Raw genomic sequence first — 57671 nt, 5'->3', positions numbered from 1 at the left:
GCCATTTGTTTCATAACTTGAGATAAACCAGTTCGAACAGATTTTCCAGCTTTGGCACAAGCACCAAATTCGTTCATATTCTCACGAGTTCTCTCAAATTCAGGAGCAGATAATACTTGGTCGCCAGTTGGTCCACCAACCATTCCAGCGAAGTAGCCTTCCTGTCCTTTGATTTTGAAGTGTCGGATATCTCCAAGAGTTCCAACGTACTTAATAACACCTTTTTGTCTTGCCATTTTTTTAAGATTTAAAAAGTTAATAATTAGATAAAATTCATAAGACAAATTTCAATGATTATCTTTGAATATCAATAACTTAAATAACTGTAAATCAATGCAATACAACGCAAAAGCACCGTACATAGTGGAAACCCATTGGCAAATTGAAGAAGTCCTTGATGGGGATAGCATCATCATTTGCAATCGTTTCACTCAAATGAAAAAAGAAATCCGTCTTTATGGTTTAGATGCACCAGAAGTAAAGATTAATAGGAAGATGATAGAGGATGAGGAGAAAAGCAGTTTACCTGCCCAATTATTGCTCCAATTTGGTTTGCAATCCTTGCACTTCGTTTTGTCGGTTGCACCGCCTAAAACGGCTGTAACTATCGTTACAGAACAGGAGAACTTTTACGACTACTGGAACAGACAACTAGGATATGTAATATTACCAGGAGGAGAATGTTTGAATGATTTGCTTTTGATCAATGGGTATGCAAAAGCAACCCAACAATATTACTGCGGAAAGCTCGCAGAATATCAATTGATGAACCGCCAAGCGCAGCTTAATCAACTGGGTATTTATAGTTCCGTAAAAAGTTTTTGATTTGTTGTACTTATGTTGTACTAAAGGAATTTTAATTTTTGTGAGTACCAATAAAATATATACTTCACAAGCGTAATAAGGTTAAACGCCTGTTGTGTGTAGTTTTTATATTTTCATATGTTTCGCGTTCAAAAGAAATTCTGTTTCTATTTCTTCTTCTTTTGAGAGAAGAATAGTATCAATCTTCTTCTCTGATTTTATTGATAAATTATTCAATAATTCAGCTCGATATTCTACTGCTTGTTGGATACTTATGAATTTTTTATCATAAATAATAGCTATATCAATATCGGATGGTGTGTCAGAATAAATTGAAGAACCAAAAAGATATATGTCAAAATGGTCTTTGGGTTTTATTTGTAAATCAATCATCTTTTTTCTTTTTTTCGTAGTTAACTAAAGCTTCTCCTGTAAAATTGACTGCGCCAAAAAATTCTCTGTTATCAAATAAACCAACATTCATGGATTTTGCTAAATCTTTTGCAGCAAATGAATATCGATTGTAGAATCCTATAAGTATAATGCAGTCAATATCAAATAGATTTGGATTTATTTCGTATATTTCTGCTTCGCCAGCAATGTATATATCAGCTACTATAATTTTAATATCAGGTCTATTTCCTGTTCGTTTAATTAAGTACTTGTCATTTCCTAAATCAGTAATACTTGATACAGCGGAATGACCTCTCATGCCATTTTCAAAGAATGACTTACTTGACGTAGCAACAGCTTGCTTATTTTTTTCTCTCATTTAAAAATGTTTTCAAATCCATTTGGAAAAGTTGGGACAGTAGAATTTACATCACCAGAAATTTTATTGTATTCAAATCCTTCTCTATGAAGTTTATATTCAATGAATAAACCAAACTCATTACCCTCGAATAAATCTTGATTTTGTTCAATAAATGCCTCAATTTTTCTATTATTTGGTAATATCTTTTGAATAGCTAATTTTTCCCACATAAGTTCAGTTGCTAATTGATTATCTATAGCGTTTTTTGAATGTGGGCCATACAAGTCAAATATTGCTTTATTTTCAGCCAGTAAAGGTTTTAAATACTTACTTGCATCTAATCGGGATTCAAGTTTTGGAACTTTAAAAATATTTGAAATGCTATTTTCGTGATTTGCTTTCCATTGTTTTATTGTATTATCAGGATATAATTTTGGATTTTTATCAATGATAGTATGACAAGTTGGACACAATAATATTATATTTTCAAATTCATCACGCTCACTAAGTGGTAATGGATTAGCTCCTCTTGGACCTTTTTTCTTTTGTCCAATTATGTGTGCTAATTCTTCAATGTTGGTAATTTCTCCGCTTTCAAAAAAAGGAAATAAATCAGCATGACAATCTGGTTTACCGCAGAAACCTCCTGATGAAGCCCAAAGTTTTCGTTTTACTATAGTTCTTATTGCCATTCTTTTTTAAAATTACACACAACTCGTTTATATGCTCAGTTTTTTGCTATTTTATTGAGCATAGCTAACTGTTTTTGGGTAGCTATGCTCAACTATTATTGCGTATTATTTTTTTATAAATCATCAAAAGGACTTTTAATTTGCTGAATGTTTTTAGTACTCACATGCGTGTATATTTCAGTTGTTTTACTACTATTATGCCCTAATAATTCTTGTATGTATCTTAAATCTGTTCCACTTTCTAATAAGTGAGTAGCATAGCTATGACGTAGCCAATGCAATGTAACAGGTTTGTTTATTGTGACCAATTTAATACTTTTTTTCAATATTTCCTCTAAACTTCTTGCAGAATATTGTGTATTTTTTTTCTGTCCCTCAAAAAGATACGTTTTTGGGCTGTATTCTTTATAGTAATTTCTTAGTAATTCTAATATTTTTGGAGATAATGGTGTAATTCGGTCCTTTTTACCTTTTGATTGTCTAATTATTACAACATTTCTTTTGGAGTCAATATCATTTGGTTTTAAATTCAACAATTCACTTCGTCTTAATCCACAACTGTAAATCATAGAAAGCATTGCTTTGTGTTTTAAATTCTTTGGGGCTTCTAAAATGGCTTTAATTTCTTCTTTACTCAAAACATTGGGTAATACTTTTTCTCTTTTTGGTCGATGTATTTTGTCAATTTCAATTTGACTGTCTTTAACTATCTTAAAAAATAGTTTGATAGAATTAACAATTTGGTTTTGATAGGAAGAAGAAAAGTTATTCTTTAAAATATAATCGTTGTTATAACAAATAACATCTTCATTGCTAATGTCTTTTATTGCTTTTGTGTTACAAAACGTTAAAAACGATTTTAAAGCATCGCTATACGTGTTTATGGTATTTGGGCTGTAACGTTTTGATAATAAATAGCGTTTAAAGGTTTCAATACTAGCCATTCCTTCTGCATTAGGCACTAATGTATGGGCTAAGGGCAATTTAAAATGTAAACGATTGGCTTCAGTGTCGGGTAAATGCCAATATTTGTTTGAGGCGCTCCAGCAAGCATCTTCAAAAGTTTTGATACGAGCAATTAATGCGGCATTTTTTTCAAAGTAAACGGCAATTCTTGGCGTTCCTTTGTGTAGGATGGTTTTGGCTTTAAAATTCATTTTAGTGCATTTAGTCTAACAAATATAAAGATTGTCTTTTATATTTTGGTTTTATAAAGAATTAATTTGTTGTTAATCAATTAATAAAATAAATTATTCCGTATTATAAAATCATTTTCCCTAGGGTATTTATCTATTTTCCCTAGGGTATTTAACTAATTTCTCTAGGGAAATTTAATAATTGCTGTACAGTAATAGATTTTTTATTCAGTTTAATTTGTATTTTTGTTCAGTAAAAAATAAGTTATATGGCTATTGAATTTAAAATGGTGCCCAAACAAAACAATATTGCATCGCCACCTCAAACCAAATATTACCCTTGTGCCGTAAGTAAGGGAGAAGTAGATTTAGAATATTTAGCCGAAATTATTGCAAGCCGAAGCACAGTTACCGTTGCTGATTGTTATGGGGTTCTCATAGGGATGAGTCAGGTAATAGGGGAGCAATTAGCCAACGGTAAAATTGTAAAAATAGATCGTTTAGGAACGTTTGCGCTAACACTAAAAGGCGTTGGAACTGATACACCCGAAAAATTAAATAAAAACACCATTCTAGGTGCCAAAATATTATTTAAACCGGCGCGTAATTTTAAAAAGCTCTTGCAGAATTTAAGTTACAAAAGATTGCGGTAAAAACGAATGATTTCTACTAAAAAGAAATGTAGATTTTTGGTCACAAAAATAGTTTAAAAATACGCACTTTAGTGCATTTCACTTTAGCTTCTAAAAATAATAAGCCACAGATTTAACAGATTCAAAAGGATAAATCTGTGTTAATCTGTACCAAAAATAAGGTATTTCAAGGTTAGAGTGGTTTGTTTTCGCTAGGGTCGGTTTCACTTTATTTAGCGCAAATAGCGTCTGAAGTCTAAAAAAGTATAATATAAAAAAAACCTGATGCTAAAATCTAGCATCAGGTTTTATATTATATGGGTAAAAAAGATTATTTTCTTTGGATTACTTTTTCTGCTTTTTCAATAATGGCTGCGCTGTTTAAACCATATTTTTCCATTAATTGGTCGGGTGTGCCACTCTCTCCAAAGCTGTCGTTTACAGCAACAAATTCTTGTGGTACTAAATGGTTTTGTACTAACGTTCTTGAAACGCTTTCTCCTAAACCACCAATAATGTTATGCTCTTCAGCCGTAACTACACAACCTGTTTTCTTCACCGATTTTAAAATCGCTTCTTCATCTAACGGTTTAATCGTGTGAATGTTAATTACTTCAGCCGAAATTCCTTTTGCTTCCAAGGCTTCCGCTGCTACTAATGCTTCCCAAACTAAATGTCCAGTGGCAATAATCGTAACATCAGTTCCTTCGTTTAGCATAATAGCTTTTCCAATTACGAAAGGTTCGTCTGCTGGCATAAAGTTAGGTACTACTGGGCGACCAAAACGTAAATAAGCAGGGCCATGATAATCAGCTAATGCTAAAGTGGCTGCTTTGGTTTGGTTGTAATCGCAAGTATTGATAACGGTCATTCCAGGTAACATTTTCATCAAACCGATGTCTTCTAAGATTTGGTGTGTTGCACCGTCTTCTCCAAGCGTTAATCCTGCATGCGAAGCACAAATCTTTACATTTTTATCTGAATACGCTACTGATTGACGAATTTGGTCATAGACTCTTCCTGTAGAAAAGTTAGCGAATGTTCCTGTGAAAGGAATTTTCCCACCAATCGTTAATCCTGCTGCAATTCCAATCATGTTGGCTTCTGCAATTCCAATTTGGAAGAAACGCTCTGGGTGGTTTTTCTTGAAGTCATCAAATTTTAATGATCCAATTAAATCCGCACAAAGTGCTACTACGTTTTCGTTTTTTTGACCTAATTCTGTCATTCCAGCTCCAAATCCCGAACGGGTATCTTTGCTTCCTTGATTGATATATTTTTTCATTTGTTTTTAAATTTAATTGTATTCAACTGAATACTTGTAACTGAACACTTTTAACTGAACACTGAATACTATTTAATAGTCTCCTAAAGTTTCAACATTTTGTGCTAAACCTTTTGCTAATTGCTCATCATTTGGCGCTTTACCGTGCCAAGCGTGTGTGTGCATCATAAAATCTACTCCGTTACCCATTTCGGTATGCAATAAAATACAAACGGGTTTTCCGTTACCTGATTTAGATTTTGCTTCAGCTAAACCAGCTTTAATAGCGTCAATGTTGTTTCCTGCTGCGATTTCTAATACAATCCAATCAAATGCTTCAAACTTTGCTTTTACACTTCCCATTGCCAAAACTTCGTCTGTAGTTCCGTCAATTTGTTTTCCGTTTAAGTCGATAGTTGCAATTAAATTGTCTACTTTTTTTGCCGAAGCATACATAATAGCTTCCCAGTTTTGACCTTCTTGTAATTCACCATCACCTAAAAGAGCAAAAACTAAATGGTTATCGTTGTTCAATTTTTTAGCTTGCGCAGCTCCAATTGCAACCGACATTCCTTGTCCTAACGAACCCGAAGCCATTCTGATTCCTGGTAAACCTTCATGAGTAGTAGGGTGACCTTGTAATCTTGAATTTAATTTTCTGAATGTTGCTAATTCCGCTACTGGAAAGTAACCGCTTCTAGCTAAAACACTATAAAAAACCGGAGAAATATGTCCGTTTGATAAGAAGAATAAATCTTCACCAATTCCGTTCATATCAAAACCTTCGTTACGTTTCATAACGTCTTGGTAAAGGGTAACCAAAAACTCAGCACATCCCAAAGAACCTCCTGGGTGACCTGAATTTACGGCATGAACCATACGAAGAATATCTCTTCGAACTTGTGTTGTAAAATCTTGTAGTTGTTGTGTGTTAGACATTATAAAAGATATATGTGTTAATTAGACGCAAAAGTAATTTTATTTTTTTGGTGGTACAAATCATTTTATTAGAAGTTATTAAGAATTGATTTGTGATGGAAGAAAGTAATGGAACGCAGATAACGCTGATGCTGCGCAACGCTGAAAATTACGGATTTAGTTTCTTTAGCTAGAAGAGTCGTAATTTTTTTTTTCAAATTAAAAATCAGTTGTAATCCGCGTTTCGCATCAGCGAATCTGTTTCATCCGCGTACCAATATATTGCCTTATCATAAATAATTCTAAATTCTAAATTCATATTTCTAAATTAATTTATCTTTGCGTTTCGTAAAAGCACAATATGAAGTTTGATTTAATTACCAAAGACCCACAAAGTAAAGCCAGAGCAGGAAAAATAACAACCGATCATGGTGTTATTGAAACCCCAATTTTTATGCCCGTAGGAACGGTTGCTTCTGTAAAAGGAGTACACCAACGTGAGCTAAGAGACGATATTAATCCAGATATTATTTTAGGAAATACCTATCATTTATATTTAAGACCACAAACTAAAATTTTAGAAGCCGCTGGAGGTTTGCATAAATTCATGAATTGGGATAGAAATATCTTAACCGATTCTGGTGGTTATCAAGTGTATTCGCTTTCTTCGAACAGAAAAATTAAAGAAGAAGGGGTGAAATTCAAATCGCATATTGACGGTTCATACCATTTCTTTTCACCCGAAAATGTAATGGAAATTCAACGAACTATTGGTGCCGATATCATCATGGCTTTTGACGAATGCACGCCTTACCCTTGCGATTATCGTTATGCAAAACGTTCGATGCACATGACGCATCGTTGGTTGGATAGATGTATCAATCATTTAGAAAAATTACCATTTAAATACGGTTACGAACAAACGTTTTTCCCAATTGTTCAAGGAAGTACTTATAAAGATTTAAGAGAACAATCGGCTGAATATATTGCAAACGCAGGTGCACAAGGAAATGCTATTGGTGGACTTTCAGTAGGAGAACCAGCTGAAGAAATGTACGCAATGACCGAAATTGTAACCGCAATTCTTCCAGAAGATAAACCAAGGTATTTAATGGGTGTAGGAACGCCAATCAATATTTTAGAAAATATCGCATTAGGAATTGATATGTTTGATTGTGTGATGCCAACACGTAACGCCAGAAACGGAATGTTATTCACCGCTCACGGAACTATGAATATGAAAAACAAAAAGTGGGAAGCCGATTTTTCGCCAATTGACGAAATGGGACACACTTGGGTAGATACCGAATATTCTAAGGCGTATTTAAGACACTTATTTGCAGCCGATGAATTCCTAGGAAAACAAATTGCGACCATTCATAACTTAGGTTTTTACATGTGGTTAGTCCGCGAAGCAAGAAGACAAATTATTACTGGCACATTTAGAGCATGGAAAGATAAAATGGTGGTTCAAATGAGTCAACGATTATAATTTGAGAATATAGAACAAAGAATATAGAACAAAGAATACAGAATGAGATATAGATAAAGTTAACATGGTCTATTCTCTTTTTTCTAATCTCTTTTCTCTTGAAATATGAAAATAATAGATAAATACATTTTAAAACGTTATTTAGCCACTTTTTCAGTGATGTTGTTAATGTTTATTCCTATTGGGATAACAATTGACGTTTCGGAAAAAGTAAATAAAATGATTGAAAAGAAAATTCCGTTAGCCGATATCTTGGTATATTATGGGGATTTTACAGTGTATTTTGCCAATCTATTATTTCCAATATTTTTATTTTTATCCATTATTTGGTTTACTTCAAAATTAGCTAACAATACCGAGATTATTGCTATTTTGAGTTCTGGAATTTCCTTTTCAAGATTTTTAAGACCGTTTATTTACGGTGCAGTTATTGTATCTGTTTTTGCATTATTAATGGGCTTTTTTTTAGTGCCAAAAGCAAGTAAAGGATTCAACGATTTTAGATACGAAAATTTAAAAGGAAATAATAAGACCAGAGAAACTTCGGATATTTTTAGACAAATTAATAAAGCCGGAAAACTAGAAGAAAATATCTATGTAAGTAATTATAACTACATGTCTCAAACCGGGTTTAATTTTACGTTTGAAAAATTCAATAATGAAAAGTTAATTGAAAAAGTTACTGCTAATAGAATAAGGTATAATGATAAAACAAAAAGATATACTTTATATGGTTATAACAAAAGAACTATTGGCGAAGTAAATGATCAAATACAAACGATTGATAAAATAGATTTAGCGTATAATTTTGAGCCAGATGATTTAACTCCAGTAATCTATGTTGCCGAAACCATGACGATTGGTCAATTAAATCAATTTATTAATAAAGAAAGAGCGAGAGGAAATGGAAACATCAATACCTATTTGGTGGTTTTCTATAAAAAATTCAGCTTACCTATTTCGGCTTTTATTTTAACCATTATTGCGGTAGCCGTATCTTCTATGAAACGTAGAGGTGGAATGGGAATAAATTTAGCAATAGGAATTGTTATTGCATTTACCTTTATCTTCTTTGATAAAGTATTTGGAACATTAGCCGAAAAATCAAGTATTCCTCCCTTTTTAGCTGTGTGGTTTCCAAACATTGTTTTTGGAATACTAGCTGTTTATTTACTACGCAATGCAAAACGATAATTTAAAAAGTTATTTGCATCTTCATGTAATTGTATTTATATGGGGGTTTACGGCAATTTTAGGGAAGTTAATTTCATTAGAAGCTCTAGATTTGGTTTGGTATCGCATGCTTTTTGCTTCTACAATTATGACATTTGTAGTGCTATTTAATAAAGAAAAAATTAAGGTGCCTTTTAATGTTTTGATTGGATTTGTTGTTTCAGGAATCATCATTGCGGCGCATTGGCTTACATTTTATCAAGCAATTAAAGTTTCAAATGTTTCTATTACATTGGCTTGTTTGTCCACAGGTGCTTTTTTTGCTTCCATATTGGAGCCCATATTTTACAAACGTAAAGTTATTTGGTACGAATTGCTTTTCGGATTAATTGTAGTTGTAGGATTAGGAATTATTTTTAATGTAGAAACCAAATACGCATCAGGAATTTATTTAGCCATTACTTCGGCTTTTTTATCAGCCCTTTTTTCTGTTATTAATGGTAAATATGCGAAAGAATACAACCCTAATATAATTTCTCTATATGAACTATCAAGCGGTGTTTTCTTTTTGAGCATCTACTTGTTTTTTGCAGGAAGTTTTACACCTGCTTTCTTTTCACTTTCTGTAAACGACTTAATATGGTTGTTCCTATTGTCGTCTATTTGTACAGCTTATGCGTTTTCAGCATCGGTAAAAGTGATGAAATTTTTGAGTCCGTTTACCGTAATGCTTACTATTAATCTCGAACCTATTTACGGAATCATTTTGGCCCTACTAATTTTTAAAGACGGAGAAGAAATGTCGCCTTTGTTTTATGTAGGTGCTTTAATAATTTTAGCCACAGTAATTGCAAACGGAATTGTAAAAAGTTATAAAAAAGTAACAACTAATTAACGATAAGTTTACTAAAGTTAATTGAAAATTTTATCTTTGTCACAACAAACACAAACCCAAATAAACCGATTATGGAATATTTAGATTTTGAATTACCAATTAAAGAGCTTGAAGATCAATTAGATAAATGTCAAATCATTGGTCAAGAATCAGATGTTGACGTTTCTAACACTTGCAAACAAATAGAGAAGAAATTAGAAGAAACTAAGAAAAAAATATACAAAAATCTTTCTGCTTGGCAACGTGTTCAATTATCACGTCATCCAAATCGTCCATACACATTAGAACATATTACCAATATTACTAATGGGACATTTTTAGAACTTTTTGGAGATAGAAATTTCAAAGATGACAAAGCAATGATTGGAGGTTTAGGTCAAATAAACGGACAATCGTATATGATTATTGGACAGCAAAAAGGTATCAATACTAAAATGCGTCAATACAGAAACTTCGGGATGGCAAATCCAGAAGGATACCGTAAAGCATTACGATTAATGAAAATGGCAGAAAAATTTAATATTCCTGTCTTAACATTAATTGATACACCTGGTGCTTATCCAGGTTTAGAAGCTGAAGAAAGAGGTCAAGGTGAAGCCATTGCAAGAAATATTTTCGAAATGGCTCGTTTAAAAACACCTATTATTTCTATTATTATTGGAGAAGGAGCTTCAGGAGGAGCTTTAGGAATTGGAGTTGGAGACCGTGTTTACATGTTAGAAAACACATGGTATTCAGTAATTTCACCTGAATCTTGTTCGTCTATTTTATGGAGAAGTTGGGAATATAAGGAACAAGCAGCTGAAGCATTAAAATTAACTTCGTTTGATATGAAAAAACAAAAGTTAATTGATGATATTATACCAGAACCGCTAGGTGGTGCACACTACGATAAAGAAACTACTTTTAAAACAGTTGCAGAATATGTAACTAAAGCTTTTAATGAGTTAAAAGATTTATCAACAAAAGATTTAGTGGCGCAACGCATGGATAAATATAGCAACATGGGCGAATTCAAAGAATAAGTGCTTGTTTTTAAATTACAATATAAATCCGAGGCTTTAAGTTTCGGATTTTTTTTTGGCTTATTAACAATAATATTGAGTTGTTAACAATGCACTATTAAGAACTCGCATGTATAAATTTACAAAAATAGGTTACCTTAGCACTATGGAAAATGTCAGAAATATGAACCCGATAAGAGTAGATAAAACTACGATTATCAATTTGGAAAAAGGAAAACTACCTCCTCAAGCGTTAGACCTTGAAGAAGCGGTACTTGGTGCCATGATGATTGATAAAAAAGGGGTGGATGAAGTAATCGATATTTTACAGCCAGATGCTTTTTATAAAGAAGCTCACAAGCACATTTTTGAAGCAATTGTACAGCTCTTTAATGAAACTCAACCTGTTGACTTATTAACCGTTTCGGCACAATTAAAGAAAAACGGAAAATTAGAATTGGCAGGTGGCGATTTTTACTTGATTCAACTTACTCAAAAGATATCTTCATCAGCTCATATTGAGTTTCATTCACGTATTATTCTTCAAAAATTTATTCAAAGAAGTTTAATTAAAATTTCTAGTGAAATTATTGAAGAATCCTATGACGATTCAACAGATGTATTTGATTTATTAGATAAAGCAGAATCTAAATTGTACGAAGTTACCCAAGGGAATATTAAACGTAGTTCTGAAACAGCTCAAAGTTTAGTAATTCAGGCAAAGAAACGTATTGAGGAAATTGCAGGGAAAGAAGGATTGAGCGGTATTGCCACAGGATTCCATAATTTGGATAAATTAACTTCGGGTTGGCAACCATCCGATTTGATTATTATTGCGGCTCGTCCAGGTATGGGTAAAACCGCGTTTGTACTTTCGATGGCGCGTAATATGGCAGTTGATTATAATCATCCAGTAGCTTTATTCTCTTTAGAGATGTCATCAGTACAGTTGATAACACGTTTGATTTCTTCTGAAACAGGATTGTCTTCTGAAAAATTGCGTACAGGAAAATTAGAAAAACACGAATGGGAGCAACTTTCTATCAAAGTAAAAAATTTAGAAAAAGCACCTTTATATATTGATGATACACCTTCATTATCCATTTTTGATTTACGTGCCAAAGCAAGAAGGCTTTCATCGCAATATGGTATCAAAATGATTGTTGTGGATTATTTACAGTTAATGACAGCGGGTGGAAATGGAAAAGGAGGAGGAAATCGTGAACAAGAAATTTCAACTATTTCTCGAAATTTGAAAGCATTAGCAAAAGAGTTAAATGTACCCGTGATTGCACTTTCTCAGTTATCACGTGCGGTGGAAACAAGGGGCTCTAGTAAAAGACCTTTGCTTTCTGATCTTCGTGAATCGGGTGCTATTGAGCAAGATGCCGATATTGTATCATTCATTTACCGCCCCGAATATTACAAAATAGATGAGTGGGACGACGAAGAACGAACTCCAACACAAGGTCAAGCCGAATTTATAGTTGCAAAACATAGAAATGGTGGTTTAGATGAAATTCGACTAAAATTCGTGGGTAATTTGGGTAAATTTGAAAACTTAGATGATTTTAGTTCACCGTTTGATGAATTACCATCGAAAATGAATTTAGATGAAACTAACCCATTCATTACGCCTAACTTACCAACGCCAAATGAAGCATTTGGTAGCACCATGAATACTTATGATGATGATTCAGATGTACCCTTTTAATAAAATTATGAAAAAAACATTCCAAATTATAGTATTTATATTATCAATAAACTTTTCATTTGCTTCATTTGTATTGCTACCTATGGAATCTGAAGGACAACAAAATCATCTAAAAGCCTACGGTATTACCTATTGGGCTTTAGATAAAAGTTATAAAGTAAGTTGGTTATTAAATTACAGAGGCGGTTCATTTTTATTGCCCGATGCTCCCGAAATTAGAAAAGAATGCCAAATTCGTGGCGTAACGTTTGAAGTTTTATCTGATGCTGCAACGAATACAATTTTAGAAGATATTAGTTCGCCATCGCAAAATATGGAAACGGTTGTTTTAGAAAAAGCACCTAAAATTGCGGTGTATACTCCAAAAGGGAAACAACCTTGGGACGATGCTGTAACTATGGTTTTAACGTATGCAGAAATTCCGTTTAAAGAAATTTATGACGAAGAAGTTCTATCAGATCAATTACTTTTATATGATTGGTTACACCTACATCATGAAGATTTTACAGGTCAATATGGGAAGTTTTTTGGAAACTATAGAAATACACCGTGGTATATTCAACAAAAAGCGGAAGCAGAAGCCTTGGCTAAAAAGTTAGGTTATAACAAAGTTTCGGAAGAAAAGTTAGCGGTTGCTAAAAAAATTAGAGATTTTGTAATTGGTGGAGGTTTTATGTTCGCCATGTGTTCGGCAACAGATAGTTTTGAAATTGCCCTTTCTGCAGAAGGTGTTGATATTTGTGAACCCATGTTTGACGGCGATGATTCAGAGGCAAATTATCAAGCCCGAATTGAGTACGCTAATACGTTTGCATTTAAAGATTATAAGCTAGAACGAAATCCAATCGTTTATGAATTTTCAGATATTGATACCACTGAAGATCATGGAAAAGGTTTGTTTACAATGGATAAGGATTATTTTACTTTAATGGAATATTCCGCAAAATGGGATCCAATCCCAACGATGTTGTGCCAAAACCACACGCAATTAATAAAAGGTTTCATGGGGCAAACCACAGCTTTTGATGCCGAAAAAATCAAATCGAATGTCTTAGTAATGGGCGAATGTAAAATCAACGGAGAAGCACGATATATTCACGGCACCAAAGGAAAAGGAATGTTTACTTTCTATGGAGGTCACGATCCAGAAGATTACCAACACAGAGTAGGAGATGCGCCAACAGTATTAGATTTGCATCCAAATTCACCAGGTTATCGTTTGATTTTAAACAACGTGTTGTTTCCAGCAGCTAGAAAGAAAAAGTTGAAAACTTAAGCTGGTTTCAATATATCATCAATAATCATCAAATGATGTTTGGTATGAAGTGCTAAAAAATTTGCTGTTTCTTTTTTGTTTAAAATCCCAAAAAACGGATGCGGAAAATGAGTATTCTTATCCAAATCTTTCCAATCCATTAAATTTTCTTTCACTTTAGACAAACTCAAACCCAAAGTTTCAGATGAAATTTCTCCTTCTGGGCGAACAATTTTTGGTGCTTTTGCTTTTCCTCTTGGGATTTTTTTTGCGATGGTTAGAATTAAGAAGCGGTTAAAATTAAAACGCCATTGGTAGTTTGATGGATTCGAATTTTTACAAGCCGTAACAATTTGGTCAATTGTTTTTAGACTATGTTCTATATGCCAACCTACGCTTCCCGAAGAAACTGCTAAATTTACTTTGTCAAAAGACGAAATATCCGATTCTAATTGATTTAAAAGCTTGTGTAATTCTTGCATAATTTAATCTTTAAACGTCCAAAACAAAATTCGACTCACTTTATTCCCATGTTTCATTTCTGTAATTTGGTAGGTTGCTTTTACTTTTTTAAGATGCGAAAGCAAAGGTTTTAAATTGTCTTTTTTAGAAACTAACGAGGAAAACCATTTGCACTGCAATTTAAAATGCACACTTTCATAAATCATATTGCTGATGAATGTTAGTTCGCCACCTTCGCACCACAATTCGTTATTTACGCCACCAAAGTTTAAGGTTGGTTTTTTAGAATCTTCAATGCCTAAGTTTTTATTTTTACGAATCGTGCCTTTATTTGCTTCTTCTTTCGAACTATGGAATGGCGGATTACAAATCGTCATATCGAATTTATCTTCTGGACGAATGATGTTCTTGAAAATGTTTCGTTTGGATGTTTGTAATCGCAACGCAACATTTTCTTTTAATTTCTGATTCGAATTAATATTTTCCTGAGCCGCTTCAAAAGCTTGTTTGTCAATTTCGCTACCCACAAAGCGCCAATCGTATTCTGATACACCAATTATCGGATAAATGCAATTCGCTCCAATTCCGACATCTAAAATGCGAATTTTATGCTTGGTTTGAATCGTTCCGTAAGTGTCTTCTAAAATATCAGCTACTTGATGAATGTATTCTGCTCGTCCTGGAATAGGCGGACAAAGAAAACCTTTTGGAATATCCCAATTTTTCAAACCATAAAAATGCAACAACAACGCTTTGTTCAACATTTTCACCGCATCCGGATTCGCAAAATCAATCGTTTCGGTGCCAAATTCATTTACCGCAACAAAGGACGTTAAATCAGGATTAGCCGCAATTAAAGTTTTGAAATCGTAATTGCCATGGTGTTTGTTTTTCGGATGAAAGCCGGTGATGATTTTGGGAGTATTCAAAGTGTTATTTTTAAAGTGTAAAGGTATTGAATTCTGTGTAAAGTTGTAAAGGAATTATTATATTAAAATAGATTATGATTAATTACTTATCACCTAAATAATATTTTAAAGGTCATAACTTAGTAATTGAATAATTTCAGCAAAAATCTTAAAATGTTTTTGTTTCATTTTAACAAATATTATTTATTAGTATAGTTTAAAAGTAAAAAGGGACCTAAATTATATGAAGTTGATAGCGGTTTGTAATATTTATTTATTTTAAAAACCAACAAATTAATTATGATCATTAAAAGTTAATGTTTAGTTTTTTAGTTAACTTTGTGATAATTAATTTAAAATATTTGAAAATGTCCTTTGAAGAAGCATGCGTGTTAAAAGATAAGTTTGGTAGAAATTATCCAATAGATGAAAAATATATGGGTATTGTAATGATTGTGCCTTATAGTGATAAAGATTTAGAACGTTATATTTCAAAATTAAAACTTGGTGAATTTGATGATAATACGGCTAAATTATTTTCTACAGATTCTCAATTTCAAGTCTGTGCTTTATGGAGTAATGGAATGGATGTTTTAAAAAAGTCACTTAGCTAAAAAAGTTTATTTACAATTCTTAATTTTTGATTTTTACTAGTTTAAATTCAAAAAAAAATTACTTATTACATATTGTATACAATAGTAATTCATTATTTAACCAAAAAAATATTAAAATGAAATATTTATTTACCATCTTATTTATATTTCCCATAATTACTTTTTCACAAGTTGGAAGTACAGGTACTTACGGAACTACAAATGGTGTAAATGGACCAAATTTTGGTTCTATGACATCTAATGCATTAAATAAAAATGCCGAAAATAGAGCTTACAATGAACAAATTAAAAACCAAAATTTACCAATTTTTCAAAATTTAGTAAATGAAGGTATGAAGTACTACTATTCTAGTGATTATAAATCATGCCTCTCAATGTATGAAAATTCCAAAGGTTTAGGCTGGTATGATTCAAATTTTGAATTTTATGCTGGTCTTGCTGCTTTTCAACTTTATGTTCAAACTAAATATGTTGATTATAAAGATTTATCAAAAAAATTATTAAAATTAGCAAAAAAACACGGCTCTATTGATGCTAAAATATTTTTAAAAGAAAACTTTTAGTCTGCAAAATATAATACTATTCCATAATTAATTTAATCATTTAGCTCATGAAAAAAATATTCTTCATTTATTTTATATTAATTTTTTTTACTTCATATTCACAGGTTACATCTGAAAAACTTAAAGCTATATCAATAATTGAAAGTTTAAGTTATGAAGAAACAATGTTTGCTGGAACTAAAATTATCAATACATGTAAAATAAATTATGATGATGATACAAGAAAAGTTGAAATTATATTTAAATCTCTTTACCCAGATGGAAATTCTACTACAGTTAAGGATATTTTTTATCTCGATGATTTAGATTTATATTCCCTGGAAGAAATTTTATTAAAAATGGAGGCATCCGATTTATATTTATCTGGAATACGTGTTAAAGCAAAAGGTAAGTTGATAAGACATGATTTAATTAATGAGGACAAGTATAATGTTCTTGAAAATTCTTCCAAAACGGAATATAGTGAATATGTTGCTATATTTCCTGGCATGAAAGCATTGCCAAAGTTACATGGTGAAAGGTTTAATGCTAATGTAAAAATTTTATTATTTAACTAACTACTTATAAATGAGGAAAATATTCACAATTTTCACAATTTTTATAACTGCAACAAGTTCATTTAGTCAAACATTACATTTATACTGTGGTAAAAATCATGATGTTTATTTAGGATGCTTAAATTGTGATGCTTATAATTCAAATTCTATTTGGAATGAATACGGTACTTATGGTTCAAAATATAACTCTAATTCAATATGGAATGCTTATGGAACTTATGGTTCAAAATACAACACATACAGTCCATGGAACGCTTATTCAAGTGAGCCACCAGTTGTGGTTGATAAGGATGGTAATTTTTATGGTTACTTTACTGTAAACAAATACAACTCTAAACAGGCCGATTTTGAACTTGCTTTGACTATTTACAGTAATTATGATTTAATTATGGATGATGTTTCAAAGTGGTACGAAAAAATATTTGAATAATTATTAGGTTTTTAAATCAAGCTAGCACAAAATGAAGTTATACCTAATAACGCAGAATCACATTCCGTACTAAAAATAAAAAACCCCGATTTTCATCGGGGTTTAATATATAAGTAAGATAAACTGAGTTAGACGTAATTATTTAATTTTGTTAACGATAGCTGTGAAAGCAACTGGGTGGTTCATAGCTAAATCTGCAAGAACTTTACGGTTCAATTCGATGTTGTTAGCTTTTACTTTTCCCATAAATTGAGAATAACTCATACCATGTAAACGTGCACCAGCATTGATACGCGTAATCCATAAAGCACGGAAATTTCTTTTGTTTTGTTTTCTATCACGGTAAGCATAGCACATTGCTTTTTCTACCGCGTTTTTAGCTACAGTCCAAACGTTTTTACGTCTTCCAAAGAAACCTTTGGCTTGTTTTAATACTCTTTTTTTTCTAGCTTTTGTAGCTACTGAATTGGTTGCTCTTGGCATAATTTTAAATGTTTTTTGCAGTAAGGCGGTTTTTCAACACTTTTAAACTTCGTACTTTGTATTTCATACTTCGTACTTCGTTCAGCCCACTCCAGGGTTACTAAATTGTTTTAACCAAACAACTAATTAAATAATGTTTAATTGTTGTTTAATGCTTCTCTCATCTGTTTTGTGAACCAAACCAGAATGTGTTAAAGCTAATTTACGCTTTTTAGATTTTTTAGTCAAAATGTGACTTTTAAAAGCGTGTTTTCTCTTGATTTTTCCAGAGCCAGTAACTTTGAATCGTTTCTTAGCACTAGATTTTGTTTTCATTTTAGGCATTTTCTTCCTGTATTTATAATCTATCTTACTTATTATTTTTTAGTTTTCAGTCTCGGTTTTCAGTTTACAGAGTAATTACTGAATACTGCGACTGCTAACTGCTTACTTTTTCTTTTTCGGAGCAATGTACATAATCATACGTTTTCCTTCTAAAACTGGCATCGCTTCTACTTTTCCAAACTCTTCCAATTCTTGAGCCAAACGTAATAATAAAATTTGTCCTTGCTCTTTGTAGATAATCGAACGTCCTTTAAAGAATACAAATGCTTTTAATTTAGCACCATCTTGTAAAAATTTAAGGGCATTCTTTTTCTTAAATTCATAGTCATGCTCATCTGTTTGAGGTCCAAAACGAATCTCTTTTACAACGATTTGAGTTGATTTAGCTTTAAGTTCTTTATCTCTCTTCTTTTGTTGGTACAAAAATTTACCATAATCCATCAACTTACAAACCGGTGGTTCGGCGTTTGGAGAAATTTCTACCAAATCAACTTCTTGCTCTTCAGCAAAACGAAGGGCTTCCGCTATTTTGTAAACTCCAGGCTCAATATTTTCGCCTACTAAACGTACTTCAGGAACACGAATCAAATTGTTGATGCGGTGTGCTGCTTTTTTCTCTTCGCGAGGTTGAAAACCTCTGTTGTTTCTAATTGCTATGGCTGTAAAATTTTAGTTAAACTTAAAATTGTTTTAATGTTTTGTTTATTTCTTCGTTAATCATTGCTGCAAATTGCTCAATAGTTACCGATATATTTCCTTTTCCTTCTTGTCCGCGTTGTCTCACAGATATGGTTCCGTTTTTCTCTTCTTCCTCGCCAACAATCAGCATAAACGGATATTTGTTCATCTCCGCTTCTCTAATTTTCTTACCGATTGTTTCATTTCGGTTGTCAATCAGGGCGCGAATTTCGTGATTTTCTAGCAAATCTAAAACTTTTTTCGCATAATTTTCATATTTCTCACTCAAAGACAAGATTATAGCTTGTTCTGGCATCAACCAAATTGGGAAATTTCCAGCAGTGTGTTCCAATAAAATTGCGATAAAACGTTCCATCGAACCAAAAGGCGCTCGGTGAATCATAACAGGGCGATGTAACTTGTCATCCGCACCTTTATACGACAATTCAAAACGCTCTGGTAAGTTGTAATCTACCTGAATGGTTCCTAATTGCCAACTTCTGCCTAAAGCATCTTTTACCATGAAATCCAATTTCGGACCATAGAAAGCCGCTTCACCAGATTCAATCACATAATTTAATCCTTTATCTTTCGCTGCACTGATAATTGCATTTTCTGCTTTTTCCCAGTTTTCAACGCTACCTATATATTTATCTGGATTATCTAAATCACGAACCGATACCTGTGCTGTAAAGTTTTCAAATCCTAACGAACCAAATACATACAATACTAAATCGATAACATTTTTGAACTCCGCATCTAATTGATCAGGTGTACAAAATATATGCGCATCATCCTGAGTAAATCCTCTAACACGCGTCAATCCGTGTAATTCACCCGATTGCTCATAACGATAAACCGTTCCAAATTCAGCATAACGCTTCGGTAAATCTTTGTACGACCAAGGTCTTGCGTTATAAATCTCACAGTGATGTGGACAGTTCATAGGTTTTAACAAGAACTCTTCGCCTTCAGCTGGTGTATGAATTGGTTGAAAACTATCCGCACCATATTTAGCATAGTGTCCAGAAGTCACATACAAGTCTTTCATTCCAATGTGAGGAGTTACTACTTGTTCATAACCTGCTTTTTTCTGTGCTTTTTTCAAGAATTGCTCTAATCTATCGCGTAAAGCAGCACCTTTTGGCAACCATAAAGGTAAACCTTGACCTACTTTTGGAGAAAAATGGAATAAATCCAATTCTTTTCCTAATTTTCTATGGTCACGGCGTTTTGCTTCTTCTAATAATTCAAGGTAATCTGTTAAGTCTTTTTGTTTTGGGAACGAAATTCCGTAAACACGAGTTAACTGTTTGTTTTTTTCATCACCTCTCCAGTAAGCACCTGCTACGGATAAAATTTTCATCGCTTTGATAATACCCGTATTCGGAATATGACCACCACGACACAAATCAAAGAAGTTCGAATGATCACAGAAAGTAATCGTTCCGTCTTCTAAGTTTGAAATTAATTCCGTTTTGTATTCGTTATTTTTATAAACCTCTAATGCTTCCGCTTTAGAAACCGAACGCATTTTAAATTCGTGCTTCTCTCTTGAAATTTCTAACACACGATCTTCAATCTTTTTGAAATCGGCATCGGTGATTTTTTTATCACCAAAATCCACATCGTAATAGAATCCATTATCAATCGCAGGACCAAGTGTTAATTTGATGCCTGGGAATAATTCTTCTAATGTTTGTGCCATCACGTGCGAAGTCGAATGCCAAAAAGCTTTTTTACCTTCTTTGTCATTCCAAGTATATAATATAAGTGTACCGTCTGTGGTTAAGGTCGTCGTTGTTTCAATAGTGGTACCATTATAGGAAGCAGAAATTACATTTCTAGCCAAACCTTCACTAATGCTTTTCGCAACATCCATTGGAGTAACTCCTTGAGCCATCTCCTTAACCGACCCATCGGGTAAAGTAACTTTTATCATTTTTTAAAATTTATAAGGTGCAAATATAAACCTTTAATAAAATCCATACAATACATATAAGGTATAATGTTAAAAAAGATTTGAAGTATCCGTTTTAATTCCATAAAGACTAATGGTCCCGCTGTCCACTATATCTTTTACAAACCTAACAGGTTTTTGAAAACCTGTCAGGTTTATAAAAGGATGCCGTTCCCATCGGGGCTAATCAAGACGTATAGTATTCCAGATAACCATCCCACTGGCTCGCATGACGAGCACAACTTTCTCGCCATGCGAGCAATCCTTCCTCGCCATGCGAGCTGTCATTCCGCAGAATAGGAATCTCCTGCGCAGCAGGCTATTGCTTAACGCAGTTAAGCCAAGCCCCCACTCATATAAGTGCAACGCCCGACACTTCGGACTCTGTGTATCTCACTTAACACAATCCCTATCAAAAAAAACTCGGTGCATCTCTGAGTAAAACCACACACAACCCGAAACCTTCAACTCGAAACTATACTATATATAAGAAACAAAAAGCTTCTATGCCTTATATGTTTAACAAAAAAATATTTTCCACAAAGAATTCCCCTTCGAAGGGGGCTAGGGGGATGTAAAAAACTTTTCTATATTAAATCCTTGTTATCAGTGAGTTAAGAAAAGCATCAAAAAAAGAATTAAAAAAAGAATGAAAAAGGCTTGTGGGAACAAAAAAGATTTCTACTTTTGCACCCGCATTAGAGCAGAAGTTCACACACAAACTGAAGATTAAACAAATCAAAAAACTTTTAAAAAAAGTTAAAAAAAGATTTGGATAATAGAAAGTAAAGGTAGTATCTTTGCCGACCCGAAACGAAAGAATTGGGGGAGTGCAAGTTCTTAAAAATATTGGGTAAGTGGTTTAGAGAAAATAGTCAAAATTTTTTTTCAAAAAAGCTTGCCAGATTAAAAAAGAGTTGTACTTTTGCACCCGCTAATCGAATGAGAGGCGGATATAAAAAGAGAATGACACGTTCATAGACATATTGAATTGACAGCACAAAATTACAGTAATGTAATTTTGAACATTAAGAGAGAGTAAGATTTTTCGAATAACATTGAAAGACTAGCGACTTTAATCGAAACATAGTTAGATTTATCTAACAAACAATATACGATGAAGAGTTTGATCCTGGCTCAGGATGAACGCTAGCGGCAGGCCTAACACATGCAAGTCGAGGGGTAGAGTTCTTCGGGACTTGAGACCGGCGCACGGGTGCGTAACGCGTATGCAATCTACCTTATACAGGGGAATAGCCCAGAGAAATTTGGATTAATGCCCCATAGTGTTATCGAATCGCATGGTTTGATAACTAAAGTTCCAACGGTATAAGATGAGCATGCGTCCCATTAGTTAGTTGGTAAGGTAACGGCTTACCAAGACAATGATGGGTAGGGGTCCTGAGAGGGAGATCCCCCACACTGGTACTGAGACACGGACCAGACTCCTACGGGAGGCAGCAGTGAGGAATATTGGTCAATGGGCGCAAGCCTGAACCAGCCATGCCGCGTGCAGGAAGACGGTCCTATGGATTGTAAACTGCTTTTATACAGGAAGAAACCCTCCCACGTGTGGGAGCTTGACGGTACTGTAGGAATAAGGATCGGCTAACTCCGTGCCAGCAGCCGCGGTAATACGGAGGATCCAAGCGTTATCCGGAATCATTGGGTTTAAAGGGTCCGTAGGCGGCCTTATAAGTCAGTGGTGAAATCTCCTAGCTCAACTAGGAAACTGCCATTGATACTGTAGGGCTTGAATTTTTGTGAAGTAACTAGAATATGTAGTGTAGCGGTGAAATGCTTAGATATTACATGGAATACCAATTGCGAAGGCAGGTTACTAACAAACGATTGACGCTGATGGACGAAAGCGTGGGGAGCGAACAGGATTAGATACCCTGGTAGTCCACGCCGTAAACGATGGATACTAGCTGTTCGGAGCAATCTGAGTGGCTAAGCGAAAGTGATAAGTATCCCACCTGGGGAGTACGCACGCAAGTGTGAAACTCAAAGGAATTGACGGGGGCCCGCACAAGCGGTGGAGCATGTGGTTTAATTCGATGATACGCGAGGAACCTTACCAGGGCTTAAATGTAGATTGACAGGACTGGAAACAGTTTTTTCTTCGGACAATTTACAAGGTGCTGCATGGTTGTCGTCAGCTCGTGCCGTGAGGTGTCAGGTTAAGTCCTATAACGAGCGCAACCCCTGTCGTTAGTTGCCAGCGAGTCATGTCGGGAACTCTAACGAGACTGCCAGTGTAAACTGTGAGGAAGGTGGGGATGACGTCAAATCATCACGGCCCTTACGTCCTGGGCCACACACGTGCTACAATGGTAGGTACAGAGAGCAGCCACTGCGCGAGCAGGAGCGAATCTACAAAACCTATCTCAGTTCGGATCGGAGTCTGCAACTCGACTCCGTGAAGCTGGAATCGCTAGTAATCGGATATCAGCCATGATCCGGTGAATACGTTCCCGGGCCTTGTACACACCGCCCGTCAAGCCATGGAAGCTGGGGGTGCCTGAAGTCGGTGACCGCAAGGAGCTGCCTAGGGTAAAACTGGTAACTAGGGCTAAGTCGTAACAAGGTAGCCGTACCGGAAGGTGCGGCTGGAACACCTCCTTTCTAGAGAAGACTAAAGAAGTTAGTTTACGATGCGTAAAATATTACTCTCGCTGTTAATTCAAATAATACAAATAAGTAAAAACAGAGTCTCGTAGCTCAGCTGGTTAGAGTACTACACTGATAATGTAGGGGTCCCCAGTTCGAGTCTGGGCGGGACTACAATGTTTTACTTATAAGGAAATTTTAGAGGTTGAGTAACCGTTTGAAGTACTGTTAACTGATAACTGTTAACTGAACACTAAAAAACGGGGGATTAGCTCAGCTGGCTAGAGCGCCTGCCTTGCACGCAGGAGGTCATCGGTTCGACTCCGATATTCTCCACAACGGCTAATTCAAAGCTGATAATTATTATCAGTGGCGATACGCCACAAGTTCATTGACATATTGAGATAAAATATTTTAAAAAGTAGAAAGTACAGTAGAATCGTAACAAGTTACGGTTTTATAAAGAAAGTCCTAGTTTTATTTATAGAATTAGGCGGCACATAAGCAAAATAAGGGCGTATGGGGGATGCCTAGGCTCTCAGAGGCGAAGAAGGACGTGATAAGCTGCGAAAAGCTACGGGGATTGGCACACACGAATTGATCCGTAGATATCCGAATGGGGCAACCCACTATGTTGAAGACATAGTACACCGATAGGTGGGCAAACCCGCTGAACTGAAACATCTAAGTAGGCGGAGGAGAAGAAAACAAAAGTGATTCCGTAAGTAGTGGCGAGCGAACGCGGATTAGCCCAAACCAGGGATGTTACGGCATATCTGGGGTTGTAGGACCACGATATTTGTTGCGGATTGAATTAGAATTACCTGGAAAGGTAAGCCAAAGAAGGTGATAGCCCTGTATAAGTAAGAGAAGATAACGATAGTGGTATCCTGAGTAGCGCGGGGCACGTGAAACCCTGTGTGAATTTGGCGGGACCATCCGCTAAGGCTAAATACTCCTGAGAGACCGATAGTGAACCAGTACCGTGAGGGAAAGGTGAAAAGAACCGTGAATAACGGAGTGAAATAGATCCTGAAACCATACGCTTACAAGCGGTCGGAGCCCTTTCGTGGGGTGACGGCGTGCCTTTTGCATAATGAGCCTACGAGTTACCGTTGCTGGCAAGGATAAGTACTTATGGTATGGATCCGTAGCGAAAGCGAGTCTGAATAGGGCGCTTTAGTCAGTAATGGTAGACGCGAAACCGTGTGATCTACCCATGGACAGGTTGAAGCTGTGGTAACACATAGTGGAGGACCGAACCCGTTGACGTTGAAAAGTCTTGGGATGATCTGTGGGTAGGGGTGAAAGGCCAATCAAACTCGGAAATAGCTCGTACTCCCCGAAATGCATTTAGGTGCAGCGCTGGGTATAAGTTATATAGAGGTAGAGCTACTGATTGGATGCGGGGGCTTCATCGCCTACCAATTCCTGACAAACTCCGAATGCTATATAATGTTTACCAGCAGTGAGGGCATGGGTGCTAAGGTCCATGTCCGAGAGGGAAAGAACCCAGACCATCAGCTAAGGTCCCCAAATATATGCTAAGTTGAAATAACGAGGTTTGTCTGCCCAGACAGCTAGGATGTTGGCTTGGAAGCAGCCATTCATTTAAAGAGTGCGTAACAGCTCACTAGTCGAGCGGACGAGCATGGATAATAATCGGGCATAAGCATATTACCGAAGCTATGGATTTGTAGTAATACAAGTGGTAGGGGAGCATTCTAAACTGGGTCGAAGGTGTGATGTGAGTCATGCTGGACTGTTTAGAAAAGAAAATGTAGGCATAAGTAACGATAATGCGGGCGAGAAACCCGCACACCGAAAAACTAAGGTTTCCACAGCTATGCTAATCAGCTGTGGGTTAGTCTGGTCCTAAGGCGAACCCGAAAGGGACAGTCGATGGCCAACGGGTTAATATTCCCGTACTACTTATAATTGTGATGGAGAGACGCAGTGGTGAAAGTACCGCGAACTGACGGAATAGTTCGTTAAAGCACTTAGCTATAGGCCCGGTAGGCAAATCCGCTGGGACTGGTGAAATGCGATAGTACACGGAGTCTTCGGACAAAGTGATAGTGTACCTAAAGGCTGCCAAGAAAATCTTCTAAACTTAGATTATAAGTACCAGTACCGTAAACCGACACAGGTAGTTGAGGAGAGAATCCTAAGGTGCTCGAGAGATTCATGGCTAAGGAATTAGGCAAAATGGACCCGTAACTTCGGGAGAAGGGTCGCCAGCAGCAATGCTGGCCGCAGTGAAAAAATCCAGGCGACTGTTTATCAAAAACACAGGGCTCTGCAAAATCGTAAGATGAAGTATAGGGCCTGACACCTGCCCGGTGCTTGAAGGTTAAGTGGAGATGTTATCTTCGGAGAAGCATTGAAATGAAGCCCAAGTAAACGGCGGCCGTAACTATAACGGTCCTAAGGTAGCGAAATTCCTTGTCGGGTAAGTTCCGACCTGCACGAATGGTGTAACGATCTGGATACTGTCTCAGCCATGAGCTCGGTGAAATTGTAGTAGCGGTGAAGATGCCGCTTACCCGCAGTGGGACGAAAAGACCCTGTGCACCTTTACTATAGCTTAATATTGACCTTGGACACGTGATGTGTAGGATAGGTGGGAGACTATGAAGTGGCGTCGCTAGGCGTTGTGGAGTCATTGTTGAAATACCACCCTTTGCTTGTCTGAGGCCTAACTCCGAATATCGGAGGACATTGTTTGGTGGGTAGTTTGACTGGGGTGGTCGCCTCCAAAAGAGTAACGGAGGCTTCTAAAGGTTCCCTCAGCACGCTTGGTAACCGTGCGTAGAGTGCAATGGCATAAGGGAGCTTGACTGAGAGACATACAGGTCGATCAGGTACGAAAGTAGAGCATAGTGATCCGGTGGTTCCGCATGGAAGGGCCATCGCTCAAAGGATAAAAGGTACGCCGGGGATAACAGGCTGATCTCCCCCAAGAGCTCATATCGACGGGGGGGTTTGGCACCTCGATGTCGGCTCGTCACATCCTGGGGCTGGAGAAGGTCCCAAGGGTTGGGCTGTTCGCCCATTAAAGTGGCACGCGAGCTGGGTTCAGAACGTCGTGAGACAGTTCGGTCTCTATCTACTGTGGGCGTTAGAAATTTGAGTGGATCTGATTCTAGTACGAGAGGACCGAATTGGACTAACCGCTGGTGTATCTGTTGTTCCGCCAGGAGCACTGCAGAGTAGCTACGTTGGGAAGGGATAAGCGCTGAAAGCATATAAGCGCGAAACCCACCACAAGATGAGATTTCTTTTAAGGGTCGTGGAAGATGACCACGTTGATAGGCTATAGATGTAAAGGCAGTAATGTCATAGTCGAGTAGTACTAATAACCCGTTAGCTTATGTACAATTCCCGAGTCTTCGGACTCGGGAGAAAACTTTCTTTTAAATTATTTATCTCAGTATGTTAAGATATTAGCTCGCCTATGGCGTGGCGTTTAAAGCTCCAAGTTTAAAGTTCCAAGTTGTTTAACCTGTAACTTTCGAACCTGAAACCTTAAACAAAAATTTAAGGTGGTTATTGCGTCGGGGCTCACCTCTTCCCATTCCGAACAGAGAAGTTAAGCCCGATTGCGCAGATGGTACTGCAGTTATGTGGGAGAGTATGTCGCCGCCTTTCTTTTGAAAACCCTTCATCTATCGATGAGGGGTTTTTTGTTATATAGCATTTTTAGAAAAAATGAATTAAAATTATCGAACAGATAAGTTAATCCCGAAGTGTCGGGACGATTGCGCAGATGGTACTGTCCGCCTAGGCGTGATGTGAGAGTATGTCGCCGCCTTTCTTTTGAAAACCCTTCATCTAACGATGATGTGTTTTTTGTTATATAGCATTTTTAGGAAAAATGAATTAAAGTTATCGAACAGAGAAGTTAATCCCCGAAGTGTCGGTACGATTGCTCAGATGGTACTATCCGCTTAGGCGTGATGGGAGAGTATGTCGCCGGCTTTCTTTTGAAAAGGCCTATCATTTTTTGATAGAGCTTTTTTCTTTTCAAGATATTGTCCTTACAAAACAATAAAACCACCTATATGGGTGGTTTTGTTGTTTAGACTACTGAAAGCTAACGCGAGCGTCCCGCTCGTGAATTTGTGGACACGAGCGGGACGCTCGCGTTAGCGACGGGGGCCGTTTAATTTTTTGCGAACTAGTTAACTAATCCTATTTTAATTTAGGATTTTTGAATGGTTGTTGTAATTAGTTAGAAATGTACTCTATTCAAAATACTCATCAACATATTTTTGATAATCTTTAACTGGTATTTTTTGCCATCCATTTAAGGATGCTTTTTCAATTGTATCTGGTACAGGGCATTTTTCTAACAATATACTTCTATCAGTATTTTCTGTATTACACAAGACAAAATATTTTTCTCCTTCAATTGAGCTATTATCTGTAAAACACCAATCTTGATATGTTTTTCCTTGATAATCAAACTTGTATTCAACCCCATCATTTCCTGTACCATAAGTATTTTTAATTGCGACACCAATAACTACTACGTGATTTTCTTTAAGATTTTTTCTTCTACTTATTGAGAAAAAAGTTCCAATTATAATTATAAGTATTATAAATAAGAGCCGTAATATGTTGTGAAAATTTTCTTTACTATTAATTTTGTCATTTTGTTCCATTACTATTTCTAAATCGTTTTATCTTTGATTGTAATTACAATATATTGCAATTTATAAATAATTTTCTAATTAAATTCAACTGAAAACTATTTCCGCGTTAGGGATAAAAGCATTTGTTTGAGCTCTTACTTAAAATACCTAAGGATTTTAAGTAAAGCGAGTGCGGATAGCCCGACCCTTGGGGAACGCCCATAAAAAAATCCGACCCTTGTGAAGTCGGATTGGAATTTTTATTTATTTAGAACAATGACTATTTTGTTGAAGTCGGCGGCAGCGTTGATGACTGCTTTGTAGGAATCGAAGTGTTCTAAAGGATAATTAATGATATTGTAGTATTCTGTATTCTCAATTAGAATTTCGTCGCCCTGTGTCTTGTAACTACTTACAAAGGTAGCTTCTGTTTTGCCATTGATATCGGTTTTGTGGCTCATGTTGAATTTCTCTACGTTTTTAACTGTTGTTCCTTTAGGTAAAATAATTTTTATCTTACGTAAATAGGAGTGAGGATAATCAATTTCAACAGGCATCATACGTTTGTTTTCTTGGTATAATTCCATTTGTGAGCCAATTGTTTTTCCAACAGAAAATAAATAATTCTCTCCCGCTTTTTGTACTAAATCTTTACCTTCAAATGTTACTTTTAAAACGAATGGTTTTTTGCCTATGAATTCTGTTCCATCATTCTCAGTCGTTAAAGAAGTGTATTCTTCCTGAATGGTATAGTTTTCGGCAATACTTTTTAATATTTCCTTGTATTGATCTGCTGGTGCAAAATCTTTTATAGGTTGAAAATTAATGGCTGCATATCCTCCAAATGAGATTTCGTTTGTAATGATTGGATTTTCAATATCTTTTGTGAAATCGATAGTTATATCCATTACATCGTGTGTTATTTCCACTCCAGGAATGGTAATAAAATTGATTTCTCCAATTCCCATTTTAACCCCTGCAAATTCTTTTCCTTTAATGAAAAGCCCATAATTGTTTGCTAATATGTTTGGAATCAAAGGAATTCTATATTCAATTTCGGTTGGTGTAATGAATTTATTTATTGATGGAAAATAGAATAATATTTCATCTAAGTTTTCATAACTCTCAAATTCAGGATCAAAGGCAATATCATAACGGTTTGAAGCAAATACAATTTGGTTTTCAATTTTGAAATACTTGAAAATAACCAAATAAAGGGCTAAGATTTCTGTTTGATTGGCTTGTTTTGTTTTTATTACGGCTGCTAAATTTTCTTTTGCATCAAAATAACGGTTATAAGGAATTGTTTTTTTAACCTTATTCTCAATGTTCCAAATTTGTTCTTGTAAATTATTTGATGTTACAATGGTTTTGCAAAAATCATCAACGGCTTTTTGACTTTTTTTGTCTAAATCTACATTGAATCTTTCGTACACATTAGAAGCAAATTCTTTGTAGTTGTATAGGTTTTTTGATCCATTGTACAGGTTTGCATCTAACTTATAACGGAAATATTTAATGTTTGCTTTCCAGTTAGAATATTTTTCATCGTCTTCTAATTTAGGTACATTTTTCTCATTCACCGAAATCGAAATTTTGTCTTTGTAAATTTTATCATCTACTACTGCGGCTGCTAGATTGTTATAGCCTTTTGTTTTAAATTCTAAGTGATTTGGATGAATTAATTCGAAACTAATATCTAGAATTGGTAAATCGTCTTGCATTCTAAATGTTTTACCATTAAGTTCTGGAGATTCTTCTAAAAGAAATATTTTTTCTATAATAGCACCTTTTTCTAATCCGTTGATTGCATAATAGTTATATTTTACACCTCGTTCTTCATCTACTTCTTCTTTGATGTCTTTTTTATCCAAAGTAATGATTTTGCCACTTTTTAAAATAACACGTGCTTCGTTTTTAACAACGTTTTCATTGGAACTGAAGGGTAAGTATATTTTATTGTTTTTTTCAATGGCATCATCCGAATTGATAAATATTTTATCGTGTAGTAAGTAATATTGTTTAGGACCGTTTTTATCGGAAACAATTTCAATTTTGATGGTTCTACTTACAATTAATTGGTTTTCATTTTTATATTGTTCAGGTAAAGTAAAGGCTTGCGGCTTTTGTTCCCACTTATAATCTTTGAAGGTGTATTCTTGTGCTACTATTGAATTAAAGTTGCACAATAATAAAAAAAGTAGGCTTTTAACGATTAATTTTTTCATTTGAATATGTTATTTTTCGGTTAGAATTAAAGTTTCGCTATAATTGTTTTTCATTTTTTTTACACTTTCATCCCACAATTGAAAGTCGCTAGGTTCTATCACCATTTTTTTTACTTCAAAAGTGTATTTTACAACTATTTTATTATTTGTTTCTGAAAATACTGCGTTAACTTGAACTAATTCGTTATCTAAAGTAAAGTTTTTTGGAATGTATTTTACTTTGTAGTTGGCTGGAATTTCAAATTCATATTCTGAGTTAAATAACGAAACAATTTCAAAATCATATCCAGTTACACGGTCTTTTTGAATTGGATTTTTTTCGAATACTTTATGCAAATAAGGATTTATATATAATTCTTTTTCTACTTTAATCAAGTAATTATCCAATTCGAAATCATAGTTTACATTGTATGGTAAATCTCGATTGCTGATGTTTTCTTCTTGATAGGTATTCAAATTAAATTTGTTGTTTCCTTTTAAAACTAGACTTTTGATCATTTCAAAACGGGTTTTTCCTGAAGCGTCACCAATTTGCATTAAGGTCATACTTCGGTTAAAGCCATTGAAAACCATTCTTCCATTTCCAATTAACTTGCCTTCTTTAATTTGAACTTTTACAAGGTCATCAACTTGATTTTTTTTAGCTTCAACTACTGGAACTTTTACGATTTTAAATTCAGTTCCGTTGTTAATTAATGCTTCTTTTCCTTGAATAAAAGAAGTTGGTAAGCCATAACGTGTTTCTCTATCGGTTGCATCTAAAAAAATGTATTCGTCACCCTTTTTATAAGCAGCAATCATATGATTGTCAACAGCTGGCGTAGCTAATTCTGAATAAGAATAAGGTATTTCTCTTGTTCCAATCCAACATAAATTTACATCTTTAACATTGGCATATGAAGCCATTGATACAATAATATTGGCCATGTCTTTACAATCGCCAAATTTTCTTTCAAAGACTAAATTGGCTTCTCGTGGAATAAAACCTTCATAACCATTTTCAAAAGCAACATATTTAATATTGTCTTTTACCCAATAAAAAATACTTTTTATTTTTTCTTCGTCGGATGTTTTATCTTTTGTGATTTCCTCTGTAATTTTTTTTAAATCGAGGCATTCTTTTTTATTTAAATTGTTTACAAAGCCTTGATAGTATTTATAAAGTAATGAAACATCATCTAAAACCACTGTTTTTTTATCGTTTATTGTATAGTCTTTTACGTAAATATCAATATGAGGTGCCGAGTATAAAATTCCAGGACCATTTGATTCAAATTTAAAAGCTTTAACATCTCTCAATGTCCAAGTGTACACAATTTTACCTTTTACTTCGGTTTTTTTAAATTGAATGGTATTGTTTGGATCGTTAAAAATTTTGTATCCAATGTTTACATTTTTATCGGTTTTTACTTCAAATGTTGCATTTTTAATTGGGAAACCTCCAATAAACATGTATTTGTGAAGTAGAAAAGGATCTATAAATTCGCGCTTGTAATGGTATACTTTTTTAGCTCCAGTTTCTAAATTTGGAAAAACAAGTTGTCGTTCTTTTATGTCGTCAAAAAAAACAGAACTACTACTTGAGTTTTTTTCAGTGGTTTGTGTGACTTTAATTTTTTTCTCTTTGCCATTAGTATTTACAACCGAGAAAGCTTCGTATTCTAACAATTTTACTAATTCAGAATAGGTAAAAGATTCTTGGTTGTTGTGAATTCCGTTTTCTGAAAGAATCATTGATTCAAAAGAAGTGTTTTGAATAATTTTCAGTTTTTTATTCTCAATTGAAATATCGTAGCCTTGATAGTCTAATAATACGAGTTCGTTAAAATCGGGATATTCTTTTTTATAATCCTGAAAAGTATTTTGCGCTTGAATGCTTATCGAAGTCAATCCAATAAACAAACCTATAAACGTTTTTTTATTTAATGATTTCAACCAATTCATCTGAATCGAATTTTTTAGTTAATGATAAAACACCATTTGTGTATATTAATAAATCGCCATGTAACTCATCATTTTTATAATTTGCAGTTAACCATGGTTTTCCGTCTTCTTTGAAATATGTATGAACGCCTTCAAAATCTCCGTTTTTCAAATTTTCTTTTTTGTATACTTTTCCATTCGAATAGTATTCGGTGCGCTCTCCTTCGAATAAGCCATTTTTATAATTAGCTTCATATTCTACTCTTCCCTCAATATTGTTTATGATTAGTTTGCCATCGATATTTCCTTTAACATAGTTCACTTTTATAGCCACTTTTCCATTTGGATACATCGATGTAATTTCTGCACTTTCAGTAGGTGTTTTGATTTTTTCCGAAAATCCACCTGTTTTATTTAAAGTTGAATAACTTACTACCGCATTACTTTCATAATCAACTTTTAAAATAGGTTCTCCTTTTTGGTTGTAATAGATGTATTCTCCATCAGTCAAGCCATCTAATTCGTTGTATTCAAACATTTTAGATTTATTGTGGTAGTAACGAATTGTTTTTCCATTGTCGTTCCCAAAGGTATATTCACTTGTAATTCTTAAATTACCAACTAAATCATATTGAACATCGGTTCCATTTATTAAACCGCAATAGTAATTTCTTTCAAACATTAAAGTGCCATACGGACCGTAATATTTGTAGTTGTTGTGAAGTTTTCCGTTGATGTAATTGTATTCAGAAATCTTGGTGTCTAACTTATCTTTTGATGTGAATTTACCATTGTAATTTCCATTTATCATTTCAAATTCTTGAGTTGTAGCTCCGTTATTTAAGCTTAAATTGACTTTACCAGATTTGTTTTTGTAATCTAACTCAAATTCTTTTTTCCCATTATTGTCATAACTTTCGGTTGAAATAATTTCTCCATCCAAATATTTAGAAATTTGAGAAAGTTTTCCAGATTGTCTGTAATTTGTTTTAGTGTAATTAACTTCACCATCTAAAAGAAATCCCTCTGTTTTTAGAGTTCCATCTGCATAATATGAAGTGTAAGGTCCGTTTTGTGTACCATTTGAATAATAGGAAACTTCACTTAATACACCATTATCATATATTTCAAAAACACCATTTAAGGCATCATTTTCATAATGTGAAACGGTGGCTAATTGTCCTCTATTGTTATAAGAATGGCTCATGCCTGTTTGCATTCCATTAGCATAATTTTCTTTAATTTTTAAATTACCATTCGTAAAGTAATAATTCCATTCGCCTGTTTTTTTACCTTTTTCGAAAAATCCAGTAATTTGTTTGTTGTTGTTTAAACTAGAAACTTGGAATGCTTTTTTAGTTAGGTTAATTTCAATAGGTTTTGGATTTGAATTTAAATATTGTAATCCAGATTTTAACTCACCACTTTTGTATTTTTCTTCAAAATATTTTTGTCCTTTAGGATCGAAATAACTGTATGATTCTAATTCTTCTTTATCGTTAAAAATAAGTTCAGAAGATTGTAAACCGTTGAAGAAATAGTTTATGGTTTTGGTGATTTTTCCATTGGTATAAAAACTTTCAAATTCTAATTTATTATTAGCATAGTATTTTTTATAACTCCCTTGATTTTTTCCATTGCTATAATTCCCTTCAGCTTTAATTATTTTTCCATCAAAATACTGCATGTATTTACCATCGATTTCATCGTTTTTGTAGGTTGTTTCCACAGTAATATCGCCAAGTTCATTGTATAATGTGTAAGGACCATTTAATTTTCCGTTGGAATAGGTAATTAAGCTGCTTTTAGTTCCATTAGGATAATAACAAGTTAAAGCTCCGTCTCTTTCACCATTTGTGAAATTAAGTTCGCAATTTTTACCGCCATTTAAATGAAATGTTGAACTTACTCCATGTAATACATCATCTTTATAATTTTCAATTACACTGATGTTTCCATTGGAATAATATTCTTTTTTTTCTCCATGTAATTTTCCCGCACTAAACGTTTTCTCCATTTCAAGGTTTCCCTTATCGTCAAAATATTTTTGTACGCCTTCTAATTCGTCATTTTTTAGGAACAATTCACCTTCAACATTTCCGTTTTCGCCTAAAAGTTTAAATTTTCCTTCTTTTTTATTGTTTACTACTGGCCCCATAATAAATGGTCTTCCATCATTTAAGTAAATCACTACATCTTGTTTGGTTCCAAAATGATCTAAATTTCTTTTAGCAAAATGATTCCAAAAATCTACCATATAATATTTCTCGTAGAAAGTTGTAATCAGTTTTTTATGTTTTGTAAGTTCTTTTCCTAAATTTTCTTCTAATCCATGTAGCATGTAATAGCTAAAACCTTCAAATTGATTTTTTGAAACCAAATCTTTAACCCATGGCATATAAGTAGTTTCAAAGAAACCATTTCCCATTTTATGATCTAAACTATATTCCATTACCGCTTGCATTTGACGCATAATAATATCGTCAATTTCAGTTTTTAGTTTGTATGCTTTTCGTAATGGAAGCTGATTTCTTAAAATGGTTTCTAATTCTTCAAAATTATCTCCACTGTTAGAAAAAACTACTTTTCCTTTGGTAAGGAAGTTCTCACCAAATTTACTATTCAATTTTAAAACCGCTTCATTGGCATATTTTCCATCGGGAGAAATTGCTAAATAACTTAACAAAGCCAAACTTCCTTCAACAATGTTTCCGTTTTCAATCGCAATAGCTCCTAAAAAATAATGTCCAGACGATAAATTAGGATTCATTGTAACTGCTTTTTTTAATAAATCAGCACTTTTTTGAAGTTCTTCTTTTCTTAAGTATAAAATAGCTTGATTGTATAAGAAATTAGAAGAATTACTTAAATATTCCGCTCCTTCGTTAAAAATTTTTTCAGCTTTGTTGTACTCTTTTTCGTCGCTATAATAGGTTCCAAAAAGGGTGTATAAAGAAGGATATTCTTTCATTTTTCCTTCTTTATAAAGCGTTTCTAAATGATTAAGCAGTTCTTCTTTCTTACCATCTGCAAATAAAGACAAAGCAATTTCATATTGTGCAGCAAGATATTTTGGATCTGACTTGGCGATTTTTTTGAATTCTGTGACGGCATCGTTATATTGCCCTTTTTCATAATGTTTATATGCAGTACTGATAATTGAATCCGTTAAATAAACAAATGAATAGTCTTTTTTGGTTTGAGAAAAAACATTGGCAACCCCAATGATTAATAATGTTAAGAATAGGTTTTTCATGGAGAAAGAAATTTTATCAAATATAAATTTTATTTCGATTTTTTGTGCTGATTTTCTTAAAAATGATCCTTTTTTAACATTATAAAAAATCAGAACTCTAAAATGGCATCATAGTGTTTGTGGTGATTTTTAAATTCTTGAACACCCGCTTTGAAAGTCAGGTATTTTGCGCCATTTTTGTGATTGTTTTTACTAATTAGATACATGTAATGAAAATGTCGAGTAAGTTCTTTCCAACCAAACAAAAGACTGTGTTTTGGGTCATACATGTGAGTTGGTTCGCTAATTGCACCATTTATTTCAACAATTTGGAAATTTTCGCCTCGTGCTAAATCATCGAAATTTGAAAACATAATATCCATTCGACCAAAATAAAAACCATCAATTTGACTGCAAATTTTATTAAAACTAGCGGTCATTTCAGGTGAAATTTTATCGCTTGAATCTACAAATTTTGTACCACGGCAATGATTACCATACGGAACCAAATTGATAGTTTCTCCGTCTTTTAATATAGTATTTATTTTGTCTTTAAATTCTTTTTCTAACGATTCTAATTGTAATAAATAGCGCTTGTCTTGATGTAATAATTCACGTATGGTATTTTTGCCATTTCCGGTAAGAATCAAAAATTCTTTGGATACTATTCCCGTTATTTTTCCTTCTTTGTTTGGTAATTTAACATAAAATAGACCAATTTCATTTTCATAAGGAATTAGTTCTTGAATCAAAATATTAAATTTTGCTTTTTTGATATAATTTTCTAATTCAAACGTACTGTATATTTTTTTTACAGCGGTTCCTCTCAATCCAATATCGGGCTTTACAATTAATGGATAGGTTATGTTAGTGGCATTTATTTTCTCAATAATTGAGGTGAAATTTTCTGATGGATTTGCTAAAAGGGTTTTGGGATAATATTGGGGCGGAATTAAATCGTAAATTTCTTTTTTTGATTCCATAAAGAAACCGCCATTTTTTATAGAAGGATTTGAAGCATTAAAATAAAAAAACGAACGCGTTCTTATGGCATAAAACAAATATTGAAAATAAACTGGAAAATATACTACTTGGTATGGCCAGTATTCCCAATGGATAAGTTTGTGAAGAAAAAGATTAAATTTTGCCATTTTATTAATTGTATAAATCTAGATAAACCATCTCTATCTTCGAATTAATTACGATACATTGCGTAATGCTTATTGTTTTTAATTTGTTATTGCGATTAATCTGCAAGCCAAACTCTTTATTTTCAGATTTGGTAAATTGATGAAAATTTAAAATTTCATTAGCACTTGGATTTTCATTTTTAAGGCTGAAATCTGCAAACCATATAGCTCTTTCGGTTCTAATTTCTCTAGAATATAGGGTAGAGGAAGACCAAATATGATGTTCTGTACTAGATAATTCTTCTAAACTTTTTTCGATTTCATTCCATTGAAGTTGAAAGAGTTTGTTGTTCTCAAAAAGGACCATGGTAAAAGGTTCAATTTCTGTTAAATCAATGTTTTTCCAACATTCTAAACTATCATTTTCACAAGCAATTTCTAAAACGATTAAACCTCTACTTTTTCGATAAAAAGGTTTTACAAGGTGCTTTTCTTTTGCACCATTTAACAAAACCACAATTTTATTATTGGTATGGGCAATCCAAGTTCCGCCTGCTTTTGGATCTTTTGGAAATGTGATTTTTTTTCCGTCGATTTCGTATTCTTGCGGGGAAATTGCTTTTTCACGGCTTATTTTTTCATCTCTATTGGATGTAATTATGCAACCTTGATTTGTTGGAATAAATGTTACTGTACACATTGTTTTCTATATTCGAGTGTTGAAGGTGCAATTCCAAATGCATCAGCAACCTTGATATGAGGTAAGTTATGTAAGGCTACTTTGATAAGTGCTTGATGATGAATGCTGTGCTCTAAATTATATATTAATTCTCTAAAATAATTCGTTGGAAGTAATTCAAATGTACTGTAACAATTATGAACTAATGAAAGAGATTTATTAGGTTTGTTTAATTCATCAATATATTTTTCAAGTATTGAAATCGCATTATTTTTATTGGTTTGAATTAAAATGTCTCTTTTTCTTTTGTCATAATTGATTATTCCATTTTCATAATTTTCTATTAAACAACCAAACAATTCAATAATATGCCGCATGTGTTCACCTATAGTTGCATTACTCAGTTCAGGATTTTGTTTCGTATATTCATTATTTGTTAGTTGACGAAGCAATTCAATGTTTTCTAAAAAATTGTTTTTTATATTTTGAATTAACATACTCACTATTTTGTTTCTGGAACAAATTTTATAGAAACGGAGTTCATGCAAAAACGTTGGCCTGTAGTTTCTTTTGGACCATCATCAAAAATATGTCCTAAATGACCATCACATTTTGCACACAATACTTCTGTTCGCACCATGCCATAGCTCAAATCTTGAACATATTTTACCGATCCTTTGATCGCTTTATCAAACGAAGGCCAGCCACAGTGCGAATCAAATTTGGTGTCTGATGTAAATAATTCATTTCCACAACCCGCACAAACGTATTTTCCTTTTTCAAAATGATCCCAATATTCGCCAGTAAAAGCTCTTTCAGTTCCTTTGTTTCTTAATACTTCATATTGTTCAGGAGTAAGTGCTGCTTTCCATTCAGCCTCTGTTTTTTTAGAATTTGAATTCATGGTTTTAGGTTCTTTAGATTGTGATTGGCACGATTGAAATGTTATAACAAGTAACAATAAACATATTTTTTTCATAGCTAACAGTTTTTTCAAATTTAAAGGTAAGCATTCAAATAAAGTGTTAACTAAATTACAAAATATTTGAATTAGGTATTAATTTCTAAATCTTTAATATAGTCTTCATTTTCATAGAAAAAACGTTCAAAAGCGTCCATTTTTGCTTCAAAGAACTCAAAAACACTATTCCATGTATTTTTATTATTAATGCTTATTCCTGTTTTTTCAACCCAAATGCGACTAATAATTTTTCCGTTTTCTAAATAAAAATTACGTTCAAAAATGGCATCTTCTAAATAGTCTTCCAAAAGAATATTTTTTAACGATTCAACTTTTTCGTAATAAATTTTACGTTTTTCTTCGTCCTTTGGTTCTATATCAAGTAAAACTTGAGCTTTTTTATTATCAACATAAAACTTAAAAGTTACGTCTTTAATTTTGGTGTTGTAGAGTAACCATTTACGCGGATATTCGGCTGCAAAGGCAATCCAAAAGTCTTTTTTAATTTGAAGCGCTTCTTCTTTACTGAACATATTATTGGATTAGAATGTTATTTTGTTTAAAAAATAGCTACCTTTAAGGTTGCTAAAATTAGGTTGATATGCTTTTTTATGATTTTATAAAACATATTCCAAAGATAGAAAAAGAAACGCTTCTTTCTACAGATGCGCATGCAAAAATGGCGCCTTTAGAGCGAATTTCTTTTTTAAAAGAAGAAAATTACAAAGATAAAAATCCGAGAAAGGCTGCTGTTCTTATGCTTTTTTATCCTAAAAATGAGATGACTCATTTGGCATTAATTGTGCGAAATTCTTATCCAGGAGTACATTCTTCGCAAATAGGTTTTCCAGGTGGTAAAGTGGAAGATTTTGATGCTAATTTAGAACAAACTGCATTAAGAGAAACACATGAAGAAGTTGGTATTCATCCTGATAAGGTACAGATTATTAAAGCTTTTAGTGAAATTTATATTCCGCCCAGTAATTTTTTGGTAGCGCCATTTATGGGAATTTCTCATGAAGAGTTGACTTTTATTCCCGACTTAGATGAAGTAAAAAGGGTTTTAGAATTTTCAATTGCTGATTTTTTAGACGAGAAAAGCATTACCAAAGTTAAAATGTCCACTTCTTATGCTACCGATATTGAAGTGCCTGCTTTTATGGTGGACAAATATGTTGTTTGGGGAGCTACTGCAATGATGATGAGCGAGTTAAAAGAAACAATTAAAAGCGCTTTGCTTTAGAATTTTATCTTCGTTTTTTCACAGATTTGTTTAAAATGTTTTTTTATTTGAATTTTCTTTTTAAAATGCTCTATTTTACTACTTTTGCGTTCTTACGTTGTTAAAAAGATAAAAAATTATGGGATTATTTAAGAGAAATCCTTTTGGACATATATTATTTTTAAAGACTTGGTTAATTCGAATAGCAGGGTTTTTAACACATCGACGTTACCGATATTTTAACCAATTGCACATCGAAGGTTCTGAAATTATAAGAAGTTTGCCAGATACGAATGTTTTATTTATTTCAAATCATCAAACCTATTTTGCCGATGTGGTAGCGATGTTTCATGTATTTAATGCAAGTTTGAAAGGAAGAGAAAATAACATTAAAAATGTATTTTATTTGTGGAATCCAAAACTCAATATGTATTATGTTGCAGCAAAAGAAACCATGCAAGAAGGTTTGTTGCCAAGAATATTGGCTTATGCGGGTGCAATTACCGTTGAAAGAACTTGGCGCGCTAAAGGAAAAGATGTGACTGAAAAAAAAGAAGTGAATCCAAATGATACAGAGAACATTAAAATTGCTTTAGAAGACGGATGGGTAATTACTTTTCCACAAGGTACTACACGTTCATTTAAGCCTGTTAGAAAAGGAACTGCTCATATTATTTTACAACATAAACCAATAGTTGTTCCCATCGTAATTGATGGTTTTCGAAGATCTTTTGATAGAAAAGGATTGATGATCAAGAAAAAAGGAATTTTGCAATCGATGGTGATTAAAGAACCATTAAAAATTGATTATGAAAATGCAACAGTAGATGAAGTAGTAGAAATGATTGAATTTGCAATTGAACAACACCCTTCGTTATTAAAAGTTATTCCTACAGAAGTTATAGAAGAGCAAGCAAAATTAGATCGCGAAAGAATGTGGAAATATTAATAAAAAGGTATAATTCAATTTTAATAAAAGTATTGATTAATTATATTTAAATTTATATAAAAAACCCCGAAAAGTTGTTTACTTTTTGGGGTTTAAAATTAAAAAATATAATATGATTTACTTTAATTTCGCTAAAATCGTATTTAAAGTAGTGCTCGGACGCATTGCTTTTTCTGTTAATTCAAAACTTGGATGGTAATATCCACCAATATTTTGAGGTTTACCTTGTGCAGCAATTAACTCTTCATTAATTTTTGCTTCGTTTGCAGTAAGTTCAGTAGCAATAGGAGTAAAGATTCCTTTTAATTCAGCATCTTTATTTTGAGCTGCTAAAGCTTGCGCCCAATATAATGCAATGTAGAAATGAGAACCTCTATTGTCTAATTGACCAACTTTTCTTGCTGGAGATTTATCAGTTGCTAAGAATTTTTCTGTGGCTTCGTCTAACGTTTCAGATAAAACCATTGCTTTTGCGTTGTTTAACGTTTGGCCTAAGTGTTCTAATGAAACACCTAAAGCTAAGATTTCACCTAACGAATCCCAACGTAAATACCCTTCTTCGATAAATTGCTCAACGTGTTTAGGAGCAGAACCACCAGCACCTGTTTCAAACAAACCACCACCGTTCATTAAAGGAACAATTGATAGCATTTTAGCCGAAGTTCCTAATTCTAATATTGGGAATAAATCCGTTAAATAGTCACGTAAAACATTTCCTGTTACGGAAATAGTATCTAATCCAGCTTTCAAACGCTCTAAAGTAAATTGTGTAGCATCCACAATGTTTAAAATTCTTATATCTAAACCTGTAGTATCGAAGTTTTTTAAGTAAGCTTCTACTTTTTTAGTAACTTCTCTATCATGTGCACGATTTTCGTCTAACCAAAAAACGGCTGGCGTATTAGATAATCTTGCTCTGTTCACGGCTAATTTCACCCAGTCTAAAATAGGAGCATCTTTTACTTGGCACATTCTGAAGATATCGCCAGCTTCTACTTTTTGTTCCATGAATACATGGTCGTTACCATCAGTAACTTTTACAGTGCCATTAGCGGTCATTTGGAACGTTTTATCGTGTGAACCATATTCTTCAGCTTTTTGAGCCATTAAACCTACGTTTGGAACGCTTCCCATTGTTTTTGGATCAAAAGCTCCATTTTTCTTACAGAAATCAATAGTTGTAACATATAAACCAGCATAGCATCTGTCTGGAATTATAGCTTTTGTATCTTGTAAAGCCCCATCTTTGTTCCACATTTTACCTGATGTTCTAATAAAAGCAGGAACAGAAGCATCTACAATAACATCTGATGGAATTTGGAAATTTGTAATTCCTTTTTCAGAATTTACCATTGCTACTGCAGGTCCGTTAGCAAAAGCTTCATTTAAAGCAGCTTCCACTTCAGCTTGCATTGAATGTCCGGCAATTTTAGCATAAACATCACCTAATCCATTTTTGGTATCGATGCCTAATTCTTGAAATAAATTTGCGTATTTAGCAAAAACATCTGCAAAGAAAACATCCACGATAGCACTAAAAATGATTGGGTCAGAAACCTTCATCATCGTCGCTTTTAAGTGAACCGATAATAATAAGCCTTTTGCTTTTGCATCGGCAATTTCTTTAGCAGCAAAGGTTTTTAAAGCTTTTAAACTCATTACTGAAGTATCTACAATTTCACCTGCTTTTAATGGAGCAGCCGCTTTTAAAATACTTGAAGTTCCGTTTTCTGACACAAACTCGATTACAAATTGAGAAGCTTCAGCTACTGTAACTGATTTTTCACTTCCGTAAAAATCGCCATCTGTCATATGTGCTACCTCAGTTTTTGAGTCTGAAGACCAAGCACCCATAGAATGTGGATTGTTTTTTGCGTAGTTTTTAACTGCTTTTGGAGCTCTTCTGTCAGAGTTTCCTTCACGTAATACTGGATTTACAGCCGAACCTAAAACTTTTGCAAATTTAGCTTTGATAATTTTTTCTTCTTCCGTTGTAGCTTCTTCAGGGAAGTTAGGAATATTGTAACCTTGCGATTGTAACTCAGCTATTACTTCTTTTAATTGAGGTACTGAAGCTGAAATATTTGGTAATTTAATAATATTTGCTTCTGGAGTAGTTGCTAATTGCCCTAATTCTGATAAAGCATCTCCAATTTTTTGATCTTCTTTTAAATACTCTGGAAAGTTAGATAAAATTCTACCTGCAAGAGAGATATCTCTTGTTTCTATAGCAATGTTTGCAGGTTTTGTAAAGGCTTTTACAATAGGTAAAAACGAATGGGTTGCCAACATTGGCGCTTCATCCGTAATGGTATACATTATTTTAGATTGGTTAGACATGAATGTTATGTGTTATGTTTGAATATAATATGTTAAATCTGCCAAATATAAGAATTTTGAGAGAAATAATTTGGGATAAATGCTTAAATCTTGCATAAAGTTCAATAAAAAAGCCACAACAATGTTGTGGCTTTTTATGATTGAGAAAGTACAAATTAGTTTTTGTATCTTCTTTCTTTGATTTTTGCTTTTTTACCTGTAAGATCTCTAAAGTAGTAGATACGAGCTCTACGAACTTTACCTCTTTGGTTCACTTCAACTTTTTGTAAAGCAGGTAAGTTTACTGGGAAGATACGCTCAACACCAATAGCTCCAGACATTTTACGGATTGTAAAAGTTTCAGTTGCTCCAGCACCTCTTCTTTGGATTACAACTCCTTTGAAGAACTGAGTTCTAGTTTTTTCACCCTCTTTAATTTCATAATACACAGTGATAGTATCACCAGCTCCGAAATCAGGGAAATCTTTTTTTGTTACAAATTCGCTATTAACGAAATCAACTAAATTTGACATAGTCTTTAATTATAATAGTTTTGATTCAAAGCAACATACACGTCTATCGCCAGAGGTTGATTCAAAGTGGGTGCAAAATTACAAATTTATTTTATATATACAACTTTTTTCTCAGTTTTTAGTCTCAGTTTTCAGAACTATTTTTTAAATTAAATAGCGACTGCCAACTGCTACTGAACACTGCGACTAATCCTCCAGTAAATCAGGTCTCCTGTTCTTGGTATGTTCGTACGCCATGTCTTCACGCCATTTTTCAATTTTGGCGAAATTTCCACTTAATAAAACTTCGGGTACTTTTAATCCGTTATAGTCGGCTGGGCGTGTATAAATAGGAGGTGATAATAAATTGTCTTGAAAACTATCTGTTAAAGCCGAAGTTTCATCACTCAAAACCCCAGGAATCAATCGGATAATGGCATCGCAAAACACAATAGCTCCAATTTCGCCACCACTCAATACATAATCTCCAATTGAAATTTCACGAGTAATGTGCATGTCACGTACTCTTTGGTCTACACCTTTATAATGCCCACACAAAATCAATATATTTTCATACATCGAAATCGAGTTGGCCATTTTTTGGTTTAAAGTTTCTCCATCTGGCGTCATGTAGATGATTTCGTCGTAGGTTCTTTCGCTTTTTAGTTTCGAAATACAAGCGTCAATTGGTTGAACAGACATCACCATACCTGCTCCGCCACCAAACTGATAATCGTCTACACTCCTTTGTTTGTTAGTAGTGTAGTCTCTTAAATTATGAAAATGAACTTCGACCAAACCTTTTTCAATGGCACGTTTCATAATAGAAGCCTCAAACGGACTTCGCATTAATTCGGGTAAAACTGTAATAATATCAATTCGCATGGTGCAAAGATAATAGATTATTTTTTAGTTGCCGAAAGGGAATACACCATTGGAATTTTGTTTTCCAAATGTTTAATTCGGAATTTATTGGATTCAAATTCTTCAGTTTGATTGAAACAATTGTATGGAGAATAATCAAATTCGTTATAACAATTTAATTCCAAATTGTTTGTAATCAAAGCGTTTAAAAGTTCTGAGGTGGGATGATTCCAAGTGATGGTTTGTGTTGAAATTTCAGCTTCTCTATTTGCGTAAGTGCCCGATTCATCTTCAATAATTTCTTCGGTATTGAAATAATTATAAAAAACTTCTTTGAAATCATTATCAAACATCCAAACTACGGGATGAAAATCGGCCATAACAAATTTTCCGCCTGGTTTTAAAAAGTGTGAAATTACCTTAGCCCATTGATCTAGATTGGGTAACCAACCAATAGTCCCATAACTGGTAAAAACAATATCAAATTTTTCATCTAAATGATTGGGAGCGTCATATATATCACAACAAACGAACGTGGCATCTAAATTTATTTTTTCATTGATTTCTCTGGCTCTTTCAATGGCTTTGTCTGATAAATCAACTCCTGTTGCTTTTGCGCCCATTCTTGAAAAAGTCATGGTGTCTTGACCAAAATGACATTGTAAGTGTAAGATTTTTTTTCCTTTTACATCGCCAAGTAATTCTAATTCTATAGCATTTAAGGTTGATTTTCCGTTCAGAAAACCCTCCATATCATAAAAATCGGAGTCAATATGCACATCGACTTTGTTGTTCCATGTTTCTTTGTTGATGTTGATGTAATCTTTCACTTCCACAGTATTCAATTTTTGTATATCAAATCTACTATTTATTTTGTAATTTTGCACTTTCAAATTAAAAAACAAAACAATGGAAAACGGAATATACGCTAAATTTAACACTGCAAAAGGTGCTATTTTAGTAAAATTAACACACGATTTAACACCTGGAACAGTAGGTAACTTTGTAGGATTAGCAGAAGGTCAATTAGAAAATTCGGCTAGACCAATGGGAAAACCTTATTATGATGGATTAAAATTTCACCGTGTAATTCCTGATTTTATGATACAAGGTGGTTGTCCTCAAGGGCAAGGAACAGGTGGTCCTGGTTACAACTTTGACGATGAGTTTCACCCAAGTTTAAAACACGACAAACCAGGTGTTTTATCTATGGCTAATGCTGGACCTGGCACGAATGGTTCTCAGTTTTTTATTACACACGTTCCTACGAATTGGTTAGATGGAAAGCACACTGTTTTTGGACATGTAATTGAAGGACAAGATGTGGTTGATGCTGTTGCAGGTGACGATGCTTTAGAAAGTATTGAAATCATTAGAGTTGGAGATGAAGCTCAAAAATGGAATGCAGTAGAAGCTTTCAGAACATTTGAAGGTTCTAGAGCGAAAAGAATTGCTGAGCAAAAAAAAATGGCAGAGGAAGCTTTAGAAAAATTAGCTGCTGGTTTTCAAAAGACTGAAAGTGGTTTACGTTACCAAATCATTCAAAAAGGAAGTGGTAAACAAGCTGAAAAAGGTAAAAAAGTATCTGTTCACTACCAAGGAGCTTTAGAAAACGGACAAGTTTTTGATTCATCTTACAAAAGAAAACAACCTATTGAATTTCAATTAGGAGTTGGACAAGTGATTGAAGGATGGGACGAAGGTATTACTTTATTAAAAGTGGGAGATAAAGCTCGTTTTGTGATTCCTTCTTATTTAGGATACGGTTCTAGAGGTGCTGGAGGAGTAATTCCACCAGATGCAACTTTAGTTTTTGACGTTGAATTAATGGATGTGAAGTAATTATTATTCATAATCGATATAAAATCCCAAAAACATTTTTTTTGGGATTTTTTTATATATTTACCCATCAAACTAATCTTAAAATATGAAAATTAAAATTATTGCAATTGTCCTTTTAGGAACTTTTATTTATTCGTGTTCACCTAAAGTTATTCAGCCAGAAGCTCCAAAAATTGATGTTGCTCCTATTGTTATTGAAACACCTCTAACGGCAGAATTAGCAGAAGGTAAAGCTCTTTTTGTAAATAATTGTGGTAAATGTCATAATCTATACGATGCAAAAGATTTTAATGCAGAACAATGGAAGCCAATCATGTTAAGAATGCAACAGGAAGCTAAAATTTCAGATGAAGAAAGAGAAAAGATTTATGCTTATCTAACAAAATAATAAAAGTATCCGTCAATTGGCGGATATTTTTTTGGTATTGTTTTTGTATTTTTACCAATAATTTAAGTATATGAAATTACAATTATCTTTTTTCTTTCTTCTTTTCACTTTGTTCTCCTTTGGACAAGTGCCACATTGTGGGTTTGATTTTACTTCGTATTTAGTCGTAAATGTTCATGAAGAAGGTAAGGCAGCTAATATTCCCGATTTAAAAATTACGTTGGTCAATGAAAAAGGAGAAGAAATCATCAACGAGAACAATAAATACAGTTGGAAATACGGAAACCAACCTTTAGTTTTTACGCGTAATAATTTAATTAGTAAGCCAAATGAGCCCGAAAAATGGTTTTTTCCTTATGCGGAAGATACTTATTTACTCTCGGTAACCAATACGTTTCCAGCAGAAGAAATCTTTATTAAAATTCAGGATACCAAAGGGAAGTTTAAAGAGCAATTAGTGCAACTTCAAGCCTTTAACATGTATATTTTGTGTTCAAGTGAAAATGAACGCCAAGCCAGAAGTTTCGGACCAAGAAGTAATAATCCGATTGAGGTGATTTTGGAGAGAAAATAAAGTGGTCAGTGTTCAGTATTCAGTTTTTAAATCAACTGACCACTGAATACTTTTCTACTTCCATTTAATATTACACCCAATACTCGGCTTCTGTTCTGGATTAATTAATCGATTCATCACCACTCCATCAATAGCGCTGCGTAAATCAGAACCACTTAAGGGAATGCCGTTCGCTGGTCGGCTATCGTCTAATTGTCCTCGGTAAACTAGCTTATTTTGATTATCGAAAAGATAAAAATCGGGCGTACAAGCAGCATCGTACGCTTTGGCTACTTCTTGTGTTTCATCATATAAATAAGGAAATTCAAATCCGTTTGCAAAGGCAAATTCGGTCATTAATTCAGGTGCATCTTGCGGATATTTCACTACATCATTGCTTGAAATCGCTACAAAACCAATACCCTGCACACGATAATCATTTACCACTTTTAGCACTTCTTCCATCACATGATGCACAAACGGACAGTGATTGCAGATGAACATGACAACCGTTCCTTTTTCACCTTTGCAATCAGCAAAAGTTTTAAAATCGGTAGCATTGGTATCTTTCAAGTTGAAATCAGGAGCAAGGGTGCTCAGTGGTAACATGTTAGAAGGAGTTTGAGCCATTATTAATTTAGAATTTAGAGGTTAGAATTTAGAAGTTTAGTCTTTTCACTTTTCACTTTTTACTTTTCACTTCCCTAATTATACGCACCAAATCTTTTATTGTTACAAAATGCGTCAATACTTTTTTTTGGAATGGCATTTTCTTACTTTTGCAGAACAACACAACATATTATGTACAAACTATTTATTCGTCCGTTACTTTTCTGTTTTGATCCAGAAAAAGTACATTATTTTACCTTTTCATTAATTTGTTTTTTGAATAAAATTCCAGGTTTTTCTAGTGTTTTTCAATCGCTTTACGAAGTAAAAGATGCTCGTTTAGAGCGTGAAGTTTTCGGAATTAAATTCAAAAACCCAGTGGGATTAGCAGCAGGATTTGATAAAGATGCGAAGTTATATCAAGAATTATCGAATTTCGGTTTCGGATTTATTGAAATTGGAACTTTGACACCAGTTGGACAAGTAGGAAATCCAAAAAAACGTTTGTTTCGCTTAAAAGAAGACAATGCAATTATCAACCGAATGGGGTTTAATAACGGCGGCGTTAAAGAAGCAGTGGAACGTTTGAAAAAAAATAAAGGCGTTTTAATCGGTGGAAACATCGGAAAAAATAAAGTCACGCCAAACGAAGAAGCAGTGAAGGATTACGAAATCTGTTTTGAGGCTTTGTTTACGTATGTTGATTATTTTGTGGTGAATGTGAGTTCACCAAACACACCAAATCTTCGCGAATTACAAGATAAAAAGCCTTTGACAGAATTATTACAAACGCTTCAAAATCAAAACAACGCAAAACCAAAACAAAAACCAATTTTACTAAAAATCGCTCCCGATTTAACAGATGAGCAACTTTTAGACATCATTGATATTGTAAATGAAACTAAAATTGCAGGCGTAATTGCTACAAACACTACGATTTCTCGCGAAGGTTTACAATCAGATAACAAATCAGAAATGGGTGGTTTATCTGGAAAACCATTAACCAAACGTTCTACAGAAGTGATTCGTTTTCTTTCGGAAAAAAGTAATAAGTCGTTCCCAATCATTGGAGTAGGAGGAATTCACACTGTTGATGATGCGATTGAAAAATTGAATGCTGGTGCAAGTTTAGTACAATTGTACACTGGATTTATTTACGAAGGTCCAGCTTTAGTGAAAGCAATCAACAAAAAGATTTTGGAAAACAGCTAAAATTTCTATCTTTGAAGCTATGAACGAAATCAAAATTATCGAGTGTCCACGCGATGCCATGCAAGGCATTAAACCTTTTATTCCAACCGAAAAAAAGGTGAAATACATCCAATCGTTGTTGCGTGTAGGCTTTGATACTATTGATTTTGGAAGTTTTGTGTCGCCAAAAGCGATTCCTCAAATGCAAGATACGGTTGAGGTTTTAGCACAACTGGATTTATCGGCAACGAATAGTAAATTATTAGCGATTATTGCCAATACACAAGGCGCTCAAAATGCTTCAATTCACAAAGAAATTCAATATTTAGGATTTCCCTTTTCGATTTCGGAGAACTTTCAAATGCGAAATACACATAAAACGATTGCTGAAAGTTTGGTGACCTTACAAGAAATTTTAGAAATTGCTGATAAATCGAATAAAGAAGTCGTGACCTATATTTCAATGGGTTTTGGAAATCCGTATGGAGATCCTTGGAATGTTGAAATCGTTGGCGAATGGACTGAAAAGTTAGCGAATATGGGTGTAAAAATCCTATCGCTTTCGGATACCGTTGGAAGTTCGACTCCAGAAGTAATTGATTATTTGTTTTCTAATTTGATTCCTAAATACCCAAACATTGAATTTGGAGCCCATTTACACACCACACTAGACAAATGGTTTGAAAAAATTGATGCGGCTTACAACGCAGGTTGTCGTCGTTATGATGGAGCGATTCAAGGTTTTGGCGGTTGTCCTATGGCAAAAGATGATTTAACAGGAAACATGCCTACAGAAAAATTATTGTCATATTTCACAACCAAAAGAGAAAACACGAATACCAGTCCAATGAGTTTTGAAAGTGCTTATAACGAAGCGACAAAATTATTTGGCGAGTTTCATTAAGCTGATTTTCTTCGCTTAAAAACTTTATAAATTTCTACCCAAAGTACAGAAATACTTCCCACTAAAACACTTATTCCTATTTGGGTTGCACTTACCATTTCAAATAAGAAGAAGTTGGAAAATGCAGGAATAAACAATAACAAGCCTGTTAGTAAAATGGTAATTCCAATAATTAATCCTACCAAATTATTTTTGTACCGAATCGTTTTAAAAATCGAATAATAAAACGAACGATTTGCTAATGTTAATACAATATTAGAAGTGATTAACGTTAAGAAAATCATAGTTCTAGTGCCGTTTTCAGTCATGTTTTCTCCTATGGCATATTGATAGATAAATAACAATCCTAATGTAATAACCAACCCTTGAATGATGCTGATAAGTACTTCTTTTAAGTTAAAGAAAGTTGTGGTTAGCGGTCTTGGTTTTTGTGCCATCAGATTATCTTCCATAGGTTCGTTTTCGTAGATGATAGAGCAGGTTGGTCCCATAATCATTTCTAAGAAAATGATGTGAACAGGTGTAAAAATATTCGGATAGATCCAACCTAAAGCCAATGGAATAAACACAATTAAGATAATTGGAATATGAATTGAAATAATATATTGAATAGCTTTTTTGAGGTTGATGTAAATTTTTCTTCCCATAGCGATGGCATCCGTCATTTTTTCAAAATCATCGTCTACGAGTATCAAATTGGCGGCTTGTTTGGCAATTTCAGTTCCTTTTTTACCCATGGCAATGCCTATATGTGCCGATTTCAAAGCGGGTCCGTCATTTACGCCATCACCTGTCATGGCTACAATTTGATTATTTGCTTTTAACGCTTGAATGATTTTAAGTTTGGCTTCCGGAAACATTCTGGTGAAAATAGCCGTTTTCATTACTTTTTCTTTCAAAGTAGCTTCATCCATTGCCATTAATTCGTCACCATTCAAGACTTTATCTGCATTTTTAAACCCAACTTGTTTAGCAATAGTAGAAGTGGTTTCGGCATTGTCACCCGTAACAATTTTTACTTGAATTCCTGCTTTGTAAAACGTTTCAAAAACCGCTTGAATATTGTGTTTTGGCGGATCGTAAAACGCTACTAATCCTTTGAAGTTGAATTTTATTTCTTGCTGAGTTTTCGGATAATCCGTTCCAGAAAAGTCAGAAACTCCCACGCCTAAAACTCGGAACCCTTTTTGCGTCATGGCTTTCATAGCATTCAAAACCTGATTTTTTTCAGTTTCACTCAAATGACTGACTTCGATTAATGCTTCAGGAGCACCTTTAGCCGCAATGATTTTTTTACCTGATTCGTTTTCAAAAACGTGCGTCATCATTGGTGGTTTTCCACTTAGCGGATATTCGTGAACCAATTTAAAAAGAGGTCGTTTGTCTTCGCTTTCAAATTTAGAATACGCTTCATGAATAGCAATTTCCATCGTATCAAACGGAATAGGCTCGCTCGACCACATGGCGTAATTCAAAACTTCTTCGGCTTCTATTGTTAATTTTTCTTTCGTATCAATAATCAAATCAGCATCAAAAAGATACAACTCGGCCAAACTCATTTTATTTTCAGTAATTGTTCCCGTTTTATCGGTACAAATTACGGTGGCACTTCCTAAGGTTTCAACCGTTTTGGTTTGTTTGGTAATGATGCCCATTTTTAGCAATCGCCAAGCACCAAGAGCCATAAAAGTGGTAAATGCTACTGGAATTTCCTCAGGAATAACACTCATTGCCAAGGTTAGCGCTTTTAATAAACTATCTAAAACCAATCTGGAGTTATAGTAATTTATCGCCCAAACGATTCCGAAAATCACCAAACCGATAATTGACATTTTGGTAACGAAATTGTTGATTTGGATTTGCAGAGGTGTTTTTTCTTCTTCAATTGCATTCAAACTGGCCCCAATTTTTCCTAATTGTGTTTTATTTCCAATTGAAGTTATTTCGCAAATTGCTAAACCCGAAGCTACAATTGTACCTTGAAATACTTGTTTGTTTTCGGATTCATTTGATTTAAAAATCGATAAAGATTCGCCTGTTAAAATGGATTCGTTCACTGAAAAATCATTGGATGAAAGAATAATTCCGTCTGCAGGAATGAAAGCGCCTTCTTCCAGCTGAACACAATCGCCAATTACAATTTCCTCGGTTGGAATTTCGATGATTGAACTATTTCGAATGACTTTACATTTCGGTTGGGATAATTTTTTTAAAGCTTCAATCGCATTCCGACTTCTGGATTCTTGAAAAACAGAAATAGCAATGACAAAAACAATCGCAATAGCCATAAAAATTCCATCACCATAATCTCCAGTTATAAAATAAACACTTGTTGCGGTAAACAATAAAAGAAACATGGGTTCCTTAACAATGTCTAATAATGAAGTTAAAAAATGGTTTTTTCTAGTATGTTCAACGGAGTTAGTGCCGTGTTTTTTTGCGGATTCTAATACTTCTAAATCAGTTAAACCTGTACTTATTTTTTTAGAATTGTTCATTGTAGTTGAAATATTATTTAGGCAAGTTACATAATTTATTCATAAAAGTAATAGATTATTTGCTTAAGATTTACTATATTTGCACGCAATTTAACAACAACTACAAATTGCACCATGAAAGCACACACAACTAAAATCGTTGGCGAAGGACTTACATACGACGATGTTTTGCTTATTCCAAATTATTCAGAAATTTTACCACGTGAAGTTAGTATTCAATCGAAGTTTTCGAAAAATATTACTTTGAATGTTCCTATCGTTTCCGCAGCAATGGATACGGTTACCGAAAGTTCTATGGCAATTGCTATGGCGCAAGAAGGTGGAATTGGAGTGTTACATAAAAACATGACGATTGAGCAACAAGCAGCGAAAGTAAAGAAAGTAAAACGTGCAGAAAGCGGTATGATTATCGATCCAGTAACGTTGCCTTTAACAGCAACTGTGGGTGATGCGAAAATGGCGATGAAAGAATTTAGTATTGGCGGAATTCCAGTAGTTGATGAAAACGGAATTTTAAAAGGAATTGTTACCAATAGAGATTTACGTTTCGAAAAAATAAATACGCGTTCTATTTTAGAAGTGATGACTTCCGAAAATTTAGTAACGGCTGCTCAAGGCACTACTTTGCAAGAAGCTGAAGGAATTCTTCAAGAAAATAAAATTGAAAAATTGCCAGTAGTTGATAACAATAATAAATTAGTAGGTTTAATTACCTTTAGAGATATTACCAAATTAACGCAAAAACCAATTGCTAATAAAGATAGATTTGGTCGTTTACGTGTAGCTGCTGCTTTGGGCGTAACAGCTGATGCTGTTGAAAGAGCAACGGCTTTAGTACATGCTGGTGTTGACGCTGTAATTATTGATACCGCTCACGGACATACAAAAGGGGTGGTTGATGTGTTAAAAGCAGTAAAAGCAAAATTCCCAGAATTAGATGTAGTTGTTGGAAACATTGCTACTCCAGAAGCAGCATTATATTTAGCTCAAAACGGAGCTGATGCGGTGAAAGTTGGAATTGGACCAGGTTCTATTTGTACGACGAGAGTTGTGGCAGGTGTTGGATTTCCTCAATTTTCAGCAGTTTTAGAAGTTGCTGCGGCTTTAAAAGGAACAGGAGTTCCAGTGATTGCAGATGGTGGAATTCGTTATACAGGAGATATTCCAAAAGCGATTGCTGCGGGAGCTGATTGTGTAATGTTAGGTTCGTTATTAGCAGGAACAAAAGAATCACCAGGCGAAACGATTATTTTTGAAGGCAGAAAATTCAAATCATACCGTGGAATGGGTTCTGTGGAAGCGATGCAAGAAGGTTCAAAAGACCGTTATTTCCAAGATGTAGAAGATGATGTTAAGAAATTAGTTCCAGAAGGAATTGTTGGTCGCGTACCATACAAAGGAGAATTAAACGAAAGTATGCAACAATTCATCGGTGGTTTAAGAGCCGGAATGGGGTATTGTGGAGCAAAAGATATTCCAACCTTACAAGAAAACGGCCGTTTTATTAGAATTACAGCAAGTGGTATTGGCGAAAGTCACCCACACAATGTAACGATTACAAAAGAAGCTCCGAATTATTCGAGATAATTTTTTAAGTTTTCAGTGATCAGTCGCAGTTAGCAGTAAAAATGGAAACCTGATAGTTATAAGCTATCAGGTTTTTTTATTTTGCGCCAAACATTTGCACCGCATAAATTTTCTTATTTTCCCAATCGATACTAAAACTGATTTCAGTATAAAAATATTGATGGTCTAAAATGTTTTTTAAATGATTTGGTGATTTCTTCCACAGATTGAACATTTTTAAGGCTAAAGTGTCTAAGTCAGTTTCAGTATAAATTTGGTCTTTAATTCCTGTGAATAATAAGTTTTCACCCACTAATACAAACGAATTTCCACCATAAAAGTAAACACGAACTTTCGGAGTTTCCTTTTTTGCATCTGTTTGTTCATGTGATAAAGTTTGTGTTTTTGCAATGTATTTAGCATGGTCGTCAGCTGCTTTTTTCAAATGAACATCCAAACCAAGTAATTTTCTGTCGTTATTGGAACGTTCTTCGTTTACCAATTGATATACTTTTGTTTTCAGTTTTTCCAAATCAATTTTGTTTTGATTTTGACTGAAACTAAATGTGGATATGAATATTAAAAACAGGTTGATTTGGGTTTTCATGTTAGTTGGAGATTTTTTACAATAACTCGTTTAAGTTACAGATTATTGCATTTTTTACAGAAATCTGATTTAATTAGTTCATTTCTCAAAAGATTGAAATTTTCTTTTTGCCATTCGCACCATTCTTTTTTATTCAGTTGATAGACTTTGTTTAAAATTTGTTGATTGGTTTTTACATCGTTTTCATCAAAGAAAAGAGTAGCAGTTTGCGCTAATAATAATGCTTCTTCTTTTGAAAATGTAGGCTTATTCATTTCGGCTTTGAGTAAAGTAATACTATAACTATAAACACTCCAATGATTGACAAATAAAGCTAAATTAATCCTATCTTCTTTTGTTTTTATGTTCGATTTAAAGCTCATGTAAACTCTATCGAAATATTGCTTGATATTTTTATAATCGTTGATATGATTGCTATAATAGAGTAAAATATAATCGAAATTGGATTGAAGCTTTTTATTTTCTTTAAATGTTAGGAACTTGTTTTCTATTGACGCCGGTTTACTAACATTGGTTAGTTTAGAAATATTAACATCCCATTTTTCAAGTAATTCGCTATTTATTCTACAATAAAGAATCAATAAGTTTAGTTGTACGTTTTTTGGTAAAGTATCAAATTTTTCTAACCAAATTTTCAGAAATTGAGTCGTTTTAAAATAATCTTGATTGAAATTTTTACAGATTACTGCCGTAGCATTTTGAACTAATTTAGGATTTGTTTTAATTTCATTAAAAACCATTTCATCAAAAATACTCAAACTATATTCCGAAGTATACAATTTTGAAAGCGCCAAATTCGCCTTTTTATATTCCTTATCATAAATAGCAGTTTTTAGATTTAAGTCATATAAAGTGCTAAAATAATCTTCATTCGACAACGAATCTTTATTAATTTCTCCATAATAATTGACAACTAATTTAGAAACTCTTTGATCATTTAGATACGTTTCAAAATCTTTGTTTTTTATATTTATGTAATCTCTAATTTCATTTTTGGGTTTACTGGCTAAATATTCCATGTTTTCCATAGCTAATTGAATGTAGCATTTTTCCCAATTTTCTTCCGCTATTACTAAAGAAGGTTTTAGTTTTATATTTAAAGAATCTTTTGCAAATTTTTCGATAGCAATTGCTCTATCAGTGTGTAATTTTTTGTTAGAAATTTCATTTCCTTCCACGGAACTATAACTATAAATTTGAGTTGAATGTACTTTGTTATAATATTTATAGTAGAATTCATTTTTTGATTTTATTTTATTTTTATCAAATTCAAATAAAATTACATCAGTGAACAAAATGCCTTTATTACTCAAACTAGCATCATTTGTTAATTCAATGATTGGTTCTAAAGGAAATAAATCAATGGTTTTTGATTTTATTTGTAAAGGCACAACATATTCGCAAGCACAATTATCAAAAATCAAAATTACATTAGCTACAATTTCTTTACCGATAAGATGATTGGGAACTTTTCCAACTTTAGTGATTAACTTGTATTCGTTTTGAGCGGTGTTGTTTTTTAATAATTCTTCTCTGTAAATAGGTTCTGACATGACGCCATCATAAATTGGAGAGACGTCAAAAGTGTTAGGCTTGTTGCAACTCATTTGTTCTTTTTCAACAAAATCAATTGCAATTCCATCTCTTGGTTCAGAAAACATCAATTCAAATTTCTTTTTATCATGATAATACAGAATAACATTATCGCCCTCTATTGCAATGCTATTTCCGATATGTAATTTAGTTCCAAAATCAATTGGTCTACATTTTTTATTTTTTTCTTCAACTCCAAATGCATTTTCAGATAGTTGATTTGGTATTTGAATTCCTTTTATACCAAAAACATTAGTAGCATAAATCCTATTTCTCTTTGAATCAATAAAAAAACCTAAATCGGCTGCATCAAAATTTTTGTTAATGATGTTTTTGTAGTGAGGTGGCGAATTTTTCCATTGATTAAAAATAGTTTGAGCTAGCTTATTCAACTCTTTATCGCTATATTTTTCTTTTTTTACAGAAGTGAATAGAATATTTTCTCCAAATCCGCTAAACTTTTTACCACCATAAAAAGAAACTCTGTCACTTGGATTCTTCATTTTTACATCTTTTTGTTCGTGAGATAAAAAGCCTAATTTCTTTAGATATAGACTATGATCTTCAGCAGCTTTAAGAAGAAAAGTATCTTTTTCGAATTCTTTTAATTTTAGTGATTTTCTGTGATTGTTTATTAAAATAGTAACTTTTGAATTTAATTTTTCAAAGTCGATTTCAATTTCTTCTTGAGAAAAAAGTGAAATGGAAAACAAAAATGATATAAAGAAGAAAAGTTTGCTCATAAATTTTGGTTTGATATCTAGATTAATGCCAATTTTCATGCCAAAATAATCCAAGAGATTCCTTCGGAATGACAAAGTTGTGGATAACCGAATACTAAAGAATTACCCTTTCAAAAACTCATTAATCTTTTTCCGATCACCGGCAATCCATAAAATATCATCAGATTCTAAAATCCAGTGTGATTCTGGGTTTAGAATACGTTTTCCGTTGCGTTCGATGCCTACAATGATGCCATGCGTTTTCTCTCTAATTTGCGAATCTCGGATACTTTTTCCGATACAAACTCGGTTTTTAAGCTCTAATTGTTGTAGAATGATGTCTTCTTTAACTAGCGTTTCAGGCGCGTCGATTTCGTTTTTATCCAAATAGTTTTTAAATAACTTTACTTGTTCATCGGTACCAATAATGTTGATTTCATCACCCGGAAATAGTCGCTCGGTTCGAATAGGAATATTAATCGTAATCTCACCACGTTTTATAGAGGCAATATTGATTCCAAATTGCTCTCTGATTTTCAATTCGTCTAGGGTTTTACCTGCTAAATTAGAGGCTGTTGCAATTACAAAATCAGCCATGTGTCCGTCCCAAGGCGAAAGTACATTTTGGCGTTTACTTTGTTTGGTAATTTCTCTGTCGTTGAAGTTTTTTATGAAATGACTCTCTATTTTATTGTAGAAGGCATGTAATTTTTTTGGAAATAAAATATATAAAACAATTCCAATTACTAAAGCTATAAATGCAATAACAGGTGAGAAAAATTCATTCAATACAAATCCCATATAAAAAAGGGATAATGCAATTCTAAAAAAGACCAAAACAATAATTGGACCTTGATATTTTCTTACTTTCATTAATTCTTGTACTTGTTCCACTGCTACTCTTCGCAACGATAATGCCCACAAAAAAGGAGATAAAATAACAACTGTTATTAAAGCAGCAGTAGCATTCCCAAATCGAGAAGCTGAAACTAAAGGCAAAATATATTTCGATGAAAGTAGAATAATCGCAACAATAATTATTGAGTGAATTATTACCTGAGTTAAGTAAGCACGAAGTACAATTTGCCAAGTACTCACCGATTTAATGGCTTCGGTATTGGCGCTGTAGCGTTCTATTCTTTTTACCCAACGTCTTGGTAGTTTTTTTTCTAAAAAGACGGATAAAGGCGTTGAAAATTTCACCATGAAAGGTG

51 protein-coding genes, 2 tRNA genes and 3 rRNA genes (2 of these 56 cut by a window edge) are annotated in these 57671 nt (G+C 33.7%); 25 read left to right on the top strand and 31 right to left on the bottom strand.

Annotated elements, in window-relative coordinates; genetic code table 11:
- Window positions 1–236, bottom strand: the 5' portion of a protein-coding gene (locus RSE15_RS03840) for a hypothetical protein (protein ID WP_315176695.1). It extends 568 nt beyond the left edge of the window; the window shows 236 of its 804 coding nt (coding positions 1–236); its start codon is at window positions 234–236; its stop codon lies off the left edge, out of view.
- 97 nt (window positions 237–333) lie between these two features.
- Between RSE15_RS03840 and RSE15_RS03835 the strand changes: the two genes are divergently transcribed.
- Window positions 334–825 (top strand): thermonuclease family protein, encoded by a 492-nt coding sequence (locus tag RSE15_RS03835; RefSeq protein ID WP_315176693.1) that lies wholly within the window; start codon window positions 334–336, stop codon window positions 823–825.
- Between the two features lie 105 nt (window positions 826–930).
- Here the strand turns inward: RSE15_RS03835 and RSE15_RS03830 are convergent, their stop codons facing one another.
- The 4 genes from RSE15_RS03830 to xerA form a co-directional block, all read right to left on the bottom strand.
- Complete coding sequence (locus RSE15_RS03830) at window positions 931–1197, bottom strand: nucleotidyltransferase domain-containing protein (RefSeq protein WP_324069663.1); 267 nt, start codon at window positions 1195–1197, stop codon at window positions 931–933.
- The gene (locus RSE15_RS03825) at window positions 1190–1576 is read right to left on the bottom strand and encodes a hypothetical protein (RefSeq protein WP_324069662.1); all 387 of its coding nucleotides are present in this window, start codon (window positions 1574–1576) and stop codon (window positions 1190–1192) included. The genes RSE15_RS03830 and RSE15_RS03825 overlap by 8 nt, the downstream gene beginning before the upstream one ends.
- Window positions 1573–2250: an HNH endonuclease signature motif containing protein gene (locus tag RSE15_RS03820; protein WP_324069661.1), complete on the bottom strand. Its 678-nt coding sequence runs from the start codon at window positions 2248–2250 to the stop codon at window positions 1573–1575. The genes RSE15_RS03825 and RSE15_RS03820 overlap by 4 nt, the downstream gene beginning before the upstream one ends.
- 113 nt (window positions 2251–2363) lie before the next feature.
- The gene (xerA, locus tag RSE15_RS03815) at window positions 2364–3407 is read right to left on the bottom strand and encodes a site-specific tyrosine recombinase/integron integrase (protein ID WP_324069660.1); all 1044 of its coding nucleotides are present in this window, start codon (window positions 3405–3407) and stop codon (window positions 2364–2366) included.
- 248 nt (window positions 3408–3655) lie between these two features.
- Between xerA and RSE15_RS03810 the strand changes: the two genes are divergently transcribed.
- Window positions 3656–4039, top strand: coding sequence for an HU family DNA-binding protein (locus RSE15_RS03810; RefSeq protein ID WP_324069659.1), 384 nt, complete (start codon window positions 3656–3658; stop codon window positions 4037–4039).
- Between the two features lie 310 nt (window positions 4040–4349).
- Here RSE15_RS03810 and RSE15_RS03805 read toward each other — a convergent pair whose 3' ends face one another.
- Window positions 4350–5303: a transketolase family protein gene (locus RSE15_RS03805; RefSeq protein ID WP_324069658.1), complete on the bottom strand. Its 954-nt coding sequence runs from the start codon at window positions 5301–5303 to the stop codon at window positions 4350–4352.
- A 72-nt stretch (window positions 5304–5375) separates the two neighbouring features.
- The gene (locus RSE15_RS03800; protein WP_324069657.1) at window positions 5376–6221 is read right to left on the bottom strand and encodes a transketolase; all 846 of its coding nucleotides are present in this window, start codon (window positions 6219–6221) and stop codon (window positions 5376–5378) included.
- A gap of 340 nt (window positions 6222–6561) precedes the next feature.
- Between RSE15_RS03800 and tgt the strand changes: the two genes are divergently transcribed.
- The 6 genes from tgt (at window position 6562) to RSE15_RS03770 (ending at window position 13754) form a co-directional block, all read left to right on the top strand.
- On the top strand, window positions 6562–7692 hold the full coding sequence (gene tgt, locus RSE15_RS03795; RefSeq protein WP_324069656.1) for a tRNA guanosine(34) transglycosylase Tgt: 1131 nt from the start codon (window positions 6562–6564) through the stop codon (window positions 7690–7692).
- Between the two features lie 105 nt (window positions 7693–7797).
- Window positions 7798–8886: an LptF/LptG family permease gene (locus RSE15_RS03790; RefSeq protein WP_324069655.1), complete on the top strand. Its 1089-nt coding sequence runs from the start codon at window positions 7798–7800 to the stop codon at window positions 8884–8886.
- Complete coding sequence (locus tag RSE15_RS03785; protein ID WP_324069654.1) at window positions 8873–9760, top strand: DMT family transporter; 888 nt, start codon at window positions 8873–8875, stop codon at window positions 9758–9760. The genes RSE15_RS03790 and RSE15_RS03785 overlap by 14 nt, the downstream gene beginning before the upstream one ends.
- Window positions 9761–9831: 71 nt before the next feature.
- Entirely contained in the window at window positions 9832–10785 is a 954-nt protein-coding gene (locus RSE15_RS03780) for an acetyl-CoA carboxylase carboxyltransferase subunit alpha (protein WP_324069653.1), read from the top strand.
- 145 nt (window positions 10786–10930) lie between these two features.
- A complete protein-coding gene (gene dnaB, locus RSE15_RS03775) occupies window positions 10931–12478 on the top strand; it encodes a replicative DNA helicase (protein WP_324070401.1) in 1548 nt (515 codons plus the stop codon).
- A 7-nt stretch (window positions 12479–12485) separates the two neighbouring features.
- Entirely contained in the window at window positions 12486–13754 is a 1269-nt protein-coding gene (locus RSE15_RS03770) for an asparagine synthetase B (protein ID WP_324069652.1), read from the top strand.
- Here the strand turns inward: RSE15_RS03770 and RSE15_RS03765 are convergent.
- Together RSE15_RS03765 and rlmF are read right to left on the bottom strand one after the other, a co-directional pair.
- Entirely contained in the window at window positions 13751–14215 is a 465-nt protein-coding gene (locus RSE15_RS03765) for a hypothetical protein (RefSeq protein WP_324069651.1), read from the bottom strand. The two genes, RSE15_RS03770 and RSE15_RS03765, sit on opposite strands and share 4 nt — an antisense overlap.
- 3 nt (window positions 14216–14218) lie before the next feature.
- Complete coding sequence (gene rlmF, locus RSE15_RS03760) at window positions 14219–15124, bottom strand: 23S rRNA (adenine(1618)-N(6))-methyltransferase RlmF (protein WP_324069650.1); 906 nt, start codon at window positions 15122–15124, stop codon at window positions 14219–14221.
- A 347-nt stretch (window positions 15125–15471) separates the two neighbouring features.
- Here rlmF and RSE15_RS03755 point away from each other — a divergent pair, with 347 nt between their 5' ends.
- The 4 genes from RSE15_RS03755 (at window position 15472) to RSE15_RS03740 (ending at window position 17267) form a co-directional block, all read left to right on the top strand.
- Window positions 15472–15717 (top strand): hypothetical protein, encoded by a 246-nt coding sequence (locus tag RSE15_RS03755; RefSeq protein WP_324069649.1) that lies wholly within the window; start codon window positions 15472–15474, stop codon window positions 15715–15717.
- 116 nt (window positions 15718–15833) lie between these two features.
- Window positions 15834–16280 carry a hypothetical protein gene (locus RSE15_RS03750; RefSeq protein ID WP_324069647.1) on the top strand — a complete coding sequence of 149 codons (447 nt, stop codon included), beginning with the start codon at window positions 15834–15836 and terminating at the stop codon, window positions 16278–16280.
- Between the two features lie 47 nt (window positions 16281–16327).
- Window positions 16328–16837, top strand: coding sequence for a hypothetical protein (locus tag RSE15_RS03745; protein ID WP_324069646.1), 510 nt, complete (start codon window positions 16328–16330; stop codon window positions 16835–16837).
- Between the two features lie 10 nt (window positions 16838–16847).
- Window positions 16848–17267 (top strand): hypothetical protein, encoded by a 420-nt coding sequence (locus RSE15_RS03740; RefSeq protein WP_324069645.1) that lies wholly within the window; start codon window positions 16848–16850, stop codon window positions 17265–17267.
- A 138-nt stretch (window positions 17268–17405) separates the two neighbouring features.
- Here RSE15_RS03740 and rplT read toward each other — a convergent pair whose 3' ends face one another.
- The 4 genes from rplT to thrS form a co-directional block, all read right to left on the bottom strand.
- Complete coding sequence (rplT, locus tag RSE15_RS03735; RefSeq protein ID WP_324069643.1) at window positions 17406–17750, bottom strand: 50S ribosomal protein L20; 345 nt, start codon at window positions 17748–17750, stop codon at window positions 17406–17408.
- A gap of 126 nt (window positions 17751–17876) precedes the next feature.
- The gene (rpmI, locus tag RSE15_RS03730) at window positions 17877–18074 is read right to left on the bottom strand and encodes a 50S ribosomal protein L35 (protein WP_008256922.1); all 198 of its coding nucleotides are present in this window, start codon (window positions 18072–18074) and stop codon (window positions 17877–17879) included.
- 102 nt (window positions 18075–18176) lie between these two features.
- A complete protein-coding gene (infC, locus tag RSE15_RS03725; protein WP_324070399.1) occupies window positions 18177–18671 on the bottom strand; it encodes a translation initiation factor IF-3 in 495 nt (164 codons plus the stop codon).
- An 82-nt stretch (window positions 18672–18753) separates the two neighbouring features.
- Window positions 18754–20694 (bottom strand): threonine--tRNA ligase, encoded by a 1941-nt coding sequence (gene thrS / locus RSE15_RS03720; protein ID WP_324069642.1) that lies wholly within the window; start codon window positions 20692–20694, stop codon window positions 18754–18756.
- A gap of 1132 nt (window positions 20695–21826) precedes the next feature.
- On the opposite strand from thrS, the gene RSE15_RS03715 reads away from it, so the two are divergent.
- From RSE15_RS03715 to rrf, 5 genes are all read left to right on the top strand, one after another.
- Window positions 21827–23340: ribosomal RNA gene (locus RSE15_RS03715) — 16S ribosomal RNA — on the top strand.
- An 85-nt stretch (window positions 23341–23425) separates the two neighbouring features.
- A tRNA-Ile gene (locus tag RSE15_RS03710) sits at window positions 23426–23499 on the top strand.
- Between the two features lie 88 nt (window positions 23500–23587).
- Window positions 23588–23661, top strand: a tRNA-Ala gene (locus RSE15_RS03705).
- Between the two features lie 162 nt (window positions 23662–23823).
- A 23S ribosomal RNA gene (locus RSE15_RS03700) occupies window positions 23824–26704 on the top strand.
- Between the two features lie 162 nt (window positions 26705–26866).
- A 5S ribosomal RNA gene (gene rrf / locus RSE15_RS03695) occupies window positions 26867–26976 on the top strand.
- Together the 16S, 23S and 5S rRNA genes with 2 tRNA genes alongside form the textbook arrangement of a ribosomal RNA operon.
- A gap of 596 nt (window positions 26977–27572) precedes the next feature.
- Here rrf and RSE15_RS03690 read toward each other — a convergent pair.
- The 9 genes from RSE15_RS03690 to RSE15_RS03650 all read right to left on the bottom strand — a co-directional run bounded on the left by RSE15_RS03690 (window position 27573) and on the right by RSE15_RS03650 (window position 38651).
- Entirely contained in the window at window positions 27573–27992 is a 420-nt protein-coding gene (locus tag RSE15_RS03690) for a hypothetical protein (RefSeq protein ID WP_324069641.1), read from the bottom strand.
- A gap of 230 nt (window positions 27993–28222) precedes the next feature.
- Window positions 28223–30190 (bottom strand): DUF3857 domain-containing protein, encoded by a 1968-nt coding sequence (locus RSE15_RS03685; protein WP_324069640.1) that lies wholly within the window; start codon window positions 30188–30190, stop codon window positions 28223–28225.
- Between the two features lie 9 nt (window positions 30191–30199).
- Window positions 30200–32134, bottom strand: a complete 1935-nt coding sequence (locus RSE15_RS03680; protein ID WP_324069639.1) for a DUF3858 domain-containing protein — start codon at window positions 32132–32134, stop codon at window positions 30200–30202.
- Window positions 32109–35369, bottom strand: coding sequence for a tetratricopeptide repeat protein (locus RSE15_RS03675; RefSeq protein ID WP_324069638.1), 3261 nt, complete (start codon window positions 35367–35369; stop codon window positions 32109–32111). Before RSE15_RS03675 ends, RSE15_RS03680 begins: the two co-directional genes overlap by 26 nt.
- 89 nt (window positions 35370–35458) lie before the next feature.
- Complete coding sequence (locus RSE15_RS03670; protein ID WP_324069637.1) at window positions 35459–36499, bottom strand: D-alanine--D-alanine ligase; 1041 nt, start codon at window positions 36497–36499, stop codon at window positions 35459–35461.
- Window positions 36500–36503: 4 nt separating this feature from the next.
- Window positions 36504–37178, bottom strand: coding sequence for an NRDE family protein (locus RSE15_RS03665; protein WP_324069636.1), 675 nt, complete (start codon window positions 37176–37178; stop codon window positions 36504–36506).
- On the bottom strand, window positions 37166–37654 hold the full coding sequence (locus RSE15_RS03660) for a DinB family protein (protein ID WP_324069635.1): 489 nt from the start codon (window positions 37652–37654) through the stop codon (window positions 37166–37168). Before RSE15_RS03660 ends, RSE15_RS03665 begins: the two co-directional genes overlap by 13 nt.
- A gap of 5 nt (window positions 37655–37659) precedes the next feature.
- Entirely contained in the window at window positions 37660–38061 is a 402-nt protein-coding gene (gene msrB / locus RSE15_RS03655) for a peptide-methionine (R)-S-oxide reductase MsrB (RefSeq protein ID WP_395655744.1), read from the bottom strand.
- Window positions 38062–38207: 146 nt separating this feature from the next.
- On the bottom strand, window positions 38208–38651 hold the full coding sequence (locus RSE15_RS03650) for a DUF4268 domain-containing protein (protein ID WP_324069633.1): 444 nt from the start codon (window positions 38649–38651) through the stop codon (window positions 38208–38210).
- 68 nt (window positions 38652–38719) lie between these two features.
- Between RSE15_RS03650 and RSE15_RS03645 the strand changes: the two genes are divergently transcribed.
- Together RSE15_RS03645 and RSE15_RS03640 are read left to right on the top strand one after the other, a co-directional pair.
- On the top strand, window positions 38720–39361 hold the full coding sequence (locus RSE15_RS03645; protein ID WP_324069632.1) for an NUDIX hydrolase: 642 nt from the start codon (window positions 38720–38722) through the stop codon (window positions 39359–39361).
- Between the two features lie 118 nt (window positions 39362–39479).
- The gene (locus tag RSE15_RS03640) at window positions 39480–40289 is read left to right on the top strand and encodes a lysophospholipid acyltransferase family protein (protein WP_324069631.1); all 810 of its coding nucleotides are present in this window, start codon (window positions 39480–39482) and stop codon (window positions 40287–40289) included.
- A 117-nt stretch (window positions 40290–40406) separates the two neighbouring features.
- On the opposite strand, the gene RSE15_RS03635 is transcribed toward RSE15_RS03640, so the two are convergent.
- The 4 genes from RSE15_RS03635 to RSE15_RS03620 form a co-directional block, all read right to left on the bottom strand.
- Window positions 40407–42629 carry an NADP-dependent isocitrate dehydrogenase gene (locus tag RSE15_RS03635; protein WP_324069630.1) on the bottom strand — a complete coding sequence of 741 codons (2223 nt, stop codon included), beginning with the start codon at window positions 42627–42629 and terminating at the stop codon, window positions 40407–40409.
- 155 nt (window positions 42630–42784) lie between these two features.
- Window positions 42785–43141, bottom strand: coding sequence for a 50S ribosomal protein L19 (gene rplS, locus RSE15_RS03630; RefSeq protein ID WP_324069629.1), 357 nt, complete (start codon window positions 43139–43141; stop codon window positions 42785–42787).
- 186 nt (window positions 43142–43327) lie between these two features.
- Complete coding sequence (gene trmD, locus RSE15_RS03625) at window positions 43328–44005, bottom strand: tRNA (guanosine(37)-N1)-methyltransferase TrmD (RefSeq protein WP_324069628.1); 678 nt, start codon at window positions 44003–44005, stop codon at window positions 43328–43330.
- 17 nt (window positions 44006–44022) lie between these two features.
- On the bottom strand, window positions 44023–44820 hold the full coding sequence (locus RSE15_RS03620) for a class I SAM-dependent methyltransferase (RefSeq protein WP_324070398.1): 798 nt from the start codon (window positions 44818–44820) through the stop codon (window positions 44023–44025).
- A 73-nt stretch (window positions 44821–44893) separates the two neighbouring features.
- On the opposite strand from RSE15_RS03620, the gene RSE15_RS03615 reads away from it, so the two are divergent.
- The 3 genes from RSE15_RS03615 (at window position 44894) to RSE15_RS03605 (ending at window position 46788) form a co-directional block, all read left to right on the top strand.
- Entirely contained in the window at window positions 44894–45826 is a 933-nt protein-coding gene (locus tag RSE15_RS03615; RefSeq protein WP_324069627.1) for a peptidylprolyl isomerase, read from the top strand.
- 85 nt (window positions 45827–45911) lie between these two features.
- The gene (locus RSE15_RS03610; RefSeq protein WP_324069626.1) at window positions 45912–46214 is read left to right on the top strand and encodes a c-type cytochrome; all 303 of its coding nucleotides are present in this window, start codon (window positions 45912–45914) and stop codon (window positions 46212–46214) included.
- A gap of 70 nt (window positions 46215–46284) precedes the next feature.
- Window positions 46285–46788 (top strand): hypothetical protein, encoded by a 504-nt coding sequence (locus RSE15_RS03605; RefSeq protein WP_324069625.1) that lies wholly within the window; start codon window positions 46285–46287, stop codon window positions 46786–46788.
- A 54-nt stretch (window positions 46789–46842) separates the two neighbouring features.
- On the opposite strand, the gene RSE15_RS03600 is transcribed toward RSE15_RS03605, so the two are convergent.
- A complete protein-coding gene (locus tag RSE15_RS03600) occupies window positions 46843–47397 on the bottom strand; it encodes a thioredoxin family protein (protein WP_324069624.1) in 555 nt (184 codons plus the stop codon).
- Window positions 47398–47568: 171 nt separating this feature from the next.
- Here RSE15_RS03600 and RSE15_RS03595 point away from each other — a divergent pair, with 171 nt between their 5' ends.
- Both RSE15_RS03595 and RSE15_RS03590 read left to right on the top strand, forming a co-directional pair.
- On the top strand, window positions 47569–48588 hold the full coding sequence (locus RSE15_RS03595; protein ID WP_324069622.1) for a quinone-dependent dihydroorotate dehydrogenase: 1020 nt from the start codon (window positions 47569–47571) through the stop codon (window positions 48586–48588).
- Between the two features lie 19 nt (window positions 48589–48607).
- Window positions 48608–49471: a hydroxymethylglutaryl-CoA lyase gene (locus tag RSE15_RS03590; RefSeq protein ID WP_324069621.1), complete on the top strand. Its 864-nt coding sequence runs from the start codon at window positions 48608–48610 to the stop codon at window positions 49469–49471.
- Here RSE15_RS03590 and RSE15_RS03585 read toward each other — a convergent pair.
- Complete coding sequence (locus RSE15_RS03585; RefSeq protein ID WP_324069620.1) at window positions 49468–51969, bottom strand: cation-translocating P-type ATPase; 2502 nt, start codon at window positions 51967–51969, stop codon at window positions 49468–49470. The two genes, RSE15_RS03590 and RSE15_RS03585, sit on opposite strands and share 4 nt — an antisense overlap.
- 114 nt (window positions 51970–52083) lie before the next feature.
- On the opposite strand from RSE15_RS03585, the gene guaB reads away from it, so the two are divergent.
- A complete protein-coding gene (gene guaB, locus RSE15_RS03580) occupies window positions 52084–53556 on the top strand; it encodes an IMP dehydrogenase (protein WP_324069619.1) in 1473 nt (490 codons plus the stop codon).
- Window positions 53557–53632: 76 nt separating this feature from the next.
- Here guaB and RSE15_RS03575 read toward each other — a convergent pair whose 3' ends face one another.
- The 3 genes from RSE15_RS03575 to RSE15_RS03565 form a co-directional block, all read right to left on the bottom strand.
- Window positions 53633–54067, bottom strand: a complete 435-nt coding sequence (locus tag RSE15_RS03575; RefSeq protein WP_324069618.1) for a CAP domain-containing protein — start codon at window positions 54065–54067, stop codon at window positions 53633–53635.
- A 110-nt stretch (window positions 54068–54177) separates the two neighbouring features.
- Complete coding sequence (locus tag RSE15_RS03570) at window positions 54178–56478, bottom strand: CAP domain-containing protein (protein ID WP_324069617.1); 2301 nt, start codon at window positions 56476–56478, stop codon at window positions 54178–54180.
- A 102-nt stretch (window positions 56479–56580) separates the two neighbouring features.
- On the bottom strand, window positions 56581–57671 hold the 3' portion of the coding sequence (locus RSE15_RS03565; protein WP_324069616.1) for a cation:proton antiporter domain-containing protein. 1144 nt of this gene lie beyond the right edge of the window; 1091 of the gene's 2235 nt are visible here — the last part of the coding sequence; its start codon lies beyond the right edge, outside the window; it ends in the stop codon at window positions 56581–56583.

The sequence above is a fragment of the Flavobacterium sp. genome (assembly GCF_035195345.1).
Classification (GTDB): domain Bacteria; phylum Bacteroidota; class Bacteroidia; order Flavobacteriales; family Flavobacteriaceae; genus Flavobacterium.
This window is presented reverse-complemented; position numbering and strand designations above follow the sequence as displayed.

Excerpts from the sequence above, each read along its gene's own strand:
- RSE15_RS03835 (WP_315176693.1), top strand. The coding sequence starts at position 334 with ATGCAATACAACGCAAAAGCACCGTACATAGTGGAAACCCATTGGCAA.
- RSE15_RS03830 (WP_324069663.1), bottom strand. The coding sequence starts at position 1,197 with ATGATTGATTTACAAATAAAACCCAAAGACCATTTTGACATATATCTT.
- RSE15_RS03825 (WP_324069662.1), bottom strand. The coding sequence starts at position 1,576 with ATGAGAGAAAAAAATAAGCAAGCTGTTGCTACGTCAAGTAAGTCATTC.
- RSE15_RS03820 (WP_324069661.1), bottom strand. The coding sequence starts at position 2,250 with ATGGCAATAAGAACTATAGTAAAACGAAAACTTTGGGCTTCATCAGGA.
- xerA (WP_324069660.1), bottom strand. The coding sequence starts at position 3,407 with ATGAATTTTAAAGCCAAAACCATCCTACACAAAGGAACGCCAAGAATT.
- RSE15_RS03810 (WP_324069659.1), top strand. The coding sequence starts at position 3,656 with ATGGCTATTGAATTTAAAATGGTGCCCAAACAAAACAATATTGCATCG.
- RSE15_RS03805 (WP_324069658.1), bottom strand. The coding sequence starts at position 5,303 with ATGAAAAAATATATCAATCAAGGAAGCAAAGATACCCGTTCGGGATTT.
- RSE15_RS03800 (WP_324069657.1), bottom strand. The coding sequence starts at position 6,221 with ATGTCTAACACACAACAACTACAAGATTTTACAACACAAGTTCGAAGA.
- tgt (WP_324069656.1), top strand. The coding sequence starts at position 6,562 with ATGAAGTTTGATTTAATTACCAAAGACCCACAAAGTAAAGCCAGAGCA.
- RSE15_RS03790 (WP_324069655.1), top strand. The coding sequence starts at position 7,798 with ATGAAAATAATAGATAAATACATTTTAAAACGTTATTTAGCCACTTTT.
- RSE15_RS03785 (WP_324069654.1), top strand. The coding sequence starts at position 8,873 with ATGCAAAACGATAATTTAAAAAGTTATTTGCATCTTCATGTAATTGTA.
- RSE15_RS03780 (WP_324069653.1), top strand. The coding sequence starts at position 9,832 with ATGGAATATTTAGATTTTGAATTACCAATTAAAGAGCTTGAAGATCAA.
- dnaB (WP_324070401.1), top strand. The coding sequence starts at position 10,931 with ATGGAAAATGTCAGAAATATGAACCCGATAAGAGTAGATAAAACTACG.
- RSE15_RS03770 (WP_324069652.1), top strand. The coding sequence starts at position 12,486 with ATGAAAAAAACATTCCAAATTATAGTATTTATATTATCAATAAACTTT.
- RSE15_RS03765 (WP_324069651.1), bottom strand. The coding sequence starts at position 14,215 with ATGCAAGAATTACACAAGCTTTTAAATCAATTAGAATCGGATATTTCG.
- RSE15_RS03755 (WP_324069649.1), top strand. The coding sequence starts at position 15,472 with ATGTCCTTTGAAGAAGCATGCGTGTTAAAAGATAAGTTTGGTAGAAAT.
- RSE15_RS03750 (WP_324069647.1), top strand. The coding sequence starts at position 15,834 with ATGAAATATTTATTTACCATCTTATTTATATTTCCCATAATTACTTTT.
- RSE15_RS03745 (WP_324069646.1), top strand. The coding sequence starts at position 16,328 with ATGAAAAAAATATTCTTCATTTATTTTATATTAATTTTTTTTACTTCA.
- RSE15_RS03740 (WP_324069645.1), top strand. The coding sequence starts at position 16,848 with ATGAGGAAAATATTCACAATTTTCACAATTTTTATAACTGCAACAAGT.
- rplT (WP_324069643.1), bottom strand. The coding sequence starts at position 17,750 with ATGCCAAGAGCAACCAATTCAGTAGCTACAAAAGCTAGAAAAAAAAGA.
- rpmI (WP_008256922.1), bottom strand. The coding sequence starts at position 18,074 with ATGCCTAAAATGAAAACAAAATCTAGTGCTAAGAAACGATTCAAAGTT.
- thrS (WP_324069642.1), bottom strand. The coding sequence starts at position 20,694 with ATGATAAAAGTTACTTTACCCGATGGGTCGGTTAAGGAGATGGCTCAA.
- RSE15_RS03690 (WP_324069641.1), bottom strand. The coding sequence starts at position 27,992 with ATGGAACAAAATGACAAAATTAATAGTAAAGAAAATTTTCACAACATA.
- RSE15_RS03685 (WP_324069640.1), bottom strand. The coding sequence starts at position 30,190 with ATGAAAAAATTAATCGTTAAAAGCCTACTTTTTTTATTATTGTGCAAC.
- RSE15_RS03680 (WP_324069639.1), bottom strand. The coding sequence starts at position 32,134 with ATGAATTGGTTGAAATCATTAAATAAAAAAACGTTTATAGGTTTGTTT.
- RSE15_RS03675 (WP_324069638.1), bottom strand. The coding sequence starts at position 35,369 with ATGAAAAACCTATTCTTAACATTATTAATCATTGGGGTTGCCAATGTT.
- RSE15_RS03670 (WP_324069637.1), bottom strand. The coding sequence starts at position 36,499 with ATGGCAAAATTTAATCTTTTTCTTCACAAACTTATCCATTGGGAATAC.
- RSE15_RS03665 (WP_324069636.1), bottom strand. The coding sequence starts at position 37,178 with ATGTGTACAGTAACATTTATTCCAACAAATCAAGGTTGCATAATTACA.
- RSE15_RS03660 (WP_324069635.1), bottom strand. The coding sequence starts at position 37,654 with ATGTTAATTCAAAATATAAAAAACAATTTTTTAGAAAACATTGAATTG.
- msrB (WP_395655744.1), bottom strand. The coding sequence starts at position 38,061 with ATGAATTCAAATTCTAAAAAAACAGAGGCTGAATGGAAAGCAGCACTT.
- RSE15_RS03650 (WP_324069633.1), bottom strand. The coding sequence starts at position 38,651 with ATGTTCAGTAAAGAAGAAGCGCTTCAAATTAAAAAAGACTTTTGGATT.
- RSE15_RS03645 (WP_324069632.1), top strand. The coding sequence starts at position 38,720 with ATGCTTTTTTATGATTTTATAAAACATATTCCAAAGATAGAAAAAGAA.
- RSE15_RS03640 (WP_324069631.1), top strand. The coding sequence starts at position 39,480 with ATGGGATTATTTAAGAGAAATCCTTTTGGACATATATTATTTTTAAAG.
- RSE15_RS03635 (WP_324069630.1), bottom strand. The coding sequence starts at position 42,629 with ATGTCTAACCAATCTAAAATAATGTATACCATTACGGATGAAGCGCCA.
- rplS (WP_324069629.1), bottom strand. The coding sequence starts at position 43,141 with ATGTCAAATTTAGTTGATTTCGTTAATAGCGAATTTGTAACAAAAAAA.
- trmD (WP_324069628.1), bottom strand. The coding sequence starts at position 44,005 with ATGCGAATTGATATTATTACAGTTTTACCCGAATTAATGCGAAGTCCG.
- RSE15_RS03615 (WP_324069627.1), top strand. The coding sequence starts at position 44,894 with ATGGAAAACGGAATATACGCTAAATTTAACACTGCAAAAGGTGCTATT.
- RSE15_RS03610 (WP_324069626.1), top strand. The coding sequence starts at position 45,912 with ATGAAAATTAAAATTATTGCAATTGTCCTTTTAGGAACTTTTATTTAT.
- RSE15_RS03605 (WP_324069625.1), top strand. The coding sequence starts at position 46,285 with ATGAAATTACAATTATCTTTTTTCTTTCTTCTTTTCACTTTGTTCTCC.
- RSE15_RS03600 (WP_324069624.1), bottom strand. The coding sequence starts at position 47,397 with ATGGCTCAAACTCCTTCTAACATGTTACCACTGAGCACCCTTGCTCCT.
- RSE15_RS03595 (WP_324069622.1), top strand. The coding sequence starts at position 47,569 with ATGTACAAACTATTTATTCGTCCGTTACTTTTCTGTTTTGATCCAGAA.
- RSE15_RS03590 (WP_324069621.1), top strand. The coding sequence starts at position 48,608 with ATGAACGAAATCAAAATTATCGAGTGTCCACGCGATGCCATGCAAGGC.
- RSE15_RS03585 (WP_324069620.1), bottom strand. The coding sequence starts at position 51,969 with ATGAACAATTCTAAAAAAATAAGTACAGGTTTAACTGATTTAGAAGTA.
- guaB (WP_324069619.1), top strand. The coding sequence starts at position 52,084 with ATGAAAGCACACACAACTAAAATCGTTGGCGAAGGACTTACATACGAC.
- RSE15_RS03570 (WP_324069617.1), bottom strand. The coding sequence starts at position 56,478 with ATGAGCAAACTTTTCTTCTTTATATCATTTTTGTTTTCCATTTCACTT.